This is a genomic window from Paenibacillus sp. NRS-1781, from assembly GCF_050467745.1.
Lineage (GTDB): Bacteria > Bacillota > Bacilli > Paenibacillales > Paenibacillaceae > Paenibacillus > Paenibacillus terrae_A.
The window spans coordinates 1-57,671 of record NZ_JBITPI010000002.1 but is presented as its reverse complement, the minus strand read 5'-3'; the positions used below and the strand labels follow the sequence as shown (position 1 = coordinate 57,671).

General features: G+C 47.6%; 57 protein-coding genes, 1 pseudogene and 1 riboswitch (1 of these 59 running past the window's edge). Of the genes and pseudogenes, 44 read left to right on the top strand and 14 right to left on the bottom strand.

What is annotated here, in order from left to right:
* Positions 1-1,321 carry the 3' portion of an MFS transporter gene (locus tag ACIFO6_RS00475; RefSeq protein ID WP_430036806.1) on the top strand. Its footprint begins 62 nt before the window's first position, so the window shows 1,321 of its 1,383 coding nt (coding positions 63-1,383); its start codon lies beyond the left edge, outside the window; its stop codon occupies positions 1,319-1,321.
* A gap of 122 nt (positions 1,322-1,443) precedes the next feature.
* Here the strand turns inward: ACIFO6_RS00475 and ACIFO6_RS00470 are convergent, their stop codons facing one another.
* Together ACIFO6_RS00470 and ACIFO6_RS00465 are read right to left on the bottom strand one after the other, a co-directional pair.
* A complete protein-coding gene (locus ACIFO6_RS00470; RefSeq protein ID WP_430036803.1) occupies positions 1,444-2,910 on the bottom strand; it encodes an amino acid permease in 1,467 nt (488 codons plus the stop codon).
* A 134-nt stretch (positions 2,911-3,044) separates the two neighbouring features.
* Positions 3,045-3,246, bottom strand: a riboswitch (Lysine riboswitch).
* Between the two features lie 122 nt (positions 3,247-3,368).
* Positions 3,369-4,502 (bottom strand): virulence factor, encoded by a 1,134-nt coding sequence (locus ACIFO6_RS00465; RefSeq protein ID WP_430036800.1) that lies wholly within the window; start codon positions 4,500-4,502, stop codon positions 3,369-3,371.
* A 464-nt stretch (positions 4,503-4,966) separates the two neighbouring features.
* Between ACIFO6_RS00465 and ACIFO6_RS00460 the strand changes: the two genes are divergently transcribed.
* The 4 genes from ACIFO6_RS00460 to ACIFO6_RS00445 all read left to right on the top strand — a co-directional run bounded on the left by ACIFO6_RS00460 (position 4,967) and on the right by ACIFO6_RS00445 (position 8,638).
* On the top strand, positions 4,967-6,313 hold the full coding sequence (locus ACIFO6_RS00460) for a cytochrome ubiquinol oxidase subunit I (RefSeq protein ID WP_430036797.1): 1,347 nt from the start codon (positions 4,967-4,969) through the stop codon (positions 6,311-6,313).
* Positions 6,310-7,341, top strand: coding sequence for a cytochrome d ubiquinol oxidase subunit II (locus ACIFO6_RS00455; RefSeq protein WP_430036794.1), 1,032 nt, complete (start codon positions 6,310-6,312; stop codon positions 7,339-7,341). The genes ACIFO6_RS00460 and ACIFO6_RS00455 overlap by 4 nt, the downstream gene beginning before the upstream one ends.
* Before the next feature lie 6 nt (positions 7,342-7,347).
* A complete protein-coding gene (locus ACIFO6_RS00450; protein WP_430036791.1) occupies positions 7,348-7,458 on the top strand; it encodes a cytochrome bd oxidase small subunit CydS in 111 nt (36 codons plus the stop codon).
* Positions 7,459-7,651: 193 nt separating this feature from the next.
* Entirely contained in the window at positions 7,652-8,638 is a 987-nt protein-coding gene (locus ACIFO6_RS00445) for an MBL fold metallo-hydrolase (protein ID WP_430036788.1), read from the top strand.
* Positions 8,639-8,751: 113 nt separating this feature from the next.
* Here ACIFO6_RS00445 and isdG read toward each other — a convergent pair whose 3' ends face one another.
* From isdG to ACIFO6_RS00425, 4 genes are read right to left on the bottom strand one after another with little or no spacing between them, the layout of a single operon-like run.
* On the bottom strand, positions 8,752-9,108 hold the full coding sequence (gene isdG / locus ACIFO6_RS00440; protein WP_430036785.1) for a heme oxygenase: 357 nt from the start codon (positions 9,106-9,108) through the stop codon (positions 8,752-8,754).
* A 1-nt stretch (position 9,109) separates the two neighbouring features.
* Entirely contained in the window at positions 9,110-9,901 is a 792-nt protein-coding gene (locus ACIFO6_RS00435) for an ABC transporter ATP-binding protein (RefSeq protein ID WP_430036782.1), read from the bottom strand.
* Positions 9,898-10,896 carry a FecCD family ABC transporter permease gene (locus ACIFO6_RS00430; RefSeq protein WP_430036779.1) on the bottom strand — a complete coding sequence of 333 codons (999 nt, stop codon included), beginning with the start codon at positions 10,894-10,896 and terminating at the stop codon, positions 9,898-9,900. Before ACIFO6_RS00430 ends, ACIFO6_RS00435 begins: the two co-directional genes overlap by 4 nt.
* A gap of 3 nt (positions 10,897-10,899) precedes the next feature.
* Positions 10,900-11,880, bottom strand: a complete 981-nt coding sequence (locus tag ACIFO6_RS00425; RefSeq protein WP_430036776.1) for an ABC transporter substrate-binding protein — start codon at positions 11,878-11,880, stop codon at positions 10,900-10,902.
* 398 nt (positions 11,881-12,278) lie between these two features.
* Between ACIFO6_RS00425 and isdC the strand changes: the two genes are divergently transcribed.
* The 8 genes from isdC (at position 12,279) to ACIFO6_RS00385 (ending at position 22,729) form a co-directional block, all read left to right on the top strand.
* Positions 12,279-12,794 carry a heme uptake protein IsdC gene (gene isdC, locus ACIFO6_RS00420; protein ID WP_283653305.1) on the top strand — a complete coding sequence of 172 codons (516 nt, stop codon included), beginning with the start codon at positions 12,279-12,281 and terminating at the stop codon, positions 12,792-12,794.
* A gap of 71 nt (positions 12,795-12,865) precedes the next feature.
* Positions 12,866-13,333: an NEAT domain-containing protein gene (locus ACIFO6_RS00415; protein ID WP_430036772.1), complete on the top strand. Its 468-nt coding sequence runs from the start codon at positions 12,866-12,868 to the stop codon at positions 13,331-13,333.
* Between the two features lie 32 nt (positions 13,334-13,365).
* Entirely contained in the window at positions 13,366-13,866 is a 501-nt protein-coding gene (locus ACIFO6_RS00410) for an NEAT domain-containing protein (RefSeq protein WP_430036769.1), read from the top strand.
* A 117-nt stretch (positions 13,867-13,983) separates the two neighbouring features.
* The gene (locus tag ACIFO6_RS00405) at positions 13,984-17,946 is read left to right on the top strand and encodes an NEAT domain-containing protein (RefSeq protein ID WP_430036766.1); all 3,963 of its coding nucleotides are present in this window, start codon (positions 13,984-13,986) and stop codon (positions 17,944-17,946) included.
* A 158-nt stretch (positions 17,947-18,104) separates the two neighbouring features.
* Positions 18,105-19,040 carry a heme ABC transporter substrate-binding protein IsdE gene (gene isdE / locus ACIFO6_RS00400; RefSeq protein ID WP_430036764.1) on the top strand — a complete coding sequence of 312 codons (936 nt, stop codon included), beginning with the start codon at positions 18,105-18,107 and terminating at the stop codon, positions 19,038-19,040.
* Positions 19,041-19,054: 14 nt separating this feature from the next.
* A complete protein-coding gene (locus ACIFO6_RS00395; RefSeq protein WP_430036762.1) occupies positions 19,055-20,038 on the top strand; it encodes a FecCD family ABC transporter permease in 984 nt (327 codons plus the stop codon).
* Positions 20,028-20,843, top strand: a complete 816-nt coding sequence (locus ACIFO6_RS00390; protein ID WP_430036759.1) for an ABC transporter ATP-binding protein — start codon at positions 20,028-20,030, stop codon at positions 20,841-20,843. The genes ACIFO6_RS00395 and ACIFO6_RS00390 overlap by 11 nt, the downstream gene beginning before the upstream one ends.
* 257 nt (positions 20,844-21,100) lie before the next feature.
* Positions 21,101-22,729 carry an ABC-F family ATP-binding cassette domain-containing protein gene (locus ACIFO6_RS00385; protein WP_430036757.1) on the top strand — a complete coding sequence of 543 codons (1,629 nt, stop codon included), beginning with the start codon at positions 21,101-21,103 and terminating at the stop codon, positions 22,727-22,729.
* Between the two features lie 179 nt (positions 22,730-22,908).
* Here the strand turns inward: ACIFO6_RS00385 and ACIFO6_RS00380 are convergent, their stop codons facing one another.
* The gene (locus ACIFO6_RS00380; RefSeq protein ID WP_013311941.1) at positions 22,909-23,094 is read right to left on the bottom strand and encodes a hypothetical protein; all 186 of its coding nucleotides are present in this window, start codon (positions 23,092-23,094) and stop codon (positions 22,909-22,911) included.
* Positions 23,095-23,565: 471 nt separating this feature from the next.
* On the opposite strand from ACIFO6_RS00380, the gene ACIFO6_RS00375 reads away from it, so the two are divergent.
* A complete protein-coding gene (locus ACIFO6_RS00375; RefSeq protein ID WP_430036755.1) occupies positions 23,566-24,435 on the top strand; it encodes a cation diffusion facilitator family transporter in 870 nt (289 codons plus the stop codon).
* 191 nt (positions 24,436-24,626) lie between these two features.
* Positions 24,627-25,796 (top strand): SH3 domain-containing protein, encoded by a 1,170-nt coding sequence (locus tag ACIFO6_RS00370; RefSeq protein WP_430036753.1) that lies wholly within the window; start codon positions 24,627-24,629, stop codon positions 25,794-25,796.
* 141 nt (positions 25,797-25,937) lie between these two features.
* Here ACIFO6_RS00370 and ACIFO6_RS00365 read toward each other — a convergent pair whose 3' ends face one another.
* On the bottom strand, positions 25,938-26,105 hold the full coding sequence (locus ACIFO6_RS00365; protein ID WP_430036751.1) for a DUF1328 domain-containing protein: 168 nt from the start codon (positions 26,103-26,105) through the stop codon (positions 25,938-25,940).
* A gap of 259 nt (positions 26,106-26,364) precedes the next feature.
* On the opposite strand from ACIFO6_RS00365, the gene ACIFO6_RS00360 reads away from it, so the two are divergent.
* The 10 genes and pseudogenes from ACIFO6_RS00360 to ACIFO6_RS00315 all read left to right on the top strand — a co-directional run bounded on the left by ACIFO6_RS00360 (position 26,365) and on the right by ACIFO6_RS00315 (position 37,239).
* The gene (locus ACIFO6_RS00360) at positions 26,365-26,886 is read left to right on the top strand and encodes a DUF948 domain-containing protein (protein ID WP_430036748.1); all 522 of its coding nucleotides are present in this window, start codon (positions 26,365-26,367) and stop codon (positions 26,884-26,886) included.
* Positions 26,887-26,937: 51 nt separating this feature from the next.
* Positions 26,938-27,456: a hypothetical protein gene (locus ACIFO6_RS00355; protein ID WP_430036746.1), complete on the top strand. Its 519-nt coding sequence runs from the start codon at positions 26,938-26,940 to the stop codon at positions 27,454-27,456.
* 100 nt (positions 27,457-27,556) lie between these two features.
* Positions 27,557-27,898: a general stress protein gene (locus ACIFO6_RS00350; protein ID WP_430036744.1), complete on the top strand. Its 342-nt coding sequence runs from the start codon at positions 27,557-27,559 to the stop codon at positions 27,896-27,898.
* Positions 27,899-28,132: 234 nt separating this feature from the next.
* Positions 28,133-29,314, top strand: coding sequence for a PP2C family protein-serine/threonine phosphatase (locus tag ACIFO6_RS00345; RefSeq protein ID WP_430036742.1), 1,182 nt, complete (start codon positions 28,133-28,135; stop codon positions 29,312-29,314).
* A complete protein-coding gene (locus tag ACIFO6_RS00340) occupies positions 29,298-32,996 on the top strand; it encodes a response regulator (RefSeq protein WP_430036739.1) in 3,699 nt (1,232 codons plus the stop codon). Before ACIFO6_RS00345 ends, ACIFO6_RS00340 begins: the two co-directional genes overlap by 17 nt.
* A 79-nt stretch (positions 32,997-33,075) precedes the next feature.
* Positions 33,076-33,945 (top strand): CheR family methyltransferase, encoded by an 870-nt coding sequence (locus ACIFO6_RS00335; RefSeq protein ID WP_430036737.1) that lies wholly within the window; start codon positions 33,076-33,078, stop codon positions 33,943-33,945.
* 19 nt (positions 33,946-33,964) lie between these two features.
* Positions 33,965-35,547 (top strand): annotated as a pseudogene (locus ACIFO6_RS00330) (response regulator).
* A 112-nt stretch (positions 35,548-35,659) separates the two neighbouring features.
* Complete coding sequence (locus tag ACIFO6_RS00325) at positions 35,660-35,998, top strand: STAS domain-containing protein (RefSeq protein WP_430036735.1); 339 nt, start codon at positions 35,660-35,662, stop codon at positions 35,996-35,998.
* Positions 35,999-36,016: 18 nt separating this feature from the next.
* On the top strand, positions 36,017-36,469 hold the full coding sequence (gene rsbW / locus ACIFO6_RS00320; RefSeq protein WP_430036732.1) for an anti-sigma B factor RsbW: 453 nt from the start codon (positions 36,017-36,019) through the stop codon (positions 36,467-36,469).
* Positions 36,466-37,239, top strand: a complete 774-nt coding sequence (locus tag ACIFO6_RS00315) for a sigma-70 family RNA polymerase sigma factor (protein WP_430036729.1) — start codon at positions 36,466-36,468, stop codon at positions 37,237-37,239. Before rsbW ends, ACIFO6_RS00315 begins: the two co-directional genes overlap by 4 nt.
* 244 nt (positions 37,240-37,483) lie before the next feature.
* Here ACIFO6_RS00315 and ACIFO6_RS00310 read toward each other — a convergent pair whose 3' ends face one another.
* From ACIFO6_RS00310 to ACIFO6_RS00290, 5 genes are all read right to left on the bottom strand, one after another.
* Complete coding sequence (locus ACIFO6_RS00310) at positions 37,484-37,897, bottom strand: DUF5665 domain-containing protein (protein ID WP_430036727.1); 414 nt, start codon at positions 37,895-37,897, stop codon at positions 37,484-37,486.
* 97 nt (positions 37,898-37,994) lie between these two features.
* A complete protein-coding gene (locus tag ACIFO6_RS00305; RefSeq protein WP_430036725.1) occupies positions 37,995-38,399 on the bottom strand; it encodes a YtxH domain-containing protein in 405 nt (134 codons plus the stop codon).
* A gap of 41 nt (positions 38,400-38,440) precedes the next feature.
* Positions 38,441-38,698 carry a GlsB/YeaQ/YmgE family stress response membrane protein gene (locus ACIFO6_RS00300; RefSeq protein WP_430036723.1) on the bottom strand — a complete coding sequence of 86 codons (258 nt, stop codon included), beginning with the start codon at positions 38,696-38,698 and terminating at the stop codon, positions 38,441-38,443.
* Between the two features lie 158 nt (positions 38,699-38,856).
* Complete coding sequence (locus ACIFO6_RS00295) at positions 38,857-39,570, bottom strand: phosphatase PAP2 family protein (protein ID WP_430036721.1); 714 nt, start codon at positions 39,568-39,570, stop codon at positions 38,857-38,859.
* A 221-nt stretch (positions 39,571-39,791) separates the two neighbouring features.
* The gene (locus ACIFO6_RS00290) at positions 39,792-40,019 is read right to left on the bottom strand and encodes a DUF1128 domain-containing protein (RefSeq protein ID WP_430036719.1); all 228 of its coding nucleotides are present in this window, start codon (positions 40,017-40,019) and stop codon (positions 39,792-39,794) included.
* A gap of 120 nt (positions 40,020-40,139) precedes the next feature.
* Between ACIFO6_RS00290 and yyaC the strand changes: the two genes are divergently transcribed.
* The 4 genes from yyaC (at position 40,140) to ACIFO6_RS00270 (ending at position 43,673) form a co-directional block, all read left to right on the top strand.
* Positions 40,140-40,730 carry a spore protease YyaC gene (yyaC, locus tag ACIFO6_RS00285; protein ID WP_430036716.1) on the top strand — a complete coding sequence of 197 codons (591 nt, stop codon included), beginning with the start codon at positions 40,140-40,142 and terminating at the stop codon, positions 40,728-40,730.
* 86 nt (positions 40,731-40,816) lie between these two features.
* A complete protein-coding gene (locus tag ACIFO6_RS00280) occupies positions 40,817-41,611 on the top strand; it encodes an alpha/beta fold hydrolase (RefSeq protein WP_430036713.1) in 795 nt (264 codons plus the stop codon).
* Positions 41,612-41,815: 204 nt separating this feature from the next.
* Positions 41,816-42,472, top strand: coding sequence for a DUF6483 family protein (locus tag ACIFO6_RS00275; RefSeq protein WP_430036711.1), 657 nt, complete (start codon positions 41,816-41,818; stop codon positions 42,470-42,472).
* Entirely contained in the window at positions 42,459-43,673 is a 1,215-nt protein-coding gene (locus ACIFO6_RS00270; protein ID WP_430036709.1) for a class I SAM-dependent methyltransferase, read from the top strand. The genes ACIFO6_RS00275 and ACIFO6_RS00270 overlap by 14 nt, the downstream gene beginning before the upstream one ends.
* 116 nt (positions 43,674-43,789) lie before the next feature.
* Here the strand turns inward: ACIFO6_RS00270 and ACIFO6_RS00265 are convergent, their stop codons facing one another.
* Positions 43,790-44,113, bottom strand: coding sequence for a dehydrogenase (locus tag ACIFO6_RS00265; RefSeq protein WP_430036968.1), 324 nt, complete (start codon positions 44,111-44,113; stop codon positions 43,790-43,792).
* 144 nt (positions 44,114-44,257) lie between these two features.
* On the opposite strand from ACIFO6_RS00265, the gene ACIFO6_RS00260 reads away from it, so the two are divergent.
* The 15 genes from ACIFO6_RS00260 (at position 44,258) to ACIFO6_RS00190 (ending at position 57,320) form a co-directional block, all read left to right on the top strand.
* Positions 44,258-44,872, top strand: a complete 615-nt coding sequence (locus ACIFO6_RS00260) for a DedA family protein (RefSeq protein ID WP_430036707.1) — start codon at positions 44,258-44,260, stop codon at positions 44,870-44,872.
* A gap of 1 nt (position 44,873) precedes the next feature.
* A complete protein-coding gene (locus ACIFO6_RS00255; RefSeq protein WP_430036704.1) occupies positions 44,874-45,443 on the top strand; it encodes a thioredoxin family protein in 570 nt (189 codons plus the stop codon).
* A 4-nt stretch (positions 45,444-45,447) separates the two neighbouring features.
* Positions 45,448-46,077 carry an MBL fold metallo-hydrolase gene (locus ACIFO6_RS00250; protein WP_430036702.1) on the top strand — a complete coding sequence of 210 codons (630 nt, stop codon included), beginning with the start codon at positions 45,448-45,450 and terminating at the stop codon, positions 46,075-46,077.
* A 244-nt stretch (positions 46,078-46,321) separates the two neighbouring features.
* A complete protein-coding gene (locus ACIFO6_RS00245; RefSeq protein WP_430036699.1) occupies positions 46,322-46,531 on the top strand; it encodes a hypothetical protein in 210 nt (69 codons plus the stop codon).
* An 80-nt stretch (positions 46,532-46,611) separates the two neighbouring features.
* Positions 46,612-46,998 (top strand): ATPase, encoded by a 387-nt coding sequence (locus ACIFO6_RS00240; protein WP_430036697.1) that lies wholly within the window; start codon positions 46,612-46,614, stop codon positions 46,996-46,998.
* Between the two features lie 240 nt (positions 46,999-47,238).
* Positions 47,239-47,526, top strand: a complete 288-nt coding sequence (gatC, locus tag ACIFO6_RS00235) for an Asp-tRNA(Asn)/Glu-tRNA(Gln) amidotransferase subunit GatC (RefSeq protein WP_430036695.1) — start codon at positions 47,239-47,241, stop codon at positions 47,524-47,526.
* A 27-nt stretch (positions 47,527-47,553) separates the two neighbouring features.
* A complete protein-coding gene (gene gatA / locus ACIFO6_RS00230) occupies positions 47,554-49,011 on the top strand; it encodes an Asp-tRNA(Asn)/Glu-tRNA(Gln) amidotransferase subunit GatA (RefSeq protein ID WP_430036694.1) in 1,458 nt (485 codons plus the stop codon).
* Positions 49,012-49,037: 26 nt separating this feature from the next.
* Positions 49,038-50,483, top strand: a complete 1,446-nt coding sequence (gatB, locus tag ACIFO6_RS00225; protein ID WP_430036693.1) for an Asp-tRNA(Asn)/Glu-tRNA(Gln) amidotransferase subunit GatB — start codon at positions 49,038-49,040, stop codon at positions 50,481-50,483.
* Between the two features lie 98 nt (positions 50,484-50,581).
* Positions 50,582-51,043 carry a GNAT family N-acetyltransferase gene (locus ACIFO6_RS00220; protein WP_430036690.1) on the top strand — a complete coding sequence of 154 codons (462 nt, stop codon included), beginning with the start codon at positions 50,582-50,584 and terminating at the stop codon, positions 51,041-51,043.
* A 76-nt stretch (positions 51,044-51,119) separates the two neighbouring features.
* Positions 51,120-51,833, top strand: a complete 714-nt coding sequence (locus ACIFO6_RS00215; protein WP_430036688.1) for an MgtC/SapB family protein — start codon at positions 51,120-51,122, stop codon at positions 51,831-51,833.
* Positions 51,834-51,941: 108 nt separating this feature from the next.
* Complete coding sequence (locus ACIFO6_RS00210; RefSeq protein WP_430036686.1) at positions 51,942-52,517, top strand: hypothetical protein; 576 nt, start codon at positions 51,942-51,944, stop codon at positions 52,515-52,517.
* A 7-nt stretch (positions 52,518-52,524) separates the two neighbouring features.
* A complete protein-coding gene (locus tag ACIFO6_RS00205) occupies positions 52,525-53,928 on the top strand; it encodes a DUF4097 family beta strand repeat-containing protein (protein ID WP_430036684.1) in 1,404 nt (467 codons plus the stop codon).
* A gap of 109 nt (positions 53,929-54,037) precedes the next feature.
* Positions 54,038-54,484 carry a peroxide-responsive transcriptional repressor PerR gene (gene perR / locus ACIFO6_RS00200; RefSeq protein WP_430036682.1) on the top strand — a complete coding sequence of 149 codons (447 nt, stop codon included), beginning with the start codon at positions 54,038-54,040 and terminating at the stop codon, positions 54,482-54,484.
* A gap of 124 nt (positions 54,485-54,608) precedes the next feature.
* A complete protein-coding gene (locus ACIFO6_RS00195; protein WP_430036680.1) occupies positions 54,609-56,327 on the top strand; it encodes a glycosyl hydrolase family 18 protein in 1,719 nt (572 codons plus the stop codon).
* A 132-nt stretch (positions 56,328-56,459) separates the two neighbouring features.
* Positions 56,460-57,320, top strand: coding sequence for a nucleotidyltransferase-like protein (locus ACIFO6_RS00190; protein ID WP_430036678.1), 861 nt, complete (start codon positions 56,460-56,462; stop codon positions 57,318-57,320).
* Positions 57,321-57,671 lie beyond the last annotated feature (351 nt).

Here is a 57,671-nt window from a genome sequence, read left to right as displayed (position 1 = left end):
CCTTTATATCATGGCGCTGGTTTCTCTGGTGTTTCATGAAACGGATTCAATCTTTTCCTCGGTTCTCGTTCCGTTGTTGCGAATGGGCGCACAGATGATTAGCGGCTTTTTAGCACCGCTGATATTGGCTCGGTTCCAGCTTCCATTTATTCTGTTCGTTTCTCAATTTGGCCAACTGGCTTTCTTCGCTCTTCTGTTGGGGCATTTGTGGTCAGCGGGAACAAACCCAGTATGGGTGCTTGTGTTTACACTGGTAGCAGCCATGTCCTTTCTGGACGGTTGGACCACACCTGCACGTAATGCGCTGATTCCGCGCCTTGCGTCTGGGGAAGGGCTGATGCGGGCGAACAGTCTCGTATCGGTCAGCGATCAGACCGTACAATTGGCCGGATGGGGGCTGAGCGGTGTGCTCGTAGCCGTAATGGGCTCGGAAAAAACACTGCTGGTCGCTTGCGGGCTGTATACGGTGGCCCTGATCTTTACCAGCTTGATCCGTGATCCGCTAGAGGGCAAAGCCCATTATTTACTGCAACCCGGAACTCGGGTGCGAAGCGGAGACACCTTAGCGTCCGGAGCTGTGGCTGAACAGGGGCAAGAGCATCATGATATGCCTCTCGTACAGCTGGAAGACACGCTGTACGGCCCGGAGTCGGAAAGCCCGGCGTTACCTCCCAAACGCAAAAAGGAAATATTGCGCGAAGGGTGGAGTCTTATCGGAGCCAGCCGAAGGCTCAAGGCTCTTATTTTTATGGATATGATCGACCTGCTGGGTGGTTCGGTTTGGGTAGGAGCATTCACGCTTGCCTTCGCTCAGCAGGTGTTGCACAAAAGTGAGGCATGGTGGGGGTACATTAATGCGGCGTATTTTGCAGGAGCGATAGGCGGTGGGATCATTGTTCTCGCTTGTGTCAAGTATTTGCAGCGCAGACTGCTGCCCGCGATGCTGGTGGGGATGGCTTGCTATGGACTGTTAACGGCTTGGTATGCGCTTAACACATTACCGCCGCTGACGCTGCTGATCGTACTGTTAATGGGATTGCCTGCGGAAATGTCCGTCGTATCCCGCCGCACGATGATGCAAATGAGCGTATCTGTGCACGATTTACCCAAGGTGCTATCCGCACAGGCTACGCTGACGAGCATGACGTTTTGCATCTCGCTATTGCTGATGGGCTGGATTGCAGATCATCTGGGCATCGTTAATTTGTATTTGTTTTCTGCACTGCTGACGCTGATTGCTGTGATTTATGGCATGTTTAGCCGCCGTGCCTTGTCTATGTCTTTGTCTTTGACAGCCCCGGTAGCTTCTTCTTCCGAATAACAGAAAAAGCCCGTCTCTCCACATATCAGGGAGAAGATGCGGATGAACCTGATCCGATCCATAGGATCGTTCATTCGCATTTTCACCTGTATATGCCCGGAGACGGGCTTTTTTACTATTGTTTATTTACCGGAGGACGCATCCGGGTCCAAATCACACTCATGGAGTGGAACGATTTTGGTACGCTTGATCCATTTGTAGCCGAGCCACAGAAGAAGGAACAGCGGCACACTCATGTACGTAGCGATCATCGTTTTCCAATCAATGGCTTGCCCGGTAAAGGCATCGGCACCTTGCCCGATAATCACGATGATACACAGTGCGAAGGCAAACAAGGGACCAAACGGGAACCAGCGGGCTTTGTACGGAAGCTCACTCAGACTGCGACCCTGTGCAGTAAAGGCACGGCGGAAACGATAATGGCTGACCGCAATACCGACCCATGTGATAAACCCGCACATCCCGGAAGCATTTAGCAGCCAGTTGTACACCACACCGTCCCCATACAGGGAGGCGAGGAAGGCCAGCATACCGACAGCGGTCGTGATCAGCAGTGCATTCATGGGAATGCCGCGCCGATTGATATGTCCGAGGAAACGGGGGGCTTTGCCTTCCCGTGCCAAAGCGTACAGTACACGTGTTGCCGCGTACATCCCGGAATTACCTGCCGACAATACGGAAGTTAAAATAACGGCATTCATGACGGAGGCGGCAATGGCAAGCCCCGCTTTTTCAAATACCAGTGTGAACGGGCTGACCCCGATGTCACTGATATCTCCCCGCAGCAAATTCGGATTGGTGTACGGAATAATCAATCCAATGACGAGAATCGCCAGAATATAAAAGAACAGGATGCGCCAAAAGATTTGACGGATGGCACGCGGCACATTTTCACGCGGATTTTCACTCTCTCCGGCGGCTACCCCGATCAGCTCCGTTCCCTGAAAGGAAAAGCCTGCGGCCATGAACACGCCCAATACGGCGAAAAATCCGCCATGGAACGGGGCATCGCCCACAGTGAAGTTAGCGAAGCCAATCGCTGGACCCCCCATAATGCCGAAGATCATCAGCACACCCACAGTCAAAAAGATAACCACGGTTACAATTTTAATCATGGCGAACCAGTATTCGGATTCACCGTAGCCCTTGACTGTCAGCGCGTTCAACGCGAAGATCACGGCCAGAAATAGTAAACTCCACCAGGCGGAGTGACTTTCGGGAAACCAGTATTTGATCAGCACGGTCGCCGCTGCCAACTCGGCGGCAATTGTCACGGCCCAGTTGTACCAGAAGTTCCAGCCCATGGCGAAGCCAAAAGCCGGATCGACGAAACGGCCTGCATAGGTATTAAAAGAGCCGGATTCAGGCATAAACGTAGCCAGCTCACCGAGGCTGGTCATCAGGAAGTAAACCATGAGGCCGACTGCTGCATACGCCAGCAGGGCACCTCCGGGTCCGGCTTCTGCAACCGCGCCTCCACTGGCGAGGAACAGGCCTGTTCCGATGGAGCCCCCGAGGGCGATCATCGTCATATGTCGGGCTTTGAGACTTTTCCGCAAGGTTGCGGCAGGTGTCGCTTTGTGTTGCACGTTCAAACACTCCTTCATGAAATGGTATTTCATGTCAGGGCAAGAGCCTGAAGGAGGGGGATTACAAACGTCAAAAGACCGCAGGGAATACGCCTGCGGCCTTGTCTATGCATTCCGCACCATACCTTCTTCTATAACAAGATAGCTCAACACACGTGTCTGTGTTAGGACATCGCGTGACAGTTCTGCTCCTTTCGGTTAGCAGCCCCAGCATTCGGAGGTTTACAAAGAGTCGACTCCGCATACTTCGGCGGATGCACCTTTCCACAGGAATCACAGACGGCTCTTGGCGTCTCCTCCGGTGTACTGATTACATCCGCGACCTCTACCTCATCATAAAACAGGGTTGATGAGGTGTATGACATGATATGTTATTGTATAGCAAACTAAAGTATAGCGTACCTGTACATCTTCTGACAATCGACAATTTTTTGAAGGTCCAGTCGTAAAATCATAAATTAAGAGTTGCGTTTAGCCATCTGCTGCCAAACCGTACCTGCGGCTTGCTCGCCTGACTCAATGCGCTCCAGCGCCATTTTGGCCTGTAGACTGACCTCGAATTCGGGGTCATCAACAGCCTTCTCCAGCGCGTCACGCGCGTCCTCGGTGCCGACCTCGTACAAAAAGCGGGCAGCCCGCCAGCGAACCAGCTTGCTGCTATCTGACAAGGCTCCGATCATAGCTCCGGTAGCCGCCGGGTCGCCGATATCCGACAGCGTATCGCCCGCCGTACGGCGTACGGCCGCTGAAGGATCACGCAGCGCCTCGAATAGCAGCTCCATCGCCTCCGGTGTGCGCAGATCGCCCAGATAGACGACCCCCAGCCGCCGTAGCTGCATTTTGTCGTCATGCAGCGCTTGCCGGATGAGCGGCAAATGCTCGGGCGTCGGCTCCAACCGATCCAGCGCGGCGTAGCGGGTACGCCAATCCTCGTGCTGTAGGGCCTGCTCCAGCTCAGCATCGCTCCATTCGCGGCGTTCCTCCACGAATTCGCTGTTGTCCGCGCCGTGGGCAATCGCCTGCTGGATAATCTGCTCCAGCCGCTCCTGCGGGAAGGCCGCCTCCAACTCCTGCTCCACCTCGCGTGCGATATCCGGCAGCTCTCCGTAGCGGACGCCGTAATCGCTCAGCTTGCGCTCCTTGATCAGTGTCGCGCTGGCTACCCGGGTTACGGCCTGCACGAAACGGTCGGACAAGGAAATCCGTTCCTCCTGCTGGCCCGCTTTGACCCGGATTTGCATCGGAATGCCCCGGAAAAATTGCACAAATACCTGTGCCTCACCAAACGCTTCCCCTGAGGTTTCCTCCGGCAAGTCCCAATTGGCGTCTGCGCCTTCCTCGCCTAGCCGGTCCCGAACCTGACCCAGAATGGTAGACCAATCTGCGTTCCCTTTGCGGTCGAGGGCTACAAAATCCGTCGTATGAAACACGCTTTTGACTCCTTCAATGCCCAGCATACGCCGGATAAACGGGGGAGCGGAGCGTTCATTATCCCGTGTATATGTTCTGCGAATGCCCGCTTCCAGCCGTTCATCCAGATGCAGCATCATGGTGTTCGGACTGGGAGTTGGCTCGATAGATGTTATTTTCATAGCTCGGTACAGCCTCCTATTCAAAAGTTCTCCATATATAGCTTATCTGTATTGTACCTCATTCTACGAATGTCTCCAAAGAGAGATTTCGTCATTTTGAGAAAAATACAATGATAAATCTCACACTAATGAGGCTAAAAAGTAGCTGCCCAGAACGATTCGAATGCACATAGCAATATCCAAAATGGAATCCTGCTAAATTTATAACGGCAGCATGGTTAAAAATAACAAATTTTAGCTAGACTAAGATGTGTTCTCCCCATGCTCCAAACGACGAGTAAAGGAGGCGTTCCCATGTTCCGCAAGCAGGAAAGGACGCTCATTATTGTGTGTATTGTGATAGCGGCTATTATGCTGTATGCAGTCATTAAAAGCATAGCCCGCCTGACTCCCTAGATCGTAATCCAAAGGAATATATGCAGGTGCTTTCTATTTAGAATGTGAAATGAAGGAGTGAGTACCATTTGTCTTCACTGGACCCCGTATTGCTAAGCCGGATGTTGACTGGAATTACCCTGTTTGTTCATATTGTATTTGCATCCATTGGCGTTGGCGTACCTTTGATGATTGCGCTCGCCGAATGGCGCGGGCTGCGAACTGGTGATCCGCACTATACGCTGCTGGCCCGACGGTGGGCGCGAGGGTTTGTCATCACCGTTGCCGTAGGTGTCGTCACAGGTACTTCCATTGGACTGCAACTCAGCTTGCTTTGGCCTACCTTTATGCGGGTGGCTGGACAAGCGATTGCGCTGCCCCTGTTTTTGGAGACGTTTGCTTTTTTCATTGAAGCCATTTTTCTGGGTATCTACTTGTACACCTGGGATCGGTTTAAAAGCAAATATTTTCACCTGATGCTGCTCATTCCGGTAGCGATTGCCTCATCTGCATCAGCGGTTTTTATTACAACTGTGAACTCGTTCATGAACCAGCCTCAAGGCTTTACACTTAAAAATGGAGTCATGACAGATATTCATCCCATCCAGGCCATGCTGAATCCGGCCACGCCGACCAAAGTTTCTCATGTGCTGGCTTCCTCGTATACGTTGAGCGCCGGGCTGCTGATGGGACTGGCTGCCTATAGTTTGCTGCGGGGGCGTAACCACCCGTATTTCAAAAAAGCGCTGAAGCTGACCGCCACCTGCACCATTGTATTTGCTATCAGCACCGTGATGATCGGAGATGCCTCCGGTAAATTTCTGGCCAAATATCAACCGGAAAAGCTGGCTGCTGCCGAATGGCATTTTGATACCATGACGCACGCTCCTTTCGTATATGGCGGTTATATGGACAAGAACGGAGATATCAAGTATGCCCTGAAAGTGCCTTATGCGCTTAGTATTTTAGCCGGTAACCTGCCCAGTACGGAGGTCAAGGGACTGAATGATTATCCCGTGGATCAGCGTCCACCGTTGTCTATCCACTATATGTTCGATCTCAAAATCACCACCGGGGTGCTGATTCTGGTCATTCCGCTGTTGTATCTGATTCGCAAACGTTTGCCGGGACGCAAACCATACCCCAAATGGCTGCTGCTGGCACTTATTCTGGTGGGGCCGATGGCTATGGTAGCCATTGAGCTGGGCTGGATGTTTGCGGAGGTGGGCAGGCAGCCGTGGATTTTGCGCGGCTACATGAAGGTGTCCGAGGCGGCAACCACCTCCACGAGTGTCGGATGGATGCTGATATTGTTTATCATTTTGTATCTCGTGCTGTGTTTCTCGGCCATTAAGGTCCTCAGCAAGCTGTTCCGTAATAAAGATGCAGTGGAGGAGCTGAGGCAGCTGGGGCTGGAGGGGGCTGAAGGGAAGTGAGCTATGAAATTGTCGGTATCGCCATTTTGTGGACCTTCCTGTTCGGTTATTTGATTGTGGCATCTATTGATTTTGGCGCAGGCTTTTTCAGCTTTTACAGTGTGCTGACAGGTCACCAGAATAAAATCCACAACATTATTCAACGGTATTTATCACCGGTGTGGGAGGTAACGAACGTATTTCTCATTTTTTTCGTGGTGGGACTGAACGGTTTCTTCCCGGATGCGGCTTATTACTATGGCACCGCGCTGCTCGTTCCCGGCAGTATTGCCATTGTGCTTCTCGCGATTCGCGGGGTGTATTATGCGTACAATACGTATGGACATTCCGGTACAAATAATATCGTCTACATGGCATTGTACGGTGCGACGGGGCTGCTGATTCCGGCGGCGCTGTCGACGGTTCTCGCCATTTCGGAAGGCGGCATTATTGTGGAGAACAGCACAGGTGTTCATCTGCGCTGGGGTGAGTTATTAAGCAACTCCTATACGTGGGCGGTTATTTTCCTGGCGCTGGTGAGTGTGCTGTATATCTCGGCGATGTTTCTGTCCTATTATGCCAAAAGGGCAGGAGACAAGGTTGCTTTTGAAATCGTGCGTGGATATGCGCTGCTCTGGAGCGGCCCAACGATTGTGGCGAGTCTGCTCGCATTTTTTCAGATTAACAAACAAAATCCGGACCACTTTGCCAATATGCTGAACATGGCATGGATGTTTGTCGCCTCCTTCATCTGCTTTGTCGGAGCTGTCTATCTGGTATGGCGGCGGCGTCATCTCGGAACCACCTTTATTCTGGTCATGCTGCAATTTGCATTTGCCTGGTATGGCTATGGACGCTCGCATTTGCCGTATGTTTTGTATCCCTACATTAATGTGCATCACAGCTTTACGAACTCCGCCATGGCGTATGCATTGATTGCGGCGTTTAGTGCGGGGCTGCTGGTGCTGATTCCGTCACTGATCCTGATCTTGAGACTGTTCCTGTTCGATGCGGATTATGTGCGAGGACAAGCGGGGAAGAAAGGGTGAGTACAAATGGCTGCTTTCGAGCATTTTACGATCATGTATGAGTCGCCTATTATTATTGTGGTGGCGATTGGATTTCTGTTTATGTACTCGGCACGCTTTAAAAATCCACAGGACTGACAGCAGCATCTGAGATGGCCCTTCCTGATTGATGGGGAGGGTCCATTTTTGCATGTAAAAGGCGGATTGAATTATACTTTACATACACCAGCATGTTGCATCATTGGATGTTCACACTTGCGTGTAATATATAAATGAATTGAGCCGCTTCGGTTTCTTTGGAGAACGGGTCCATCAGGGGAGGAGTTACATCATGCCCAAAGTTCGTTTTAACAACATGGATCATGTCAACACGGATAAAACACTCAAGCAATTCAGACAATGGCGGCAGGAGCGCCGCAGCAAAACGAAGGATTATACGTTCGTTGTTCCGAACCATCCGCCGGAGCTGGAGTTTTTGCACAGTAACCGGGAAACGACGACGGCGACCTGGGTAGGGCATTCTACCTTTTTCATCCAATACCTCGGACTGAATATTGTTACGGATCCGGTGTGGGCTGAGCGTATGGCTTTCGACAAAAGACTGGCTCCGCCCGGCATCCGCATTCAGGATGTACCGCCGTTGGACATCATTCTGCTGTCTCATTCGCATTATGATCATTTGCATATGGAATCGTTGCGCAAATTGTATCGTGCAGATACGCTGATGCTTGTACCTTCGGGGTTAAAGTCGAAAATGGTCCGCAAAGGCTTCCGTAACTGCCATGAGCTGAAATGGTGGGATCATTTTACGATAGGCGGGGTGTGCTTCACATTTGTTCCGGCCCAGCATTGGACGCGGCGTACGCCGTTTGATACGAATACTTCGCATTGGGGTGGATATGTGCTGCAAAGTGAGCAGCAGGTGATTGGCTCTGCCACGTCCGTCACAGAAACGGCAGCTGCACCGACGTTGTACTTTGTGGGAGATACCGGATATTTTCGTGGCTTTAAGGAGGTTGGCGAGCGCTTTGACATTGACCTGACCTTTATGCCGATTGGTGCGTATGAGCCGGAATGGTTCATGACTTCGCAGCATGTGACACCGGAGGAGGCGTTGCAGGGGTTCGTGGATTGCGGTGCGGATCAGATGATCCCGATGCATTACGGAGCCTTTAAGCTGGCGGATGATACGCCGAGAGAGGCGCTGGATCGTCTCGAAGCGGAGCGTGAACGCTTGGGCATCGCCAAGGAGCGCATTCATATACTGGGACACGGTGAGACGCTGAAAATTCAAAGCCGCTGTTCAACTACAATCTGAGGATTCCACATAAAAAGCGACTCTGCGGACAATGGTCTGCGGAGTCGCTTTTTATGGTTGGCTTGAATATGTGAAAAGGTGCGGGCAGACAAGTCTGTCGCTGTGTTACAGGATTAGACCGCTTCGGTATCGTTCACCAGAGAGGAATCGGAGTCGGCGATGCTAATGGGATGACGCACGATTTTGACTTCATAAAACGTAATTTTATTTTCTAATATATAGTCCGGAATTTGGCGGTGGCTGTGTGATTCACGGAAGGCCTCGCTTTTGGTCCAGCCTTGGAAGTTCTCTTTTTCCTTCCAGCGTGTGCTAATCGTTACTTCCTCATAATCTTTTGTGTTTTCAGTGAGCAGTACCTCCAGACCGAGGAAGCCTTCCATTTTTTCCACTTTACCTTCTTTGTTAAAGCGTTCGATGAGCAGGTGGGCATTGCCCGGGGTGATTTTAGATGTGTTGGTAATAATAATCATATTAAATTCCTCCTGAATGATGTGGTATGGTCGGTATAATGACCGGATAGCCATCCTCAAATTTGATAGTAGCGTTCATTTCATAAATGTCGCGAAGAAAAGCAGACGTCAAAATCTGACGGGGTTCGCCAGCCATGGCGATTCGTCCCCTTTTAAGCGCAATCATATGATGACAATAGGCCGCAGCTTGCTGCAAATCATGCAGTACCATAACAATCGTTAAGCCAGACTCGTGATTAATACGCCTCAGCATATCCATAACCTCAAATTGATGGGCGATATCCAGAAAAGTGGTAGGTTCATCGAGCAAAAGAATGCCCGTTTGTTGGGCCAAAGCCATTGCAATTCGCGCTTTTTGTTGTTCACCTCCCGATAGAGTATGGAACATCCGATCCGCATAGGGCTTCATGCCTGTGATTTCCATGACATGGTCTACAATATGCTGATCCTGTCCGGTATGCCGTGTCCTCAAGCCTTTGGCATGAGGGGATCTTCCGTAAGCAATCAGCTCACGAACCGTTAATAACGGCAGCATATCCTTCATTTGCGGCAGCATGGTAATCGTCTGGGCAAAATCACGCCGCTTGTACTCCTGCACGGGCTTGCCCAGTACGGAAACCAGCCCCTGATCCTGCTTGAGCAGCCGAGTAATGATCCGTAGAAGCGTGGATTTGCCCGAACCGTTGGGCCCGACAATTGCAGTGAGCTGTCCGGCGGGCAAGGTGATGTTTACATCGTCCAGCCTGAAATACCCGCGCTGCAAGGAGATATGCTCACCCTGAATGGCTGTCATCCGAAATTCCCCCGTTTCTTGAGCAGGATTAAGAAGAACGGCGCTCCGATGACGGCCAGCAAAATACCTACAGGCAGTTCAATCGGGTCAAACCAGGACCGTGCCACTGTATCCGCCAGTACGACCAGTGTCCCGCCGCCCAGAATGGAAAGGGGAAGGAGGAAACGGTAATCCTCCCCGATCAGCAATCGGATGACATGAGGGACAACCAGTCCTACAAAACCGATCAGCCCCGCTACACTGACTGCCGTACCGGCGAGCAGGGCAGAGAGCAAAATAATGAGCAGCCGCTGAAGCTCTACACGCTGTCCGAGCAGTTGCGCTGAATCGTCGCCCAGTAGCAGCAAATTGGCAGGCTTGATCGCAAACAGGGAGGCGATTAAGCTAATGATGGCGTAAGGTGCCATGAACTCCAGATGATGCCAGCTTCGTCCGTTCAATCCACCGGATAGCCAAGGGAGAACCGCTTGCACGCGGTCGCTGTACATGACCATCACGCCGTTCATGATCGCGCCCAGCAGTGCGTTGATCGCAACACCCGCTAATACGATTTTGACGGGAGAAGCGCCCCGATCCCAAGCCAGCAGGTAAATTGCAACGGCAGTCAGGAAGGCTCCCAAAAAGGCAGTTACCGGAAGAAGGTAGCTAAGCTGTGGAAGCATGACCATCGTGATGACCGCAGCGAGTCCGCCACCAGCCGATACACCAATAATGCCGGGATCAGCCAGTGGATTTTTCATGACTCCCTGAAGAAGTGCTCCCGCAGCTGCCAGACAGGCTCCTACGAGCAGACCCACTAATACTCTGGGCAGCCGGAGATCCATGAGGATCGTGCGATAGGTGGAGTCATCATGATGTAGCAAAACCTGATTGATTTCTCGTAGTGGAATCGACACCGATCCGTAAGCCAGGCCGTACACGGATACAGCTAACAGCAAGATCGGAAGCGTAATCCAGGCGATGGTGCGTCTTCTGGCGCGTTGTAGTTTGTTCATCGCTTATTTCGCCGGATACAGCTTCTGGTGCATCAAATCCAGTGCCTCAGTAACCCGTGTGCCCGGATTGGTTCCGAACAGATCAGAGGGTAATACCTCGACCTGATTGTTTTTGACCGCCTTGATTCCGCTCCAGGCTGCATTTTCCTGCATTTCCTTGATAAATGCAGCTTTGACCTCCTCCGTATTGCCGTGGGTCATAATCAGGATGTAGTCAGGGTCGGCCTGTACGATGCGTTCCGTGTTTAGCTGCGCGTATTGCGGGAAATTTTGCAGGCCCGGAAAATCAGCGGCAATATTGGCACCGCCAGCTAGTTCCAGAATATTTCCACCTAATGAATTCGGCAATGCCGCCATATATGTGGCCGGGGCTCCGTAAACAAGTAGCGCTTTAGGTTTGTAGGTAGAGGCTGTTTCCTTTTGTAAGGTGGCTATCTGCTGGTCAATTTGCTGATTCAGCTTCACAGCCTGAGCCTGCTTTTGCAATAATTGCCCGAAGAGTGTAATTTGCGACTGAATATCCCGGACTGAATTGGCGCCTGTCAGCAGCAGCTGTGAACCGACACCTTCAATAGCTGGAATGTCCTTCTCATTCATAGGGTAATTGCCCAATACAACATCTGGTTTGAGCATCGTAATTTTCTCCAGATCGACCTCATGAGTAGAACCTACTTGTTGAACGTTTTCAGCAGCAGGCACGACGGAAGGTCCATTCGAGTTGGGTCTGCCGACGGCTGTTCCGCCCAAAGCATATATGATATCCAGATCGCCATTGCTGAGAGCAATGATATGTTGAGGGATACCTTGGAACGCCAACGTTCGCTTGGAAAAATCAGTAACCTGTATTGCCGCATCGCTTGTTGTGCCGGAAGTGGCAGATACAGATGCAGTGGTTGGTTTGTGATCTGCGGCCGGAGTATCGTTACTGCATCCGGTAACTGCCAATAAAAGCGCTGCGGATGACCACAACACATAAGATTTCATGTCATTCCTCCTGCAATTTTAAGTTAAACAATAATGATAATCATTTTCATTTATGTATAAGAGAATGATAATGAATATCAACGGGGATTGTCAATTGAAAAAACCAAAATTTTAAATAATTTATTTACTGAAATGGAGAGGAGGGGATTCATGGTATAGAGGAAGGTATCCTAAATTTTTCTTAAAAAATAGCATATATCAAGGGGTTATATACACGCAAATACATATTGACATATTCGAAAAGTGTAAGATATATTGGTGATGGGTTCACTTGGTTTTGCGAATTTCTGGATGGAAAGGTGGGAGGAAAAGCTCAAGAAGAGCTATTTTTTTTTAAAATTCAATTGAGAATGATAATCAATTAACTTATATTCTCGTGGGGAGGGACTGCTGTCAAAATGAGGAAGGGTTATTCTGCAATGATTGCTGTGTTTCTGCTGGTCAGTGTGCTTAGCTTTTGGCCAACTTCATCATCTGTGGTAGCCGCTACGGCTTCTACAAAATTGGCGGATGGTACATACACGCTTAAATACGATATTCTCAAGGCCGAAAATGATTCTGTATCCATGGCTAATGATTATTTTGAGAAGCCAGCCAAGCTGTATGTGAAAAAAGGCCAAATGACCATGCAAATCAAGCTGAATCACAGCGAATGGACAACCGGGTTTAAAGTGGATTACAAAGGAAAAATCATCGACACAAAGGTCATTCATAAGGATGCCAAAACCGATACCCGCACTGTACAATTTCCAATAACAACTGTGAACAGTCCGTTAATTTCAAAAATTCATGTTACCGTCCCTGCGTATAACTACGATCATGACTATACCATTCGCTTCGCTTTTGATTCCAAAAGTGTCAAAAAAGTAGCAGCAGTCCAGTCAACGAAATCAACCAAATCTTCTAAGAAGTAAATTCAAGCAATCTTATCGTTCATGAAATCAACATAAATTCAAGCATAAAAAATAGAGGAGTGTATGTAGATATGAATATGGTAATGAATCGCTTTGAATCGTTTTCTTTCAAAAAGGTACTCGTAGCCTTGATCATGACAGCGTTTGTTTTTGCAGTTTTCACTCCATTCTCAGCTAAAGCGGCAGCAGCGGACGGCACGTATGCAGTAGACTATACTGTTCTGAAAGACCAAACGAATGAAACCTCGCGTCTGGATAGCTATTTGACGAAACCAGCTCAGGTAACTGTGGCTAATGGTAAAACTATTGTTCATTTGACTGTGAAAAGCAGCAATCTGATCACAACGTTCAAAGTGGAACAAAATGGCGTACTGCAAGACGCGACTGTGGTAAGTACAGATACTGCCAGCAACACTCGTGTAGTAGAATTCGAAGTTGCTGACCCGAATGCTAAAGTCAACGCTTATGCCGAAATCACTATTCCAGTTATTGGTTACACAGGCCAGTATGATGTACAACTGCAATTCGACGAAATCTAATCCAAAATAAAACGTAAAAGGAGACTGAGAACATGAACATGATCATGAACCGTATGGAAAAATTGTCTTTAAAAAAAGTGATGCTTACTGTATTGATGGCTGCGCTTGTTTTTGTGGTACTAGCTCCGTTTTCTGCAAATAAAGCGAATGCGGCTTTGCCTAATGGTACGTACACCATTGATTACACAGTGTACAAAGATGGTACAACTTCACCTTCCTACATGGATACAGGCGGTTATGTGGCGAAGCCAGCTACCTTGATTGCTGCTAATGGTCAGTACAAGGTTAGAGTGATGATTACCAAAAGCGCTTGGGTCACTGAATTCAAAACACAACAAAATGGTCAATATGTGAATGCAGCTGTAGTCAGCACATCCGGTGATACTAGAGTGGTTGAGTTTCCGGTGAGCGATGTGTCCGCGCTATTGAACGCTAAACTTCACGTAAGCGTGCCGAAAGAATATACTGGCGGTGTGCCATACGATCACGATTACATCGTTCAATTTGGTTTTGATGAAGATACGATGAATTAGTACAGAGACATTGTATTGATTTGAATACTCATTTGAAGCCCGGGAGAGCTTCAAATGAGTATATTTTAAGTAGGGGGATTAATACACTTGAAGAGGCAATTTAGAAAATACTTAATAATGTTAGCGACCTTTGCCATGCTGCTTTCGGTTGTTTTCCCGTCTGCACCAGTTGTATCTGCCGAAGATACTGTCACATCAACTGAATCTGGTGCGTCTGCTACTTCTGTGAGTGAGGATGTATATTCGACAGAACCAAGTATGGCGGAAACAACCCTGACAGAGAACGAAACGGCACCATCGGTAGGTGTGGTTTCAGTTGCAGAGGTACAGAGCCCCAGCGTCGTTCAGGACTCCAATAAATATTCGATTGAATATGCAGTGAAGAACAGAAAAACAGGCAACAATTCACCACAAGCTCTCTATTTTGTGAAACCAGCTACTTTTAAAGTAGAGTATAATGCGTCAGTCGGACAAGCTACGTATCATGTTTCTTTGAATATTGATAATCCAACAGAACCATTATTAACAGATTTTGAATTGAAACAAAATGGAGAAGGTATCTCTGCTCATGTTTCAGATTTGATCCAAACAGGAGATAAGTATAATCAAAGATCTGTAACATTTGACGTGTATGATTTAACTCAGAAAATTGATGTGGATTTTAATTTCAAAAATATAAAAAGAGAAAACTCGATTGAATTTGATCCATCTACAATAAAGGTTGCAGAGGAGACGACTCCGCCTGTAACATCGCCAGAACCCGAAGTTCCTTTACAACCAGGAAGCCTCGACTTCACGATTTTGACAGATAAATCGCAAGATGTTTCCGTTATGGACGGCTATGCTGTAAAACCAGCTAAACTGGTTCAAAAAGCGAACAAATGGTATGTTCAACTGACGATTAAAAACAGCAGTTGGATACCATCCTTCCAAACAGAACAGAATGGAAAATATGAAGAAACGACTACGGTATCCACTGAGGGTGACCAACGTACAATCGAGTTTGAAGTAGGCAATCTGTCTAACAAAGTAAATGCTTATGCTCACATTATTGTGCCTGGGCTGGAATTGGGCGGAGTACCATACGATCATTGGTACAATGTTCAAATTCAGTTTAACGGCAGTGTTACCCCTGATCCGGGTTCTTCTCTGCAATCGGGAAGTATTGACTTCTCTGTTTTAAAGGATAAGTCGCAAGATATGTCTGTTATGGACGGCTATACTCTAAAGCCAGCTAAAGTAGTCCAAAAAGGAAACAAATGGTACGTTCAACTGACGATTAAAAACAGCAGTTGGATACCATCCTTCCAAACAGAGCAGAATGGAAAATATGAAGAAGCGGCTACGGTATCCACTGAGGGTGACCAACGCATAGTAGAGTTTGAAATAAGAAGTCTGTCTAACAAAGTAAATGCTTACACTCACGTTATCGTACCTGGCTTGGAATTGGGCGGAGTACCATACGATCATTGGTACAATGTTCAAATCCAATTTAACGGCAATGTTACACCTGATCCAGGTACACCTTCGACCTTGGTAGATGGTACGTATTCCATTAACTTTGATGCGCTGCACGCAACCAAGGATCAAGCCTCTTCGATGGCACGGTACTTGGTGTCGCCAGCAACACTGACAGTGACGAAAGGCAAGTATGAGGTGTCCATCCAGATCAAGGATAGCGCAACGATTACGAAGTTCAAAACCGAACAAAACGGAACATTAACGGACGTGGACATTGTGAGTGAGGATAAAGCATCCGATACTCGCATGGTGAGGTTCCCATTGGCTGATGTGGATGCCATTTTAAATGCACAGGTTCATGTTAGTACCAGCTACAACGGAACCTCTTATGAAATGGACCATACGATCCGTCTAAAATTTGATAGAAATAGTATAACGCTTAAAGATTCGACACCAACAAATCCAGGCACACCATCGACTTTGGCGGACGGCACATACTCCATCAGCTTTGATGCCCTGCATGCTACCAAGGATCAAGCATCCGCGATGGCACGATACTTGGTGTCTCCAGCAACGTTGACGGTATCGAAGGGTAAGTATGAAGCTTCCTTTACGATCAAAGACAGTGCCACAGTGACCGAGTTTAAAACGGAACAAAATGGAACGTTAACGGATGCAGATGTCGTAAGTGTGGACAAGAAAGCAGACACTCGTGTTGTAAAGTTCAAAGTGGCGGATTTGGACGCCATTCTGAATGCACAGGTCCACGTAAATACGAGCTATAACGGAACGGTTTATGAGATGGACCATAAGATTCGTCTTCAATTCGACCGTAGCAGCCTTGCGGTTAAAGGAACGGATGGGGGTACAACTCCTGGGACTGAGAACGGCAAATATAGCATTGATTTCTCCGTACTCAAAAATGGAAGCAATGAAATATCTGTGATGGATGGCTATATGCAAAAACCAGCCACTCTGTTGAAGGAATCCGGCAAAAATTTGATCCAGATCAAAATGGACAAGAGCAGCTGGATTAAAACGTTCAAGGTAAACGGTGCAGAGGCTCAGGTTATTGATCAATCGACCTCCGCAGATACAAGAACCGTCCAATTTGAAGTCGCAGATCTATCGGATAAAGTTTCAGTGAATACACATGTCATTGTACCGGGTCTGGATTTGGGTGGCATCCCTTATGACCACGTATACGATGTGCAGTATCAATTCGAGCCTGCTACCATTCGCAGCTTTGTCGAACCGTCCTCTACAGGAGCGGCAGATCCAATCGTTAAATTGGATTTTGACAAGCTCGCCAATGGTAAATATGTTTTGAAATTCAGTATTGTATTAGCGGATGGAACAACAGGAGAGAATTCTCCGGCTCAACGCTTTATTGCCAATGAACCAGCGCAATTGGTCGTGGAAGGCGACAAACGTTTTGTAGATCTGAAGCTGCAAAACAGTAATGAAGTGAAGGCATTGCGTATTTGGGATAACGCAAGCGGAGGCTACAAAGACGCAGAAGTGACCCAGGAGGATGCAGCAAGTAATACAAAGAACGTTCGTTTTAGCGTGAGCGACTTTAAGAACAACGTAAAAGGCCAACTGGTTGTTTACGAAGCTCCCAAGGTAGCGAGTGCTGCTCCGATGGTCTTCAAGGCTGAGGATCGTGTGGAGAAGGTATATGATTTTGAATTCAAATTCAATACTAGCGATGTAACGTATTACAACGATAAAAAGACAGGCGAAGTTGAAAAAGGGAAGAGCAATTTAGCCGATGGAGAGTACACAGCGAGCTTCCGTGTGCTGGCGAATGGAACAGACAAGGATTCTCTTGTGGCGCCTTTTGTACAGAGTCTCGCAAAGCTGGTTGTGAAGAATGGCAAAGTGCAAGCACATCTCACCGTTACGGACAATCAGGCTTTGAAGTTGTTCCAAACGGACTTTGAAGGCCGCTATGCCAATCCAACCGTTGTTGGTTCCAACACGAAAGGTGACACGCATACCATCGCTTTTGAAGTGCCTGATCTGGACCAAAAGCTGAGCGTGTACACACAGGTATACTTGCCTGAGAAATTTATTGTGAACGAGAAGTTCGGCGGACAAATTCAATTTGACCGTGCATCGCTTAAAGGTGAGGGAGTCAATGCAGCTACAACCGCACCAGCTACTGAGCAGACAGCAGAAACGCCAACACCTGTGGCTGAAACGAAACCTGTAGTGGAGCAACCAGCTCAAACAGTCACTTCCGAGAAGCAATACTCGATCAATTACAACGTATTTAAAGATAAAACGAGCGAAGCTTCCGTCATGGATGGATACCTCGACAAGCCTGCTACATTGATTGAAAAGGGAGACAAGCGTTATATTCAAGTCACTTTGAAAAATAGCTCTTGGATGCCTATTCTACAAGTAGAGCAGAATGGTAGCCTGAAAGATGTAGAGGTCATCTCGACATCTGGCGATACGCGTGTCATTCAATTTGAAGCAGGGGACTTGTCTCGGAAAATCAGTGCCTACACACACGTCATTGTGCCCGGTTTAGTTCTTGGTGGCGTGCCATATGATCACTGGTATACCGTTCAATTCCAGTTTGATGAAGCGGGTCTGAAAGCAAAGTAGCATCAGGTCGCAGTAGCATCAAGCCTGCTCCAATAACAGAATAGCTTGTATGCAAGCAAGTCTTGGTGCCCTGGCATCAAGACTTGTCAGCATTTCATTACCCGAAAAGTTGAGGCTCAGGCTGCTTCTATATTTTGAATTGAGGTGATTTGGCTTTCATGAAACGATATGCAGCTGTGGTAAAAAGGAAAACGTTCTGCTTTTATATGTTGATCGGTCTGGTGCTTTTGTTGCTCGCTGGATGCTCGGGAGGGGCGGCGGCCGGACAGAACGATAATGAAGGTGCAAAATCGGTGGCAACGTCTGGCGATAAAGCACAATCACGTATTGTCGCTACAACGGTAGCCATTACGGAAATTACGGATGCGCTGGGCCTGGATTTGGCAGGCAAGCCGACAAGCACGAAAGTACTGCCTGACCGTTACAAGGATGTCCCTGATGTGGGCAATCCGATGAGTCCTGATATGGAAAAGGTGATGTCGTTGAAGCCGACAGACGTACTGTCGGTTACGACACTAAAATATGATCTGGAGCCTAAATTTAAGGACATGAAGATCAATGCCGAATTTTTGAATTTTGAAAGTCTAGCGAATATGCAAAAAGAAATTCAAAAGCTGGGAGATTCGTTCGGCAAAGCCGAAAGGGCCAGGGAGATTAATGGAGCTTTGGACGCCAAGGTAACCGAGATTCAACAAAAGATCAAAGAGAGGAAATCCCCTAAAGTCTTGATCTTGCTGGGGGTGCCGGGAAGCTATCTGGTGGCTACCGAGCATTCCTATATAGGGGATCTGGTTAAAATCGCAGGCGGGACGAATGTAGTCCAAGGTGAGAAGGTTGAATTTATTGCCCACAATACAGAAGCCTTGCAACAGTCCAATCCGGATATTATTTTGCGTGCTGCACACGGGATGCCGGATGAAGTGGTCAAAATGTTCGACGAAGAGTTCAAAACTAACGATATTTGGAAACATTTTAACGCTGTGAAAAACGGACACGTCTATGATCTGCCAGAGCCGCTGTTTGGAACAACAGGAAATTTGGCGGTAAACTCGGCACTGGATGAGCTGGTGAAAATGTTGTATCCTTCGAATTAAAGGAAGTTGATGACATGTCGAAAAAAGGTTGGAGCTTTATCGTTGTAATCGCCTTGCTCATCGGCGTCATTCTCTATTCAGCGATGACAGGCAGTCTCAAGGTGAATTTGAGTCAATTGGTGACCGGATTGTGGACAGGGACGGATGATCAGGTGAATGTGGTCAAGGATTTGAGACTACCGAGAATTATCGTAGCCGTGATGGCGGGAGCCACGCTTGCGGTGGCGGGTGTTTTACTGCAAGCCGTGATGAAAAACCCGCTGGCTGATGCCGGGGTTATCGGTATTTCCTCGGGGGCGGCTTTGGTTTCGCTGATTGCGGTTACGATCTTTCCGGCACTCTATTTCTGGATGCCCTTCTTTTCTTTTATCGGTGGTGCGCTGGCCTGTCTCATGGTTTACGGATTTTCATGGAAATCCGGCTTGCATCCGATTCGTCTGATCTTGATCGGGGTCGCTGTGAATGCGATTTTTTCGGGTCTCGGGCAGTCGTTTAACTATCGGGGCAGTTACGCGGTCACCAGCATTAATCAGGTTACGACCTCAACCTTGTCCATGAAAAAATGGGTCGATGTCGAGGTTATTGTGACCTATGGCGGGATGGGGCTGATTTTAGCCATGCTCGTGTTTTCATGGTGCAATTTTTTGTCTCTGCAAGATAAAACAGCTAAAAACCTCGGATTCAATGTGACGCGTGCGCGTCTTTTGATTTCTGTCATTGCTGTGCTGCTTGCGGCAACGGCTACAGCCATTGCTGGAGTTATTGCCTTTATCGGCCTGCTCGTTCCGCATTGTGCCCGCTACTTGGTGGGTTCGGATCACAAATGGCTGATTCCGTTCTCTGCCTTATGCGGGGGATTGCTGCTGCTGCTCGCGGATACACTAGGCCGGACGGTACTTGCTCCCAATGAAATTCCGGCTTCCATTATTATGGCCGTCATTGGCGGGCCGTTCCTGATATTCCTGATCAGAAAGGCGGATCGCACTTATGGACATTAAGGATATTACCTTTTCATATGACCGGAAAACGGATCGTCTTCACGCCATCAATGCTGTCATTGAGCCGGGACGGATTACAACCATCATTGGTCCCAACGGCTGTGGCAAATCGACGTTGCTTAGCGTCATGTCGAACAATGCGACTCCCCGCTTGGGTCAGGTGATTCTGGACGGTAAAGAGATTGCCCGATACAAGCCCAAGGAACTGGCCCGTCAACTGGCGGTGGTTCATCAGCAGAATGAGGCACCCTCTGACTTGACCGTAGAAAAGCTGGTCAGCTTCGGAAGACTTCCGCATAAGAACATGTTCACAGCAAGACGTGACGAGGACGAGCAGGCGGTCGAATGGGCGCTAGCCTGTACGAATCTGGAGGAACGCAGAACACGCACGCTAGATCAGCTATCCGGGGGAGAAAGGCAGCGTGTATGGATTGCAATGGCCTTGGCACAACGGACACCGATTTTATTTTTGGATGAGCCGACCACCTATCTGGATATGTACTACCAGCTTGAAATTTTGGAACTCATCCGGCAGTTAAATCAGGAACACGGCCTGACGATCGTAATGGTGCTGCATGATATCAATCAGGCTATTCGTTATAGCGACGTTATGATTGCCATGAAGGAAGGACGCATTATAACGAACGGTCCGCCCGCTAAGGTCGTCACATCCGATATGATTCAGGCAGTCTACGGCGTGGAAGTAGTCGTAAGACATGACGCTGAGGCGGGAATGTATCTGATTCCGATAGGGGTTGGGGCTTCCGCAGATTCTTCCATACATTTACAAGCACAGGGAGTGTAGATATTGTCTGCTGAATAGCTCGTCTGTCTCCAGCGGCATCGAAATTGCAAACAAGAAAAAATGGTTCTGGCCCGCGTTTTTGTCAGGAGACAATCGTAGGAATGGAAGCATTTTTTATTTTATTTTTAGAATATCGACGGAGGTTTCAGGGTTGTTCGGTTGACACACGGTTCGAATCCGATCCGTTGTGTGTTATACTATTGCCGTCGGTAATTTTGTGATTAGCACTTTACTAATGATAAGGATGGTATGCTCATATGATCAGTACAAGCGGCGTAACGCTTCGTTATGGTAAACGCCCACTTTTTGAAGACGTAAACATCAAATTTACTCCTGGGAACTGCTACGGCCTGATTGGGGCAAATGGCGCGGGCAAATCTACCTTTTTGAAAATTCTTTCTGGTGAAATCGAAGCCAATTCAGGCGAGGTTCACATGACACCGGGCGAACGGATGGCAGTGCTCAAGCAGAACCATTACGAATACGATGAATTTCCGGTTCTGGAAACCGTTATTATGGGCCATACGCGTCTGTATGAAATCATGAAGGAAAAAGATACACTGTACGCTAAATCTGAATTCACAGAGGCAGACGGCCTGCGTGCCGGCGAGCTTGAAGGTGAATTTGCGGAGCTGAACGGATGGGATGCCGAGCCGGATGCGGCTTCCTTGCTGATCGGTCTTGGGATTACGCGTGATCTGCATGACAAGAACATGTCTGAGCTGAGCGGTAATGACAAGGTACGTGTTCTCCTGGCTCAAGCGTTGTTTGGTCGTCCAAACAACTTGCTGCTCGATGAGCCTACCAACCATTTGGACCTCGAATCCATTCAATGGCTGGAAAATTTCTTGATGGACTATGAAGGCACCGTCATCGTCGTATCCCATGATCGTCACTTCCTGAACAAGGTATGTACGCATATTGCGGATATTGATTTTGGCAAAATCCAGATGTACGTCGGCAACTACGACTTCTGGTATGAGTCCAGTCAGCTTGCGCTTGCCTTATCTCGTGATGCCAACAAGAAAAAGGAAGAGAAAATCAAGGAACTGCAAGCCTTTATTCAACGCTTTTCCGCGAATGCTTCCAAGTCCAAACAGGCTACTTCACGTAAAAAACAACTGGATAAAATTACGCTGGACGATATTCGTCCGTCGAACCGTAAATATCCGTTCCTGAACTTCAAGCCTGAACGCGAAGCGGGCAAACAGCTGTTGACGGTAGACCGTCTCAGCAAATCCATGGAAGGCGAGCAAGTGCTGAATGAGTTCAGTCTGGTTGTGAACAAAGGTGATAAAATCGCGTTTGTCGGCCCGAACAGCTTGCCTAAATCAACGCTCTTCCAGGTATTGATGCACGAAAATGAAGCGGACAGCGGTGAATTCTCTTGGGGGATTACCACTACTCAGGCTTATTTCCCGAAAGACAATTCCACCTATTTTGAAGGTGTGGATATGAATCTCGTGGAATGGCTGCGCCAATATTCCAAGGATCAGGACGAAACGTTCCTGCGTGGGTTCCTGGGACGTATGCTCTTCTCAGGTGAAGAAGCGCTCAAGAAAGCAAGCGTGCTGTCCGGGGGCGAGAAGGTTCGCTGTATGCTGGCCAAGATGATGCTGAATGGTGCCAATGTGCTGCTGCTGGATGAACCGACCAATCACTTGGATCTGGAATCCATTACAGCGCTGAACAATGGTCTGATCGACTTTGACGGTACAATATTATTCACATCGCATGACCATCAGTTCATTCAAACCATTGCGAACCGTATCGTGGAAATTACGCCGAACGGTGTAATCGACCGTACGATGAGCTATGATGAATACTTGGAAAACGATGAAATCACGAAATTGCGTGAAAGTATGTATCCGGTAGAAATCGTCTAAAACCAGCCAACCTTCAGTAAATCGATAAATAAAAAAGAGGAGCTCCTTCAGGCCATTTATGATGGCGGGGGGAGACTCCTCTTTTTCATTTGCGCCATTACCAATGGCTCACACCGTCAGGGCTACAGGGCGAAGATAATTTTGCCTGAGTCCGGTACGGTATAGCCTAATGAGTTGGCTTATGATCCGCCTGTACGACGGCGTTGGTTGTTCGGCTTCTTCGTATTTTGGCTTTTCAGTGTTTTGGCGGAACCGCCTTGAAAGCCGCCCTGCTGTGAAGCGCCGGACTGCTGTTTTTTTTGTGCCAGCTTTTCCCGAATGGCATCTGCGAGATTAACTTTACGTGGTTCATTAGCATCGCTCATGAATAAATTCCTCCTGTTGCCGCCAAATTCATGTCAATCATGCTGGATTGAAGGAAAACGCGGCTGTGTCCCCATTTTATACGTTTTTAAAAGATGGGACAAGGGCAACAATGATAACAAGACGATGGGGCGGACCGGAAGAGGGGATGTCTATTTTTTGTATAAAGGAAAAAAAGTTTCATATACCCCACAGGAATGGGGCTTGGCAATATTTTTTCATGGTTCCTACAGCGATGCGGAGCGGAAAGACTGTTTCTCTAGACCCACACAAACATGGTCTGTTATCCTGAAAATAACCGTTACTCAACGGCAAATGGTTATTTTCAGGGCAGCTACGCTGCTATTTTTATTTTTGGGTTGGACGCAGCAAGGAATGGTATAAAAGCTTATCCTGACTTTATGGCTTTCCCGTGATTATTAGGGTGAGAACGTTCTGTCGGGAACTCTATTTTTGAAGGAGTGTCCCCCGTTGTGGTGAATGTGTATGATGAAATACGAAAAGGTGAACGTGGGGCATGGGTGAGCATTATCGCCTACCTTTTTCTATCCGCCTTTAAGCTGATTAGTGGATATATATTTGCTTCCAGTGCGTTGCTGGCCGATGGATTTAACAATGTCACGGATATTGTGGTGTCCGTTGCCGTACTGATCGGTCTGCGAATATCTCAAAAACCGCCGGACTCCGACCACGCCTATGGACATTTTCGGGCAGAAACAATAGCGGCATTGCTGGCATCCTTTATTATGGCTGTTGTCGGTCTTCAGGTGCTTATTGACGGGATCGGAAGTATTTTCAGAGGCGGCAAGCAGACGCCTGATGTTACTTCCGCAGGAGTAGCGGTAATATGTGCGGTCATTATGCTGGGAGTATATATGTACAACAACAGACTGGCGCGGAAAATTAACAACAAGGCGTTACTGGCGGCTGCCAAGGATAACCTATCAGATGCGCTCGTCAGTATCGGTGCAGCGGTTGGTATTATCGGGGCACAGTTTGGATTGCCATGGCTGGATACGGTTGCGGCGATAGCAGTAGGATTTATGATCTGTAAAACGGCGTGGGATATTTTCAAGGACTCTACACACAGCCTGACGGATGGTTTTGATGAGCAGGAGCTGTCAGAGTTACGCAGTACGATTGCTCATATACCCGGTGTGGAGGGGATTCGTGATGTCAAGGCGCGGATACACGGCAATCATGCTTTGGTGGATGTCGTCATAGAGGTGAACCCGCAACTCAGCCTGATTGAAGGACATCGGATCAGCGACCGGATTGAGGAACGGCTGCAAGAGGTTCATAATACGATGCATGTTCATGTCCATGTGGAACCCAAATTATAGATTATTTATTTAATAATTAGTGTTGAAAATGACTTTAGACCTATATGTAAAAGGTGTATGCGCTACCTTTTGTGACGTTTGGATTATATCTCTCTTCCTGTTGCTTTTACTATAATGAAAGCATGTCCGGCTATATTCGTCGGAATTGGACTTGCTCTTCAAATTCGTAAAAACAGCCAGGAGGTGCAACATTGAGAAGACGCGTGATGGGAATGCTCATGACGTCAGCCGCGCTGTTGGCAGCCATTCATGTGGCGCCGAGTCAGGTTGGTGCAGCGGCATCGCCAGCATCTACGGGACAGAAGGCGGTTATTCAGACGGCTGTAAAGCTTAGATCCGGGCCTTCGACTACGGGGGATGTAGTCAGCTTTATGAAGCAGGGAGAGGCCGTAACGGTATTGGAGAAAACAAACAGCTATTGGTATAAGATCAAGACGTCTGATGGGGTAACTGGGTACACAAGCAGCTCCGACAAGTACATAAAAGTAGGCGCTACCAGCGTCGCTGCTGCTGTCACCGAGCCTGCCGTCCGTAAACCGGAAGCCAAAGAAGTGCTTAAAACTAACAGTTCAGCCAAAGAGGCTCCAGCCTCAGTGAATAGTTCTGCCGGTCAAACGAAAGCTACGATTCAAACGTCCGTTCGTTTGCGGGCGGAGGCATCCACTTCATCCGAGATTTTGGGCTATTTGAATGCAGGAGATATCGTGACGATTACCGATCCAAGCAACGCCTATTGGTTCAAGATTACCAATGCTGATGGCACGGTGGGTTATGTCAGCTCGTCCCCACAGTATATTCGTATTGGTGAGGGCGTTGTTGTACAGCAGCCAGTGGCTGCTCCGGTGACGTCTGCTCCTGACACCACCGTGATTCCTGCTGTAGCAACACCTGCGGAAGCCATAAACTTGTCTTCTGGTGACGCAGTGGCTGCCATTGAACAGGTTATTAACACAGGGATGACTTATCTTGGTACTCCGTATGAATATGGTTCCGATCGTAGCAGTACGGCTACTTTTGATTGCTCGGCATTTACCCGTCAAATTTTCCGTCAGGCTGCAGGTATTCAGCTTCCGGCGGATTCTCGTTCACAGGGCGAGTGGATCAAGCAAAATAGTCAGCCAAACACAGACATGACCACGCTGAAACGTGGAGATATGCTTTTCTTTACCAATTACAATGCGTCTTCCGGGGCATATACGTCCTTGGACAACTCCTCCCAAACGATTACACACGTAGCTGTATATCTTGGAGACAACAAGCTTCTTCATACGTTTTCTGTAGCGGGTGGCGGTGTGAAGGTTACGGATTTCAGCAAGGCTTGGCAGGATCGTTTCCTGTTCGGGGGAAGCGTAATCCAATAAAAGCATCATTAACCTTAAAAAAATTCCGCATTAAAAATAGGATGTTCCACAACCCTGTGATCGGGGCGGGAACATCCTATTTTTAAAGCTACAAAAATAATATATCTTCACTACACGTATCTCAAACTTCTTCTATTACACCTATGACGCTCGTTTTCTTCCGGTAAATAGTGAAATGACGAACAACACCAGAAATAACACAAATAATATTTTGGCGATTGTAGCAGCTATGGATACAACGATACCAAAAAAACCTAAAATCCCGGCGATCACGGCAAAAACCAAAAATAAAGCGGACCATTTCAGCATGTTCTGCATCCTCCTTGAATTGTATATAATGTGGCATACTCACGCCCGATAGAGCGTGGCTGTGAATGACGGCTGAATCATTTGAATCCTTTGTGGCTCTGCCATCGTTATATGTTGCTTTAAACCGTGTCTGAATCCGTGAAACATAGCGTCAGGAGTGGGGGAAAGCAAGCTGCAACGTTGTTTCGTGTCTGAACGTAAGGGGTAACTATGCTGTAATCATAAACATCATCGTGAAAAATGAAAGAGGGGTTAGGCCATGTTAACACAGGTCAGTATTTTTATTATCGCTATCGCATTTGCAGTTCTCGTTATTTTCCTCATTAGAACACTTAAAGCAGCACAAGGCTCTCTGGAAAAGGTAACTCAGACTCTCCAGGATGTACAAAAAACGGTAGATGAACTGAGCTATGAAGTAAAGCAAACAGTTCGACATGCCAATGATATTACCGCAGATGTTGATCATAAATTGAAGCAGGTGGAGCCTGTGATGGAATCGGTTAAAAACCTGGGCGAGGTGCTTAACGAAGTCACTTTGGCTGCGAAGCAGGCTTCAGCGGCATTAATCACCCGGTTTCAGAAGCCGCATCATACAGTGGATAAAAAGACCGATACGGAAACCGCGATGAAGTCAGCTGCGTCGAACAGGCCGCTAACTTCAACGGAACGGACGGTTCATAGCTACAATGCGACCTACGAGGAGCCAGCAGCAAAGCCGGCCAAAAACTGGTTGGGTTATGTTGATATCGCTGCCGGGGTGTGGCAGAAAATGCGTCAGTAGCATAGTGGCTGAACCGTAAACTATAGGAAATTCATTGAAAGGGTGAGATTTATGATGAAGATATTATGGCTAGCTGCTGGTTTGCTCACTCCCTTTTCCGGACAGGATACGGTTCAGCAAGCCGTTTCCCCGCATACGGCGGGGCATGTAGTAAGGGCTGTGCAGACGATTCCCGCCAAAAATGCTGTACCGGCTGATTTTCATACGTTAAACGGTATATCTTTGGACGATACGCGTGCGGATGTATTGAAAAAAAGGGGCACGCCCCTCCGAGTGAAGGAGGATACGCTGCTGCTTTCTACGGAATATCAATATCCTGATGTCGTGGTAGGTATGCGAGGTGATATGGTTTCTTATGTGCATGTAGATCCCGCTGCTGGACGGATCAAGGTCAATGACCAGTGGCTGCCGTTAAAACCGCAAACGCTGGATAAGGCGCTGGGTGGCTCGCAATTTACGGCAGAGGACGGCGAGGTATACGTTCGTGGACAGCGTGCAATCAAAGTTTTTATGGATGAGGCGTCCGATAAGCCTAAATATGTAGAGTTTTTTGACGAAGCCGAGTGGTAATGTCTCTAATTTTAAGAGCATGACATAACATGGAAGTTTCAAACAAATGTACAGCGTGTAATAGTCAGAGAAGTCAATCCTAATAAGGAGCGTGAGAAACATGAATCAGATCCATCATAAATCTTATGCCAAAGTGGTAGAGAACGGTGTACAAGCCATTGAAGCGGTGAATGAATTGCGCAACACGGGCTATCGTTATGAGGATGTGTTCGTGCTCGCTCATGATCAGGACCGGACGGATCGTATTGCAGATACGGTGGATGCCAAGGAAATCGGAATGAAGGAAGAGGGCGTTTTTGATTCATTAGCCAATCTGTTCCGTTCCCGTGGCGACGAGCTTCGCGCTAAAATTACTTTCTTGGGATTTACAGATACGGAAGCTGATTTTTACGAAAAAGAACTGGATCAGGGCAAAGTTCTGGTCATTGCCAAAAAAGCTTGATAACGCCGGTTGAACAGGAAAATAGACTGGCATTAGAGCTAAAAAATAGGATGCTGACCGCCGCACAAGTGCTTTGCGGTTCCTCCAAAAACATAGATAAGGAATGGGGCGAGGGCCTCATTCCTTATCTATGTTTTTGGAATGCCTTCTTATGGAAAGCTAATTCATGTCCATAAGGCGTTGCCGCTTAAACAGGTATAGTATAATACATGGGTTACAGATAAGGAGAGAGAAATGAGAATCTTAATTGTTGACGATAATCCGACCAATGTCATTATTATTCGTGAAATATTAAAGAAAGAAAATTATAGGGACGTCATCTCTGCCAGCTCAGCCGCAGAAATGTTGGAGCATCTGGGGATTGGCGACCGTTCCATCAGTCTGCGACCTCAACCTTCCGATATTGATTTGGTTCTGCTGGATATGATGATGCCTGAAATGGATGGTATCGAAGCATGCAGCATCGTGCAGGAATACGAGCATCTGAAAGATATACCTATCATCATGGTAACTGCTGTAGGCGATTCCAAGAAACTGGCAGAGGCACTGGATGTAGGGGCCGTCGATTACGTCACCAAGCCTATTAATAAGGTAGAGTTAATGGCCAGAATACGGCTTGCCTTGCGTCTCAAACAGGAAAAGGACTGGCATAAAGACCGGGACCAGAGGATTCAGGACGAGCTGAAGCTGGCCGCGATGGTACAGCAGGCTGTGCTTAGTCCTGCCATTCAAGATCCGGTGCTGCAAGTCAATGCACTGTATCAGCCTTCCTTTGAACTGGCGGGAGACTTGTATTCCTGGTATCCGCTCGGGGAAGGTAGATATGCGATCATTTTGCTGGATATGATGGGTCATGGCATCTCTTCTTCACTGTTCTGCATGTTCATTGCATCTGTACTCAAGGATACCGTGACCACCTACGTAGAGCCGGAAAAGGTGATTCAGGAGCTGAATCGTCGCTTTAATCAACTGGATTTGGGCAAGCAGCTCGTGCAGTATTATTTTACGGCGATTTATATGGTCATTGATACCCGTTCTCGGCGGATTGATTATGTGAATGCGGGGCATCCGCCTGGGCTGCTGTTTAGTCAGGACGGGAGCATCACCAAATTTGACCGTGCGTGCAGTCCGGTAGGCTTGTTTAATAAAATTGATGCGGAAATGCACACGGTCCATTATGAAGGAACGGGGCATATCGCTTTGTATACCGATGGCTTGCTGGAGGCTGTAGAGGGCGAATATGAGGAACAATTGGAGTATTTGACTGCGTGTCTGCGCAAGCATGAGGAATGGAATGAAGAAGCGATGCTGGATGCTTTTTTTCGTAAAGAAGCACCGCAGGATCGCGATGATGATAAGTGCCTGATCTGGATTTCATTGAAAGAGGGAGAGAGCTTGCATGAAAATCAGAAATAAACTGCTGATCGGCTTCGGGTCGCTTATGACGATCCTCCTTGTGCTGACACTAATCAGCTATGATCGAATGGGGAGTCTGAATGAGCAGCTGAATCAGGTTTACCAGGAACGCTATATGAAGGTCCGAAAAACAACGGCCATTCGCGGACAGGTGAACGATATGGCGAAGGTTATGGCTAATCTGATCCTGAATCCGGGGTCCTCTGTCAGTGAGGCCAAGCGAGAGCTTGATGGTACTACTGCTTCAGGAACTAAGGTGCTGGAGGAATTGGAAGCTGGTTCCAATACCAGTGAGGAGCAGCAGCAAGTGGATCGGGTAGCGGCTGCCTGGAAAGACTTTTTGAGCTATGAACAAAGACTGATTTCCTTGTTGGAGCAAGACCGTATTGAGGAAGCGAACGCTTTCCGTAATAGTACGGGGTTACCTGCTCAACAGGAGGCGCTGGACAGTGTTTCAACACTTTCTGTTTTTCAGGATCGGGAAATAGATCATGATATGGAGCAAGCCAATCAGGCTTATCAGGAATCCGTACAGATTACTACAATTCTGATGGTCGCCGGGCTGCTTATGGGGTTATTGGTTATCTTGTGGGTGCTTCCAAGTATTGCGAAAGGTCTAAACATCGTTAACCTCATGATCAATGGCTTTGGCAAAGGAAAATACAGGGCGATCAGCCGAATGAACGTAGCTTCCAAGGACGAGATTGGGGAGGTTGCCCGTGTATTTCAGCAAATGGCTGGAGACCTGGAGGAAAAGCGTAAGTTCGAGCACTCCGTCCTTCAGACGCAGAAGGATCAAGCCTGGCTCAATGCCAACACGGCACGGGTGACAGAACTGTTCCGAGGCGTGAATTCACTGGAGCAGGTCGCACAGATGTTTATCAGTGAGTTTACGCCTATTTTGGGAGGCAGCTACGGAGCGATTTATTTGCAAGGCAAGCAAGTGGAAGATGATCAATTTAAGCTGTACGGCTCCTACGCGAAGGAGGCTACTGAAGATTCGATCAAGGACGTTATCCATGTTGGCGAAGGCTTGCTTGGACAAAGTGTTCTGGATCGCAAACCGATCCTGATTACGGAGACTCCTGACGGATATTTGTCCATCGGCTCCGCATTAGGGGCAAGTAAGCCGGTGGGGATTATGATTTTCCCTGTATTATTCGAGGATGAATGCATCGGTGCTGTGGAAATAGCGTCGCTGGATCGCTTTAGTGATCTGGAAACGAAGCTGCTTGCTCAATTAGTCGAGAGCTTGGGGATTATTTTGAACAACATCAAGGGACGGATGCGGGTAGAGCAGCTGCTGCGCGAATCGCAGGCGTTGACTGAGGAATTGCAGTGCCAGTCCGAAGAGCTTCAAACCCAGCAAGAGGAGCTCAAGCGTTCCAACGAAAATTTGGAGGAGCAGACGGAGGAGCTTAAACATTCGGAAGAGCTGCTACAGCGTCAGCAGGAGGAACTGGAGCATTTTAACACCGAGCTGATTGCCAAAACGAGAGCGCTGGAAGAGCAGGTTCGGGAAGTGGAGGAAAAGAACGACGAGATCGAACGTGCGCGTGCCCAGTTGGAGCAGCAGGCAATGCAGTTGGGCATCACGAGCAAATACAAATCCGAGTTTTTGGCGAACATGTCGCATGAACTGCGTACTCCGCTGAATAGCTTGCTCATTCTTTCTCAGCTCCTGTCCGAGAACAAGGACGGCAATCTCAAGCCCAAGCAGGTAGAATATGCACAGACCATTTATAGGTCAGGCGCAGATTTGCTGAAAATGATTGATGAAATTCTGGATCTATCCAAAGTGGACGCCGGGAAAATGGATATTAACCATGAGGCCGTCAACCTGAAAGAGCTGGAGATGTTTGTGGAACAAAATTTTGCTCCGGTCGCAGCCAAGCGTGAGCTTCAGCTCCATACCGAGATAGAAGAAAACTTGCCGGAAGCCATAATAAGTGACGGGTATCGTCTCAAACAAATTTTACGGAATTTATTGTCCAACGCATTCAAGTTTACGACAGAGGGATCTGTTCGTTTTAGTGTATCAAGGGCAACCGGTGACCAGCTTCCCGGTTTTCCAAATCCGCATAAATCCTATCTGGCCTTGTCTGTACGTGATACGGGCATCGGCATTGCTTCGGATAAAACGGATCTGATTTTCGAGGCATTCCAACAGGTAGATGGAACAACCAGCCGTAAATACGGCGGAACTGGACTTGGCTTGTCAATCAGCCGCGAGCTTTCTAGATTGCTGGGCGGTGTTATTACAGTAGAATCTGAGCAGGGGCAGGGCAGTTGCTTCACGCTGTATCTGCCAGAACAAACGCAAACAGCAGAGGGAGCAGAGATGCAATCGGGCACGGCACTGGATATGGGTGGCGTCGCAGCATCCGCAGAATCGGATTCTCCTATGCTTGTTCCCGCTGAGCAGTTGCCTATGTATCAGATGCCTTCGAAGGAAAAATCGGAGGACATCGTGCACCCGGGCGACGACCGGAACGATATTGCCTCAATGGATAAGGTCTTACTGATCATAGAGGATGACGTTAAATTCGCTAAAATCCTGTACGATATGGCTCGTAGCCGTGACTTTAAGGCACTTATTGCTCTCCAGGGAGACGAGGGGCTGGACATGGCCAGATCCTATTTGCCCGAAGCCATTATTCTGGATATTCAATTGCCTGTTATGGATGGTTGGTCCATTTTGGGTGAGCTGAAAGGAAATGCATCTACGCGGCATATTCCGGTACATGTTATTTCGGTTATCGACGATGTGAAGCAAGGCTTGATGATGGGCGCAATTGCCTATCTCAAAAAGCCATCTTCAAAGGAAAGTTTGGATAAGGCATTTTCACATATTAAATCATATACAGATAAAATGGTGAAACGTCTTCTCGTGGTTGAGGACGATGATAATCAGCGTAAATCCATTATTGAACTGATTGACCATGACGATGTTGCCATTACGGCGGTTTCGACCGGGCAGGAAGCGCTGAACGAGCTGGGAATGCAGCGGTATGACTGTATGGTGCTGGACCTCATGCTGAACGATATGACAGGCTTTGAACTGCTGGGCCGCATTCGGGACAATGAGCAGCTGGCCGATCTGCCGATTATTATTTATACGGGTAAAGATCTGGACAGCAAAGAAGAAACGCAACTGCGTAAATTTGCGGAGTCCATTATTATTAAGGATGTCAAATCGCCGGAACGGCTTTTGGATGAAACGACCCTGTTCCTGCATCGTGTCGAGGCGAATCTCCCTGAGGACAAACGTAAAATTTTGCAGAAGCTATATAACAAAGAAGAATTGTTTGAGGGTAAAAAGATATTGTTGGTGGATGATGATATCCGGAACGTATTCGCCCTGTCCAGCGTGCTGGAAAGCTACCGCATGGAGGTTACCTTTGCGGAAAATGGTAGAGAAGCGCTGGAAATGCTGGAACAGACACCTGATTTTGATCTGGTGCTGATGGATATGATGATGCCTGAAATGGACGGATATGAAGCCATGCGGCGAATCCGGCTGATGCCGCAATTCGAGAAGCTGCCTATTATTGCCCTCACAGCCAAGGCTATGAAGGATGATCGTTCCAAGTGTATTGAGGCAGGCGCTTCCGATTATGTGAAGAAGCCGATTCAAACCGAACAGCTTTTGTCATTAATGCGGGTATGGCTGTATTCGTAGCCCGAAAAAATGGGTAATATAAATCAACACATGATTGGAGCGGTACTGGCAAAACCTATTCAGGAATTGGAGAGAGACTATGACATCAAAGGATACGGCGGATAATGCTGCTATTGAACTGAAATCGAATGAAGCTGAGCGGGAAATGATTGAAATTGAGCTGTTGTTGGAAGGCATTCATCGGCTATACGGCTACGATTTTCGTAATTATGCTCTGCCTTCGATCAAGCGGCGTATTTATTATCATGCACAGTCCGAGAATGTTAGCACGATATCAGGGCTTCAGGAGAAGGTGCTGCATGATCGCAGTGCCTTCGATAGACTGGTACAGAGTCTTTCGATTCCAGTAACCGAGATGTTCCGCGATCCAGAGCTGTTTTTGAATTTCAGGCAGAAAATAATACCGATTTTACGGACATATCCGTACATTCGAATATGGCATGCAGGTTGCTCGACAGGTGAGGAAGTATACTCGATGGCGATCATGCTGCATGAGGAAGGCTTATATGATAAAGCCCGTATTTATGCGACGGATATGAATAACCTGTCTTTACAGCAGGCGAAGGAAGGCGTATACGGAATTGATCGAATGAAGCTGTATACCAAAAATTATTTGGATTCAGGAGGCACACAATCGTTCTCCGAATACTATACAGCCAAGTATGATTCAGTCATGTTTCAGCCTTTTTTACGTAAAAACATTATTTTTGCGGAGCACAACTTGGCGACAGACCGGTCCTTTAACGAGTTCAACGTTATTTTTTGCCGGAATGTCATGATTTATTTTAACGATGAACTTCGCAACCATGTACACGGGTTGTTTTATGATAGCTTGAGCCATTTTGGCGTGTTGGTGCTGGGGGCCAAGGAATCCATTCATTTTACCGATTATAGTGATTCCTACGAGCCGCTGGACCGGATAGAAAAAATATATCGGAAGATTAAATAGAGATGCTTAGGAGGATCCCATGGGGCTTCATGAACCGATTCATATACTGCTGGTAGATGACAGACCTGAGAACCTGCTCGCTCTTGAAGCGGTGCTGGAGAGTGAACAATATAATTTGGTAAAGGCTACATCCGGGGAAGAAGCGCTGCGATGTCTGTTAAAAGATGAATTCGCACTGGTAGTCCTTGATGTACAAATGCCGGGTATGGATGGAATTGAGACTGCAAAGCTGATTAAGGCCAGAGAGAAAACGAAAGATATTCCGATTATCTTCATTTCCGCTAACAGTAAGGAAGCGGAGCATTTGTTTGCCGGTTATTCAGCGGGGGGGATTGATTACATGGTGAAGCCATTCATCCCTCAAATTCTCAAGTCCAAAATTGAAGGCTTTGTGCAAATGTATCTGACCAACAAACGCCTGAAAACACAGTCCATGCTGCTTCATCAGAAGACGCAAGAACTGGAGAAGATGAATAGCGAACTGATTGCCGCTAAGGAGGCAGCCGAAATCGCGGCTAATGCCAAAACGGAGTTCCTGGCAATGATGAGCCATGAAATTCGGACACCTATGAACGGCGTGATTGGCATGATTGACCTGTTAATGGAAACGGAGCTGCAAAGCGATCAGCAGGAATATGCCGATATCATTCGCCGCAGTGCAGATGCGCTTGTAGCGGTCATTAACGATATTTTGGACTTTACCAAGCTGGAGTCAGGCAAAATGGAGGTAGAGGAATATCCGTTCGATCTGGTTTCCTGTATCAAGGAAGTTTTCAGCCTGTTTACGGTGGAAGTCAATCGAAAGAATCTGGAGATGGATTATTTTCTGGATGAGCAGCTACCGCCAGTGTTATACGGTGATATGGGAAGACTGCGTCAGGTTCTCATTAATCTGGTATCCAATGCCGTCAAATTTACAGATCGTGGTGGTGTATATGTCTTTGCATCGGTCAAAGAGTGTAGCGACGAAGCACTTACCATTGAATTTTCCGTGAAGGATACAGGCATTGGTATTGAGCCCGCCAAGGTTGGAAGGCTGTTTCAGCCCTTTTCCCAGCTTGATTCTTCGATGACGCGCAAATATGGTGGAACTGGTTTAGGGCTCGCTATTTGCAAAACATTGGTGAACATGATGGGCGGCGATATCCGTGTGGATCCAAGTGGAGAGCAGGGGGTAACATTCCATTTTACAACGAAGCTTGGCTTTGCTCAGGAAAATGAACTGGAGGGAGAGTCCAGTCACGAATGGGAAATTCCCCATCAGAACTCCTCAAGCCGTAAACCTGTACTGGTCGTGGATGACCATCCGATCAACCAGAAGCTGATGGTCAATATACTGGATAAGCTCGGTTTGGCTTCGGATGTGGCAGCAGACGGGCAACAGGCGCTTGATATGGCATGGCTAACCAGGATTATGACTATATCTTCATGGACCTGCAAATGCCTGTGATGGAAGGTATTCAGCCCCGATGTATTGAGGCTGGAATGAACGATTATATTAGCAAACCCGTGAAAATCAGCAGTGTAAAACAGGCTCTACTGCGGCATTCTCCGAATCATTTTCCAATGCAATCAGGCAAAGACCAAATTCACGAGGCGTAGCCTGATGCGTAGATGATGACCTTTGGAAGGTGCAGAAAGCATCATACGGTGATTCAAGCGATCGTATAATGGGTTAGTATGTAAGGAAATCTTTTTTCGGGAGAGTAGGCCTATGAATACTAATAAAAATGAGAAGTTTAATGCGATTACAGAAACAAGTGATGGAGTAAATACCGTTTACCTTAACGGAGAGCTGGATCTTTCGGTGGCACCTAATTTTCGTCTGGTGATGGAGCCTTTGGTGGGGGAATCCGGCCAGGACTTGATTATTAATTTAAAAGAACTTAAATACATTGACAGTACAGGTATCGGTATTTTGTTATCTATTTTGAAGGCAAGGCATGGGATGGAGTCCCGGTTTGCCGTTCAAGAGGTACCCCCTCAAATTCAAAAACTGTTCGATATGACCGGTATTGCCAAATTCTTTGTCCCCCAGGAGAATTCCCAATAGGAAAGGAAAGAAAAAGAAATGAATGCTCAAATTCAAAAAGTAGTTCTTAATTTGCCGGCAACTGCTGACTTTGTCGATATTGTAAGATTAAATTTGTACGGAATTGCCGCGAAAATGGGATTCTCTTACGAGGATATAGAAGACATGAAAGTGGCTGTATCTGAAGCCTGTAATAACTCTGTCCTTTATGCTTACGGTCATGAAGGCGGAGTGGTGGAAGTAACATTCGAATTTGACGAAGCTTCGTTGTCCATCCGTGTCAAAGATGAAGGGGAGAGCTTTGAACGAATGGAGAACCCGTCCCGACTTGCATCCTTGCATGACAAGGAGCTGAATGATGCGCAGGTAGGCGGACTGGGCTTCTATCTCATGCAGGCACTTATGGACGATGTCCAAATCTTGAATGAGACTGGAAAAGGCACGGAAGTCGTGCTTGTAAAGCGTCTGGTCAGAAGCGAGGAAAAAGTATGAATGAAAAGGTAACTCCCCCGGAGTCGATGGATGAAGCCGTTGGTCTAATCTGGGAGTACCAGCAAACCAAAGATAACGAGATTGCTACCGTACTGATCCGCAAGTATGAGCCGATGGTCAAGATGGCTGCCGGGAAAATCTCCCGTAACCGTCCGGACTTATACGAGGATTTATATCAAACCGGTCAGATGGCATTGATACGTCTGCTTCAGCAATACGATATCAGCTTGGGTATCCCCTTTGAACCGTATGCTATGAAAAGTATGCTGGGACATATGAAAAATTATTTACGCGACAAATCCTGGTACATTCAGGTTCCCCGCCGCATCAAGGAAAAGGGTGCGCTCGTTCAGCATGCCATCGACGAACTGACCGTTAAACTGGAACGTTCGCCGAATGTGAACGAGATCGCGGAGTATTTGGAACTTACCGTGGAGGAAACGATCGAAGTGCTCGCAGGCCGTGAGTGCTACCATTATGTGTCACTGGACTCACCTTTATCCCAGGAGGAGAGTGCGGCTACGTTAGGCGAGCTTATTAGCTCGGATGCCAATGACTACGACACCGTGGAAAAACGAATGGATTTACAGCAAGCCTTAAGCCAGCTTAAAGAACAGGAACAGAAGGTGCTCCTTCTGGCATTTCAGGATGGTCAATCTCAACGTGCGATTGCGCAGACCTTGGGCGTATCGCAGATGAGCGTATCCCGCATCCAGAAGCGGGCGACCGAGAAGCTGAAACAGATCATGTCTAATTCTTCTATCTCATGAGTGAAAGACGACCTTCATGGTTTCGATTACTGGACGTCACATCGTAAGGACACGCCATTCCATAAGGGAAGCGTGTCCTTTTTTAAAACGGAAAAGGAGGGGGAGGGGTGGACAGGAGATTTGCTGAAAACGAACAAGCGCAACAAACTTTAGCTGAGTCATCCCAAATGTACAGATAAAAACGATCCATGGTAATGGGCTACGTGTACGCACGAACCTCTGGTTACTATGGATCGTTTGCCGTCTAATTTCCACCTTGGCTCATTTTAATATAGCCCAGCAGCTCGGCCATAAAATCTCCGATGATCGGAAGATTCAGTTGTACAAGGAAGCTGAGCAGCCAAGCGAGCAGAGCGAGTATGACGACCGTACCCAGTGTAAGGCCAAGCCCCCTTGCGATGCCTGCGGTCAGGTTGCTGATGATCCTTTTTTTTGGATTGGAATAGGTTTCCAATACATCGCGAAATTCTACTCTTTCCAGCATGTCGGCTATTTGATCTAAGCGCTTATTAAGTCGCTTCACCTCATGACGCAGTTCAAAGGGGTGCTCATTCACATCAAAATCCCTTGTTTGATCCTGACCCTGTCGGGTATGAAAGGTCCGATTGTTGTTTACGCTTAGGTCATCTCCATACGAGTTTGGTTTGCTCATCGTCATCCCTGCCTTTCTGTCATCTAAAAAACAGCCAGCTTCGTGCATGCTGGCTGTTCAGTGTTTTAAGGTCTATTCTTGTTGTACACAGAATTCCCTGTCATTAGGAAGTGGTGTTTAATTGTTTTTGCGTTTCCTTGGCAGCTTGGGCCGCTGCATTCATAATTTCTTGATCAGCCTTGACTGCTTCATCAGCAACATCGGCAGAGGCTCTGGCTACGCTGGATAAAATGATGTCTTTGCTACCGGATACGGTTTTAGCTACATCTTCTGTTTTAGTGGAAACCGTTTTAGCCAAATCTGTTGCTTTGTTGCTGACTACAGATGCAACGTCTTTTGTTTTATCGGCAACCACTGTAATTTTATCAGACAAATCGCTACGCAAATCGCGACCCGGCTTCGGTGCGAACAGCAGGGCTGCCGCAGCACCAATCAAACCTCCGATCAATAAACCCTTTGCAAAGCTTGAGCTATTACCTACCGTATTTTGATTATCAATGTTACTCATGTCATATCACTCCTCTTATAGAATAAAAAAATATATAAATGTTAGGCAGCCCTTCTTAAAAGCCTGGACACAAGTCCGAGCAGGAACACAAATAATGCGGTTCCGAGTATGGCGGGAATGACTGCAAAATCACTGATGACCGGACCCCAGTTTCCCAGCAGCGTGACACCGAGCCAAGCTCCTACAAATCCGGCGATCATAGAGCCTGCAATGCCACCGGGCATTTCATGACCAGCGAGCGCGTCGCCAATCAATCCGATAATAATAGCCATTACAATACTTAATACTATTCCCCACACAAGGATCGCCTCCTTTATCCTTCAGTTTAGCAGAAACATCTGTTTAACAGAATCATAATGCTTTTTGTGAGCGCTTAGTTTAGAGTGCGGCGTTGTCATGCTTACTTCGTATATAAACGCCGTGACTCCGTGTGAAACAGGAAACCGTCCCGAACCGCTTACGGGCGCGGAGCAGTAGGAGGCAGAGAACCCTGCAGCCGCGCTCGCCAATAGATAACAGGAACGGTAAACACGAGCCAAATGATTCCGGCGATATAACCACCCGCGATGTCGGTTGGAAAGTGAACCCCCAGATAGACACGGCTTAGCCCGATCAGGAGAATCAAAAGGGTGCCAAGAACGCAGGGAAGGAAGATCAAGCGCCCATGAATTTTTCGTTCTGTCGCCCAGATGGCAAAAATCATACCGTAAAATCCCATGGAAATCATGGCGTGCCCGCTGGGAAAACTATAGCCTCCGACTTCTACCAAATGCTGAAGGGATGGGCGCTCCCGTTGCAAAACTTCTTTAATGAGCGTGTTTAACGCCCACATGGCCGTAAAGCTGCTTATTACTGCAAAGGCATAAGCTCTCGAACGGAGATATACCCGGCACAAGGCGGCAATACCCAGGGCAATGAGTAAAGAGACACGGAAGGAACCGAAAGACGTAATGAATACAGCGACAGGCAGGAGCTTGTGATGAGCCGCCGTTGTGTCCGGAAAGATTGCAGCCTGAATGCGTTCATCCCAATATAGAAAAGGAGCTGTACCGATCCATCGAACAGTGTAGGCAATAAGAAGCAAAACGGCAATCATGACGATAGACGCGTACAGACTGTGACGTAAATAGTATGGCAAAAAACGGGATGGTTGAGGTTTTTGGGACAGCATATGTAGGGAATCTCCTCCTTATGGCTTCGTGCATCAATTTATTTTTTCGTACTATTAATCCATCAGAGAATGATAAAAAAATAAAACTCGTATCCCGTTGCGCGTGTGTTGATGCGAACGGAGATACGAGCTTTATTTATGGGCACAGGCCGCTACCATGAACAGTGTCACCCAAGATGATAGGCTGTAAGTTAGCTAAACGGCGTGCATCTGTCTTCTGATCAGGAGGGATTACGTAATCTGCCCAGCTCGGAGACGATGGCCTCGACTTCTGAAATACTCAGATTAGGCTTGCTTATCACCATATCATAGACATCACGGAGATCCTCGTATTGCTCCAGAGAGAAAGCGGAGGACTGCATTGCAGCGCCACTCGCCATACGAAGCTTGGTTTTGATGCCTTCAATCATATGTTCAATGTTGGCATGAGACGGTACAGACAAATCCATCGTTAATGTTCCATCCTTTCATATCAGGGGAAGTTGCCTGTATTGTATCATGTTTTTATTGTAGAATGTACTGAAAGTCAGATTATCGGTCAACGGCCGGATCAAGGAGGATGGACGAAGGTGTCTTTGTATAATCGGGCTTCTGTATCCAGGCGCTCTCCTATAGACAGTAATGCGGAAAAAACAGATCGCCAAGGGCTCGTACCGTTTTTTCGGGAAATTCATTCTCAGCATGAGATGAATAAGCTGACCTTTGTTTGTATCGGCACAGATCGCTCGTCAGGCGATTCACTGGGACCGCTGGTCGGCACCATGCTTATGGAACAGGGCTTTCCACACGTGATCGGCTCCATGACTGAGCCGTGCGACGCGGAGCATCTGGTTTCGTATCTGGAGCGTATTCCCCAAGACCACCATATAATTGCTATCGACGCTTGTCTGGGACAGCAAGGCTCGGCGGGAATGTTTCTGGTTGCCCGTGAGCCGCTGACTCCGGCACGTTCGGTCGGACTGGCGCTGCCGTCTGTCGGAGATTACAGCGTCGCGGCTATTGTAAACGAGCGCAGTCCCAAACCCTACTGGACATTGCAGATGACATCACTGCATCTCGTCATGACGATGGCTGCACACATAGCCCATGCTGCGGCTTGCGGGTTTGGTTTAAGAGCAGATTCGAGAGAATTACCAGAGGGCTACCGTTTCAGATATTGACGGTCTGCTTAATAATATACATCAGCATGTTCTGATCATCATATATTCGCTCCAATAGATTATATACAGAGAAAGAAGGGTTCCGCATGGAAAAGGTACTATGTGAAGGAACGACGATCTGCTATGCCGAACAGGGAAAAGGAGAGCCCATCATCCTGCTGCACGGATTTTGTGGAAGCTCTTCCTATTGGGCTGAGGTTGTTCCATTGCTGTCTCAAAGCTATCGCTGCATTGTTCCAGACTTGCGTGGTCATGGACGTAGCGATGCTCCGCTTGGGGCCTACACAATTGATCAAATGGCCAACGATGTGCTTAAGCTTCAAGAGCAACTGGACATCCCACAGGCTGCCTGGTTCGGTCATTCCCTCGGTGGCTATCTGACGCTTTCTGCGGTACAGCGCCATTCCGACCGGCTTACAGCCTTCGGGCTGATTCACTCCACCGCCTATGCGGATACGGAGGAAGGAAAGGAAAAACGGAACAAGGCCGTAGCCACTATTCAAACCGAAGGGATTACAACATTTGTAGATGGACTCGTCCCCGGACTGTTTGCTCCAGAGCGTGTAGAGTCCTTATCGGATCAGGTACTCAAGGTCAAAGAAATCGGTTATAAAACGCCGCCGCAAGGAGCCGTGGGCACATCTTTGGCCATGCGTGAGCGTGCTGACCGCCGCGACGTGCTGTCGGCCTCCACCTTGCCAGCTCTGTTAGTGGCGGGTGAGCAGGATCAGGCGGTTCCGCCCGCCCGGACGTTTACGACAGATCGGGCCGGGGTCACTCAGGTCACCATATCTGAAGCTGGCCATATGAGCCTGTTCGAAGCGCCGGAACAACTGGCACATGCCATTTTGGCATTTTCACAACAAAACATCCAGCAGTAAGCCCGAGCAGCGAAGCCAAAAACCGGAACCATCTGGTGCAAATACAGAGGGTCTCCGGCTTTTTTTGCATTTTAAATTGATTTTGGTTATACAAACTGTTTTTTGTCTTGACTGAGTCATTTGGCTTTTGCACAAGGATGACTTACAATCAGAATGTAAGGGTTCCTAGTTGTCGAGGCATCGGGATGAAAGGAAGGGAACGGCTTGCTCAGAAAAGATTATTTGCTCAGTATGATGGAAGAAATGACATCCGCAGTGGCATCGGTGCTCGGTCTAAGGCGTGAAAATAAACACGTCGAAGCGCTGAAACAACTGGATGACCTGCTCAACAAGCAGTTTCGTCTTCGTTCAGATTTGCTCAGACGATTGCCGCCGGAACAAATTATAGAGCTTTTCCGACTGGGTCCCGGTATTGAAGCGGACAAGCTTCAGCAGGTGGCTCGCGTTTTGGAAGAAGAAGCCGCTATTTACCTGGAAACCGACAGAACAGACGAGGGAATACGAATCTTGATTAAATCCCTTCATCTATATTTGTACAGTGATTTGAATGGCGCGACCCGTGACATTCAGGTTCTGCCTGAACGAATTGCGTGTATCGTCAATTTGGTTCGGGAATATGAGCTACCAGCCGATACAAGCAAGCTGCTGGCTGTCCATTACGAGCGAGAGGACAGACTGGATGAGGCCGCTGATGTCTGGTTCGGACTGGCATGGGAGCAGCCGGAGCTGCTGCCAGAAGCAGAGGCATTTTATAATCAATTGCTGGATAAGACTGATGTGGAGCTTCAACGGGGTGGACTTTCACGCCGGGAAGTAACCGAGGGTTTGGTCGAGATTACCCAACTACATGAAAGAAAGTGAGATGTACCTTTTGGATTCACTGCGTGAACTTATATACCAACTAACTACAGGAGGAACCCTCATAACCGCGACGCTGAGTCAGCTTCGTAAACGAGAGGATGCTTCCTTTACCAAAGTGCAAATCAAGCCTGTGGAATTGAAGAACAAGCTGCATTACCAGTTTGCTTTTCATTATAGCAACAAAGTCATTCATGAAAACCTGCCTCCTGACGAAGCTAACGAGCGCATGACCGCCTTGTTTGAGGACACGTTCCGTCAAGGACTCTTGTGTGCGAAGGATGCGGACTATCAGGTGCTGATCAGTAAAAAATATAAAGTGTCTATTTTGACAAAATCACCGAGTAAAAGTACAGCCGACCTGTCTCATAACCGCAAAAAGCAATATGTGCTGGAGGAAGGGGAACGGATTCCTTTCCTGATTGAGCTTGGGATCATGAATGAGGACGGCAAGGTACTGGCCCGCAAGTATGATAAGTTCCGCCAAATCAATCGTTTTCTCGAAATGGTGCAGGATGTACTGCCTAACCTTCCCGTAGGTCGTCCTTTAACCATTGTGGATTTTGGCTGCGGCAAATCATATTTGACCTTTGCGCTGTATCATTATTTGGCAGTACAGCAAAAACGGCCTTTGCAGATCGTGGGTTTGGATTTGAAGGCAGACGTTATTGAAACCTGTAATCTTCTGGCTCAAAAGCTGCAATACCGCCAATTGGAGTTTTTGGTCGGTGACATCGCGGACTATAACGAGCTGGAGCAGGTGGATATGGTTGTGACCTTGCATGCCTGTGATACCGCAACGGATGCCGCGCTGGAGAAGGCAGTTCGTTGGGATGCATCTGTCATTTTGTCGGTTCCGTGCTGTCAGCATGAGCTGTTCAGCCAGCTGGAAAATCCGGTGCTGGAGCCGTTGCTTTCCCACGGTATTTTGAAGGAGCGCTTTTCAGCGCTGGCGACAGACGGTATCCGGGCCAAGCTGCTGGACATGATGGGATATCGGACACAGCTGCTGGAATTTATCGACATGGAGCATACGCCAAAAAATATTTTGATCCGTGCCGTCAAAGGGCAAGCCGGGGAACGCTCTGTTTTATGGCGTGAATACACGGCATTTCGTGATTTTATTCATGCTGATCCTTATTTGGAGCGTGCTTGTGCGGATTTGCTTCCCGAGGGAGCAGGGCAGACGAAGAAGCAGGGCTAGAAATATAGCAAAGTGGGGCCACTGCGGGGTGGCTCCACTTTTTTGTAAATCACAGTTTACAGTTGCCGTTACAGGTTGCTCACCTTGCGTAGTAGCCTATTCCTGGGTACGCAGAATTATCCGCCATAGGCACTTCTAAAGGCAGTGCACAAAACGGTGCGATCTACCTGCCACAATGCCGCGAGCTCCTCGCTGACATCCTCATCCCACCAGTCGCACAGTAGTCTGCGGTTGCTGTGGTTTTCGGCGATCCAGATGAGGTGTCCGACGACCTTGTGACAGTACAGTTCCTCGCCCTGCTTGACCAGATTGGGGGCGATGTGAACAGGCAGACGCTTGCAGGTTCGGTATAGCTCTTTGCTGCATGCACGCCGGATACCACGAGCCGTGGGTAAACGGGATTGCGGATTGTTATGTTTGGGGATTTTGCCGGGAGGCATATCATATCCCCTCCTCTCTCTCACAACTTATGCGGGCAGAAGAGCGAGGGTCACTGTCCTCCCTGTTTGGGCGAAGTGGCGACTTGTTCTGCCGCTGTGATACACTTATGAAAATAGAGAAACAGGCAGGGAGTGGTAAGAAAAATGGACTATCTATCTAGTATTATTAATTATTTGTTTGAGATCATTCGTAGTCTTGGGTATTTTGGTATTATGCTAGGCCTGATGGTTGAGGTCATTCCAAGTGAAATTGTCCTCGCTTATGGCGGCTTTTTAGTTTCCTCGGGTCACATTAATTTTTTTGGTGCGGTCGTGTTTGGAACCATTGGCGGAGTGCTGGCACAACTGTTTATTTACTGGATTGGACGCTATGGCGGCAGACCGGTGCTGGATAAGTACGGAAAATACATACTCATCAAAAAAAGCCATGTCGACCACGCCGAAGCCTGGTTTAACAAATACGGCACAGGGGTCATTTTCACAGCCCGCTTTATTCCTGTTGTTCGTCACGCGATCTCAATCCCTGCCGGGCTGGCTCGCATGAGTGTATGGCGTTTTATTATTTTGACGACGCTGGCAGTTATACCTTGGTCTGTTCTGTTTATATATTTAGGAATGCTGCTTGGAGACAAGTGGGATGAGATTGACGAAGTGGCAGCACCTTATATCAAACCGATTTTGCTGGTCGCCCTTGCGCTCTTGATCATTTATTTTGTTATCAAATGGATTGTGTCCAAAAACAAGAAAGGAAGTGTGTAACATGAGTCGTACTAACGTGTCGCAATATTTCGGAAAGGGCCTGAGCCCCGAACAGTTTATGGAGGGGATGGAAAAGAACAAGGAAACCTTCTGCTCCGGGTATGATCAGTTTGTGTGGAACCGTGAAGAGGACCGCGAGTATTTTGAAAGCCTGAACCATCGGGATGACCTGCGTGTACTCATCTTGGCCGCCGACTGGTGTGGAGATGTAGTTCGCAACGTGCCGGTTGTATTCCGTGCGCTGGAGAATAGCGGGATTCCGGCCGAAGTGTTGATTTTGGAAAATCACCAAGCGCTGATGGATGACTTCCTGACGATGGGCGGGCGTGCCGTGCCGATTGTGATTTTTGCCGATACAGGGGGTCATGTACTGGGTCACTGGGGACCGCGTCCTGCACATGTCCAACAAATTATGATCAGGTTCAAACGTGAAAATCCGGATAGGGAAGCCGATGATTATCAAGAAAAAATTGCGGTCGCTCGCAAAGAGATGGCTGAGAAATATGGGGAGGGAACCGAGAGTCATCCTGTAATTGTTCAGGAATTGCGCGAGCTAATCTCGGGATTTTAAAAAAATGACGTTGTCTATTCGCAGCTTTAATCTGGGCCCGCTCCAAACGAATGCCTATCTGCTTCAGGGGGATGACCCGCAGCGTGCCGTTATCATTGATCCGGGCATGAATCCGGGCCCTTTGCTGAGAGCCATTGAGTCACTGAAGATTGAAGCCATATTGCTGACCCATGCTCATTTTGATCATATCGGAGGAGTGGATGAGATTCGCAAAGCGAAGGGCTGTCCGGTTTATCTGCACCCTTTGGAGCAGGACTGGCTTACATCCCCTAAATTAAATGGCTCTTTGATGTGGCCGGAGGCATCCCCGCCGATCTCGACGGAGCCTGCCGAATATGATTTGGCGGAAGGTCAGCAATTGAACCTGATCGGGCATACATTCAAGGTGTTCTCTACACCTGGGCACTCACCCGGAAGCGTCAGCTTTTTGTGTGGTAAGGACTTGTTCTCCGGCGATGTATTATTCCGTCAGGGTGTCGGCCGCACAGACTTGACAGGTGGGCGGGAACGGGACTTGTACGATTCCATTCAGAACAAACTGTTCCCGCTTGGAGATGACATTACGGTGTATTCTGGTCACGGTCCCAAAACGTCCATCGGGTATGAGAAAGCCAACAATCCGTATATACGATAAAAAGTGATGAATGTTTTCAACTGGGGCATTATCAATGTTGTGACAGGTTTTGCCCCATTTCGACAATAAATTATAAATTGTGTATAGACAAAGGTTTTTATTTTTGTTAACATACACATATTGAAGTTACATACTAAACTCGCGAAGCACGCAAGCTGTGGATGAATCCCGGTTTGCGTTCTTTTTTTTGCCCATTAAGAGGATAAAGAGGCATTTGGCCGTCAGATCACAAGGGGGAGCATCAATGAAAAGGAAGTATATATCTGGGTTACATCGTGAGAATGGAGATAGCCGCCATTTTTCCATAAAGACAGAAGACGGAGCTTCTGTGCAAGGTTCTAAACCGAAGGTAATAACTTGGAAAAAGGTAACAAAACAGGACGGAGTCATTGCACAGAATTGGCATGCAAGGCTGAATGAGTACAGGCTGGGACGTGGAGACGGAGAGTTTTGAAGATACATAGATGATATAGACAAGCTACTTTTTTTTTAGTAGACTTAGCAGATAAGTTCAGACAAACGGGGGGGCTAACGATGCATCATTTAGGAACTAGAATTATGATCGTCGCGGATGCTTTTGAGCAGAATCTTCCTGTGGGCGAACATGGTTATATCATTGCTTACGACCGTAATGCGGACAATGCTTTTGACTATGTCATTCGCGTCCCGAAGGTGAATCGCAACTTTTTTGTACCATCCGGGGACATTGAGCTGGAAGAAAGCATTTTGAAGCTGGAAGCCGAACGGATTGAGCGTGAAGCGCTGATAGATTACGCCCTTGCTACGCATAATGAGAAGCTGTTCAGACATGTGATGAACGGTGGTCTTGATTTGGTAGAGGTTGAGGAAGAAGAGACCGCGACAGAATTGTTGTCACAGGCTGATTTTATTAGACAAGTCAATTTACGTGCTTGGATATAGGGGGCGGCTCATGCCGACTCTTTTGAAGAATATATAATTAGCACATTCTTAGCTCCTATCGCTTTTCGAAAGAGCACCGAGAGGTGCTTTTTTTATATACATTTAGTAACATTTTACCGCTAGGTAACACAGTTTGCTTCTGTACCGCGTCAAAGATTGAATTGTAAAGGGTTCTATCCTATAATTAAAAACGTTATTTCAAAGTTCGGTGTAGCATTTTTGATAAGAGGAGGTTTTTGTATGAACATTTCCACGGAAGATGTCCGTCACGTAGCCAAGCTGTCACGGTTGAATCTGACCGCAGCTGAGGAAGACACGATGACAGGGCAATTGAACGCTATTCTTCATTATGCGGAGAAGCTGAATGAGTTGGATACGGAAGAGGTAAAACCGACCACTCATGTGCTGCACGTCAGCAATGTCATGCGGGACGACGAAGTTCACGAAAGTTTGACACACGAGCAAGTGATGCGCAATGCACCTGAAGAAGACGACGGACAGTTTAAAGTTCCTGCTGTTCTGGAATAGATTCCACATTTGAAAGGAGGATGCAAATTGAGCTTGTTTGATAATACATTGCCGGAAATACATAACAAGCTGCATCAAAAGGAAATTTCCGTGAGTGACCTGGTGGGTCACGCTCTGGAGACGATTGGTGCGCGGGAAGACAAGATCAAGGCCTATATTACGGTTGACGAGGAGCAGGCACGTGCATCCGCACGTCAGTTGGACGATCATCTGATCTCAGGAGAGGAACGGGGTTTGCTGTTTGGCCTGCCAGTCGGTATTAAGGATAACATCGTGACAGAAGGGCTGCGTACAACATGCGGCAGTCAGTTTTTGAAGAATTTTGATCCCGTGTACGATGCAACGGTTGTCGACAAATTGCGTACGGCGCAAGCCGTGACACTGGGCAAAATGAACATGGACGAATTCGCCATGGGCGGCTCTAACGAGAACTCCAGCTTCTTCCCGGCACGAAATCCTTGGGATCTGGAACGCGTTCCCGGCGGCTCCAGTGGTGGCTCGGCTGCGGCTGTAGCAGCAGGCGAGGCTTATTTCACCCTCGGCTCCGATACAGGCGGGTCCATTCGCCAGCCTGCGTCCTATTGTGGCGTAGTGGGCTTGAAGCCAACCTATGGTCTGGTATCACGTTTTGGCCTGGTGGCCTTTGCTTCCTCTTTAGACCAAATTGGACCGATTACGAAAAATGTTCAGGATTCCGCGTACGTACTGCAAGCCATTGCAGGCTATGATCACAAGGACTCCACTTCTGCCAAGGTAGACGTTCCTGATTACTTGAACGCTTTGACCGGAGATGTAAAAGGGCTTCGTATTGCTGTACCTAAGGAGTATCTGGGTGAGGGTGTCGATCCACAGGTCAAGGAAAAGGTACTGGACGCGCTGAAAACGCTGGAAGGACTGGGAGCGGTATGGGAAGAGGTTTCTCTTCCGCACACCGAATATGCGGTAGCCACATACTATCTGCTGGCTTCATCCGAAGCATCGTCCAATCTGGCCCGTTTTGACGGTGTACGCTATGGCGTGCGTGCAGACAATCCGGACAACCTGCTGGATCTGTACCATCAGTCCCGCACGCAGGGCTTTGGCCCCGAGGTGAAGCGCCGGATTATGCTGGGCACCTATGCGCTGAGTTCCGGGTACTATGATGCTTACTACTTGAAAGCTCAAAAAGTGCGTACACTGATCAAACAGGATTTTGATCGTGTGTTTGAACAATATGATGTCATTATCGGACCTACTGCGCCGACCACAGCTTTTAAAATCGGTTCGCAAGTGGATGATCCATTAACGATGTATTTGAACGATATCTTGACGGTTCCGGTGAGCTTGGCTGGAGTGCCAGCCATCAGTATCCCTTGTGGTCTTGCAGGTGGATTGCCGGTGGGACTGCAAATTATTGGAAAAGCCTTTGACGAGTCTTCCGTGCTGCGTGTAGCGCATGCCTTTGAACAAAATACCGAATTTCACAAGCAGCGTCCGCAGCTGTAATTTGCCGAAAAGGAGGTAACCCATTCATGACTACTACTACATCCAAATATGAGACGGTCATCGGACTGGAAGTCCATGTGGAACTGCATACGAAGTCTAAAATATTTTGCGGATGCTCGACATCCTTCGGAGCGCCGCCAAACTCACACACATGTCCTATTTGTCTTGGACATCCGGGGGTACTGCCGGTATTAAACCGTCAGGCCGTTGATTATGCGATGAAAGCGGCGATGGCGCTTAATTGCACGATTGCTGACGTGAGCAAGTTTGATCGTAAAAACTATTTTTACCCCGATTCACCCAAGGCCTACCAAATCTCGCAATACGATCAGCCGATCGGCGAGCATGGCTGGATTGATATTGAAGTGAACGGTGAGACAAAGCGTATCGGCATTACCCGACTGCATCTGGAAGAGGACGCAGGTAAATTAACACATGTCGATGGCGGCTATGCGTCTTTGGTTGATTTTAACCGGGTCGGTACACCGTTGGTCGAGATCGTTTCGGAACCGGAAATATCTTCACCGGAGGAAGCCAAGGCTTACCTGGAAAAGATACGTGCAATTATGCAGTATTGTGACGTATCCGATGTGAAGATGGAGGAAGGTTCGCTTCGCTGCGACGCGAACATCAGCCTTCGTCCGCATGGACAGCAAGAGCTGGGTACTAAAGCAGAGCTAAAAAACATGAACTCCTTCCGTGGTGTACAGCGCGGCTTGGAATATGAGCAGTTCCGCCAGGAGCAGACGCTGGAGGAAGGCGGGACGATTGTACAGGAGACACGCCGTTGGGATGAGGCTCAAGGTAAAACCCTGTCCATGCGCGGTAAGGAACAGGCGCATGACTATCGTTATTTCCCGGACCCGGATCTTGTTACGCTGCATATTGATGCAGAATGGAAAGAACGTATCCGTGCCTCGATTCCTGAACTGCCTGACCAGCGTAAAGCACGCTATACCTCGGAATATGGATTGCCTGAGTATGACGCACAGGTCATTACGTCTTCCAAGCCACTGGCCGATTTGTTCGAGGATAGTCTTCAATACACGAAGGATGCCAAAGCAGTATCCAACTGGATTATGGGGGATTTGCTCGGGTATTTGAACAGTGCAGGTGTGGAGCTGTCGCAGGTTAAACTGACAGGTCGGGGCTTGGGTGAAATGATCGGACTGCTGGAGAAGGGGACGATTAATAGTAAAATCGCTAAAACGGTCTTCAAGGAAATGCTGGAGAGCGATAAACTGCCGCAGCAAATTGTTGAAGAAAAAGGGCTTGTGCAAATCAGCGACGAGGGTGCGATCATGACGATCGTCGAGCAGGTTGTAGCGGCTAACCCGCAATCGGTTGAGGATTACAAGGCTGGCAAGCAGAAGGCCATTGGCTTCCTGGTTGGTCAAGTGATGAAGGAGAGCAAGGGCAAAGCAAATCCTGGCCTCGCCAACAAGCTGCTGACGGAAGTGTTAAACCGCTAATGGCATAGATTTGAAAGGGGTTTGTCTTATAGGGACAGGCCCCTTTTTCTATAGAAAGCAGTAGCGCAGCCTGCCCTGAATAAAAGGAGGGATACAGCATGATTAATATATGTTCATTGGAAGATGATGAAATAGTCAGTCAGATATGGCATCTTCAGCACATCGCCTACAGACTGGAGGCTGAGCTGATCGGTTTTGATGAAATACCACCCCTTATGGATACGTTTGATACGCTGCGAAGCTGCGGAGATACATTTTATGGCTGGATTGAGGACGGCGACCTGTTAGGGGCGCTAGCGGTGCAGTCTGAGTCACCCGATTCGCTCACTCTTACACGTATGATGGTTCATCCGGATCATTTTCGCAAAGGGATTGCCGGTTCCTTAATTAAGCATGTTTTGAATAAATATCATCATATACCGCTGTTTATCGTATCTACAGGAACTTTAAATGCTCCTGCGGTGGCCCTTTATCGAAAACATGGCTTTCGCCCTGTATCGGCGGTGGAGGTGGCTCCGGGTGTGGAATTAACCACATACCACCTGCATAACGTGAAATAGCACTCAAATAGCCTTACTAGCACAGAAACCACGAACCCGGCGAGGGAATCACAACATAACTGGAGAAGGGAGTTTTATGGATAATCCTTGGGTTATAGACAATTCGCATATCATTTTACGACTTTTGCTGTCCATGCTCCTCGGTGGATGCATCGGCTTTGAGCGTGAGCGTTCAAAGCATGCGGCTGGTTTGAGGACTCATATTATGGTCAGTCTCGGCTCGACGCTTATTATGCTGCTCTCCATTTACGGCTTTGCCGATTTTATCAAGGAAGCCAATGTGCGTATTGATCCGGCTCGTTTGGCTACGGCGGTGATTACGGGAGTGGGTTTTTTAGGCGCTGGAACTATTATATTTACAGGCAAGTCCATCACTGGTTTAACGACAGCCGCCTCCATCTGGGTCGTAGCAGCCATTGGCCTTGGAGTCGGAGCAGGGTTTTATTTTCCATCTATTGTGGCGACTGTACTTGTATTTCTAAACTTATGGGTGTTTAACAAAGTTGAATTGCGGTATATGCGTGGACGACAACTTCATCTTATAACACTGTACGGACTGTCATCCCATCAATTGCTGGAGCAAATTTCGGCTTATTTAGAGCAAGAAAAAGTGGAAATACGTAAAATAGTGATTAAAGAGCATGAGAATGTCCCTTTTCACGAACTGCATCCAAATCGGCAGAGCATGGAGGTTTCCTTGGAAGTGCTGGCTCGCCGGGATTTTAATCCGGTGCGTATTGCAGCCGATCTTAGGCAGTGGGAGGATGTAGCGGCAGTTTCCGTGGAATAAGGGTTCAACATATTTTTTCCAGTTACTCTTGAATCCGATTGGGGTACTATCTAACCATTGGAGCCTTTGCTGCGGATCACGCATGGAATTCAAGGGGGGGAGGATGGCATGGACTCGGAACAACCTAAACAGGGTAAACGTTTTAAATACGCTAAATTTCGCAAAGGTATTTCCATTATAATGGCAGCCTTGTTACCTGGCCTGGGGCATCTTTTTTTAGGACTGTTCATTAGAGGACTTACATTTATCGTATTGCTTCTGTTAGATATTTTTGCGATGCTGTATGTTGCTTCTGACGGCTTAAGGATTAACATTCCGTTGCTTATTTTGCTCGGCTTGTTCATTCCTGTTTTATATTTTTATAATGTATATGACGTGTTACAATCAGCGGATTATATGGTTCGCTATCGCCGTAAGCCGGATCGTAATGCACAGATGGATGCACGAGGACAGCATAGCAGTCCATTTTATGCTTGGGAGAGAGGCTTGTCTTTTGCCGTGCTGCTCGTGGCGGGTGGCGGACTTATGATTCTGTTTCGTATGAAACCACGCTGGCTGGGCAACTTTTTCGAGGATTATGGCTTTTTGTCGTTAGCTATTTTATTAATGCTGATCGGACTATTAGTCTTTTTGCGAGAAGTGGGCTTGTCGGTCAAGCGTAAAAAGGTTAAGGAAAGAGGGTGAAGCTGGCGTGCACCGCAAAATAAGAGTCGGGCGCTACACCTCTTCGCTTCTGTTGATGGCTGTAGGCGTTCTGCTTATCCTGGATGTTGTTCAGCATACCGAATATATGCTTTTGCTGCTCGTATGGTGGCCCATTATTTTTGTGCTGTGGGGAATGGAGTATCTGATTTTTTTTGGGGTGTACTACCGCAAGGAGGGCAAGCCCGACAACGGACGGCGTTTTAGACCTGATCTGAAGGGAATTGTCTCCGCATTGGTCGTGGCCGCTGCTGTTTTTACCATGACCCAACAAAATCATTATATGTACCTGTGGAACAAGGTTAGTTTGAATCTGACCGCGGCGTCCATGGATTTTAGTCAGGCGGAAGGGAACCGATATGATATGGGCGGCGTCCTGGTGCCTGTAATGATGCAAACGTCCGATTTGATAGTTGATTCCGTCAATGGCGATGTAACGCTGATCAGACGACCTATATCCAATGTAGAGGTACGCGCGACCCTGTGGGTGGATCAAGCGCCTGCTGCTGAAGCGGACAAGATTGCTCAAGCTTCCTCGCTGACTTCTACCGACGGCAAGACCATTCAGATTCGTCCTGAGGTCCAATCATACGGAGCATCGAGCAGACGTCAGCCCCGTACGAATATGCTAATTACAGTGCCGGAGGATCGGCGATTTAATATGCAGATCAGAACCTCCAACGGTGATATTACTCTGAACGGAGTAGATGCTATCGACAGCATCCGGCTTGAGAGCGGAAATGGGAATCTGACAGTTAATGATGCTATCGGCAATGTCAAAGGAGTCACCTTGAACGGGCAGATCAAATTGCATCGTATCACTGGAGATGTAGATGTTCAAACCAATCGCGGCGATATGCAGGCAGGGGATATTGAGGGAACAGTTGCGCTGCGTACGAAGGTAGGCGACATTCAGCTTGCCCGCTCGGAGGGTGATATTACGGTTGATACCCAAAATGGTGACATGAACGTTCTGAATCCCACAGCCAAGCTGAATGCAAATTCGCTCAATGGTGGGATCAAAGTGCATAGCGAGCAGGTAGGCGGAGATTGGAAAATATACAGTGCCGTCGGTGATATTGCATTGGACCTTCCTTCGAATGGTGACTTTCAGTTGGAGGGGTCCAGCAGTTACGGTAACCTTCGATCAGACTTCCCTTTTAGAATAGACAGTAAAAGTATCTCAGGCCAAAATGGGACAGGTAAGTATATGGTCAACGTGGAAGGCAACAGTAATTTAACGATCAAAAGGCTACTGATGCCATCGCTACCTGGCTTGGACGAGTCGGCAGGATCAAGTGTGCTTGATGCATCAGAAACGCCTTCGGCTGAATCTGAATCTCCCGCTACCGGAGCCTCCAACGGGACATCCATCGATAATGCGGCGCGTTGACAAAAAACTTGAATTGACCGTACAATGTGGATAGACCTTACAACGTGAATAGAATGTAAATGTTTGTAATAAAGCGAATAGTAAGTAAGGGATAAGGCGGTGGACATATATGGTAGCTCGCGTCCAGCATGCTTTGGAACTTCTAAAGAAGACAGGTGTACGCATAACACCCCAGCGCCATGCCATATTAAACTATTTGATGGAATCTATGGGACATCCGACCGCAGATGAAATATATCGTGCGCTCGAATCCAAGTTTCCAAGCATGAGTGTGGCTACGGTTTATAATAACTTAAAGATGTTTATAGAAGCGGGTATGGTACATGAGTTGACCTATGGAGATAACGCCAGTCGTTATGATGCCAATGTTTCGGAGCACTATCATATCATTTGCGAAAAATGCGGAAAGATTGAAGATTTCAGTTATCCGTACTTGGCTGAAGTGGAACACCATGCCTCGCTGGAGACTGGTTTCGAAGTGCATGGACATCGTATGGAGTTATACGGAGTGTGCAAAGCTTGTATGAACAAGGAAATTCAGCAAAACAAGGAATAAAAGTTTTTTGGTGTGGTATGTATATATTCTAATGGGTTGGAAACGTGAGAAATTCCCCACAAGCGGGGATTTACCGCGTTTTTTTGTTTAAATAACTTTTGTTTTCGACAATGGAGGTTGAATATTGGCCAGAAATCATTCCAAAAGCCGCCGTAAACGTTCACGTTTCAAAGGGGCAGCAAGCTTGCTATTGTTCGCAGCGATCATCTGCGCAATTACTGTCGTATGGTTCGGTAATCCACTGCATGAAAAACCCAATTGGAAAGGCAGCGTTCGTCCGATTTTTATCCAGGGAAAGTTGACCGGATATGAAGCCCAAAACTCTGGCAAGAACATGCTGGTACCGCTCAAATTTGTGCAAAGTAAAATTGATCCGGCGATTCGATATGAGGGCGACAGCCAAACTATTATTTTGGCTACGAGGCAAAATTTGTTGCATATGACCGTTTCGAAGCCCCAAGGGGAATTGAATGGAACATCATATATGCTTAGCGCAGCTCCCCAGATTATTAGTGGATTAGTTTATATACCTATGCAAGCTGTTCGTGAAGTATATGGTGTATCTGTTCATGAAGACACAGTGACCGGTGCAGTTATCCTGATGAAAGCCGGAGAGAAAGTCAAATTGGGGAACGTGGAGAGGAAGGATGGGCGACAGGATGCCAAAATTGCTTTGCGTAAAGAAGCCTCCAGTCTGTCTTTTATTTTGACGGATATACCTCAACAAACGGAGGTGCGTATTTGGTCCAAGCAGGCTGATTGGTATTTTGTTCAACTGGATAATGGCTACGCTGGATATGTGCAGGCGGCCAATGTCTCTGAAGGAGAAGAGCTTGCGGTCGCCCCGGCTAAAGATATTCCATCTATCTCCGAGAATCACTGGGAGGGGAGACCTGTGAACCTCGCCTGGGAGGCTGTTTACAACCGTAAACCCGATCCTTCCAAATTTGACCCTATGCCTGGAGTAAATGTGGTGAGTCCCACCTGGTTCAGTGTCATAAATAATGAAGGCACCGTACAAAGCAAAGCGGACCCTGCCTATGTCAGTTGGGCGCATCGCAAGGGGATGGAGGTATGGGGCTTGCTGAGCAACAGCTTTAATCCTGAATTAACGACAGAGGTCTTGTCCACCTTTGAACGGCGAAAGTCGATTATAGATCAGATGATTACACTTGCCGGGGAAAATGGTCTGGACGGTATCAATATTGACTTTGAAAATGTTCATACGAAGGATGGACCCAATGTCACCCAATTTTTGCGAGAGCTTAAGCCGATGGCACGTGAACATGATTTGATATTGTCTATCGACGTAACACCTAAATCTCAAAGTGAGATGTGGTCTGCTTTTCTGGATCGAAAATCATTGGGTTCCATTACGGATTATCTCATGGTTATGGCCTATGATGAGCATTGGGCAGCCAGCCCGAAGGCTGGTTCAGTCGCCTCCCTGCCGTGGGTGGAAACGTCGATCAAGCGAATCATTCAGGAGGATGAAGTACCATCTCAAAAAGTTGTCTTGGGCATTCCGCTATACACTCGTGTATGGTCTGAAACACCTAAAGGGGATACCATCAAGGTTAGCTCCAAATCACTTGGTATGGAGTCAGCGGCAGCGATTATCGAGAAATTTAAGCTGAAGCCTAAATTTAGAGCGTCGGAAGGCCAGAATTATGTCGAGTATAATGAAGACGGCATTGTTAAAAAGATTTGGCTGGAGGATCGTGTATCGCTGGAAGCAAGGGTACAACTTGCCAAGTCATTGAAACTTGGGGGAATCGGTGTTTGGAACCGGACCTTTGCGGATGAAGCCGCTTGGGATACATTAAAAGAAATAAATAAATGAGGAATTTGCAAAAATCCTGAAATAAAATATAAAATGATAGAATTGAAGAAGGAAGTTTCTTTTTTTATGTAGAAATGTTCACATATATCCAAATTTAGCGGTAATGGCCGCCTTACAGGTATGGAGGTAGAAGTGCAGCTAACCAAATTAAGCTTGATATATGATGAATTGTTGCAGGAAGATTCGATCGGTATTATTTTGTATAGAAAGCCGAGCGAATATTTTCATGGAGCCATGCTGTACGATTTTGATGAACTCATTCTAATTATTGGAGAAAGTCGAATGCCAGCCCGTTCCATTCAGCATTTACTGATTAATGGCTTAAGGTGTCAGGTGTTGTACGTAACACTGGATTGTCTGAAAGGGTGGATTATCGCCGGTGAACATGCCAACATAATAGATTATTTATTGGAAGGCCGCATCCTGTGGGAGCGGGATGAAAGGGTTAGTTTTTTGAGGCGGGAAATTATCGAATTCAACGGCCCGTTACGGGAGCAAAAGCAATTTCATGAGTTCGCCCGTTTTCTGGCTAATTACGTTCATGGTAAAAGAGCGATGCGAGAAGGTCGGATTATTGACGCTCATCAGAGTATTCTGAAGGCGTTGGATCATTGGGCATCCATTGAGCTTATTGATCGGGGAATTTATCCGACGGTTCACTTGTGGGTTCAGATACAGCCGTTGGATCGTACGATCTACAAGCTGTACAACGAACTCACGTTAAGTACGGAAACCCTTGAGCAGCGAGTTGAGCTTGTGATGCTTGCTTGCGAATTTTCAGTGATGTCTAAAATGGAGGGGTGCTCAGCACCGCTATTCCGCATTTTAGGCAGCAGATGGGAGCCTTGGTCCATAGATGAGCTTATCAATCATTCTGAGCTAAAAAATCTCCAACTGGATCTTACCGTAGTGCTGCGTAAGCTTGTATACCGCTCATTAATCAGGGAAACGACTCGCGGACACCATAGTGAATTACGTTATTCCCTTATTTAATGGATACATCGAATCAGCGGGAGGAAGGTCCGTTAAAACGGGTTTTTCTTCCTTTTTTTATGCTTAATAGAGTCACATTGACGCTTAAAACATAAAAATTGTCGTTACAGGTTGACGAGCTTATAAAAGATATGCTAAGTTATAACTCGCCCCATTAAGCAGCATGAATAATTTAGATCTGTTTACAGCAGGATAAATATGTTGCAAACAAGCATGAAAATAATTTTTTTTAAAAAAGCTTGACGTAAAATGAAGTTATGTGTTACATTATTTAAGTCGCCGCTGAGACGCGGTGGTGAAACGAAGCAAGACAAAAGCAAGACACACTGTAGGTTTGATCTTTGAAAACTG

Coding starts and splice junctions, on each gene's coding strand:
- ACIFO6_RS00240 (WP_430036697.1), top strand. CDS start 46,612: ATGCATCATTTAGGAACTAGAATTATGATCGTCGCGGATGCTTTTGAG.
- isdC (WP_283653305.1), top strand. CDS start 12,279: ATGAGGAAGGGTTATTCTGCAATGATTGCTGTGTTTCTGCTGGTCAGT.
- ACIFO6_RS00355 (WP_430036746.1), top strand. CDS start 26,938: ATGATGAAGATATTATGGCTAGCTGCTGGTTTGCTCACTCCCTTTTCC.
- ACIFO6_RS00270 (WP_430036709.1), top strand. CDS start 42,459: ATGAAAGAAAGTGAGATGTACCTTTTGGATTCACTGCGTGAACTTATA.
- ACIFO6_RS00265 (WP_430036968.1), bottom strand. CDS start 44,113: ATGCCTCCCGGCAAAATCCCCAAACATAACAATCCGCAATCCCGTTTA.
- ACIFO6_RS00345 (WP_430036742.1), top strand. CDS start 28,133: ATGAGAATCTTAATTGTTGACGATAATCCGACCAATGTCATTATTATT.
- isdE (WP_430036764.1), top strand. CDS start 18,105: ATGAAACGATATGCAGCTGTGGTAAAAAGGAAAACGTTCTGCTTTTAT.
- ACIFO6_RS00390 (WP_430036759.1), top strand. CDS start 20,028: ATGGACATTAAGGATATTACCTTTTCATATGACCGGAAAACGGATCGT.
- ACIFO6_RS00245 (WP_430036699.1), top strand. CDS start 46,322: ATGAAAAGGAAGTATATATCTGGGTTACATCGTGAGAATGGAGATAGC.
- ACIFO6_RS00380 (WP_013311941.1), bottom strand. CDS start 23,094: ATGAGCGATGCTAATGAACCACGTAAAGTTAATCTCGCAGATGCCATT.
- ACIFO6_RS00290 (WP_430036719.1), bottom strand. CDS start 40,019: ATGGATTTGTCTGTACCGTCTCATGCCAACATTGAACATATGATTGAA.
- ACIFO6_RS00210 (WP_430036686.1), top strand. CDS start 51,942: ATGGACTCGGAACAACCTAAACAGGGTAAACGTTTTAAATACGCTAAA.
- ACIFO6_RS00450 (WP_430036791.1), top strand. CDS start 7,348: ATGGCTGCTTTCGAGCATTTTACGATCATGTATGAGTCGCCTATTATT.
- ACIFO6_RS00365 (WP_430036751.1), bottom strand. CDS start 26,105: ATGCTGAAATGGTCCGCTTTATTTTTGGTTTTTGCCGTGATCGCCGGG.
- ACIFO6_RS00295 (WP_430036721.1), bottom strand. CDS start 39,570: ATGCTGTCCCAAAAACCTCAACCATCCCGTTTTTTGCCATACTATTTA.
- ACIFO6_RS00305 (WP_430036725.1), bottom strand. CDS start 38,399: ATGAGTAACATTGATAATCAAAATACGGTAGGTAATAGCTCAAGCTTT.
- perR (WP_430036682.1), top strand. CDS start 54,038: ATGGTAGCTCGCGTCCAGCATGCTTTGGAACTTCTAAAGAAGACAGGT.
- ACIFO6_RS00445 (WP_430036788.1), top strand. CDS start 7,652: ATGCCCAAAGTTCGTTTTAACAACATGGATCATGTCAACACGGATAAA.
- ACIFO6_RS00250 (WP_430036702.1), top strand. CDS start 45,448: ATGACGTTGTCTATTCGCAGCTTTAATCTGGGCCCGCTCCAAACGAAT.
- ACIFO6_RS00220 (WP_430036690.1), top strand. CDS start 50,582: ATGATTAATATATGTTCATTGGAAGATGATGAAATAGTCAGTCAGATA.
- ACIFO6_RS00360 (WP_430036748.1), top strand. CDS start 26,365: ATGTTAACACAGGTCAGTATTTTTATTATCGCTATCGCATTTGCAGTT.
- ACIFO6_RS00385 (WP_430036757.1), top strand. CDS start 21,101: ATGATCAGTACAAGCGGCGTAACGCTTCGTTATGGTAAACGCCCACTT.
- ACIFO6_RS00215 (WP_430036688.1), top strand. CDS start 51,120: ATGGATAATCCTTGGGTTATAGACAATTCGCATATCATTTTACGACTT.
- isdG (WP_430036785.1), bottom strand. CDS start 9,108: ATGATTATTATTACCAACACATCTAAAATCACCCCGGGCAATGCCCAC.
- ACIFO6_RS00325 (WP_430036735.1), top strand. CDS start 35,660: ATGAATACTAATAAAAATGAGAAGTTTAATGCGATTACAGAAACAAGT.
- ACIFO6_RS00410 (WP_430036769.1), top strand. CDS start 13,366: ATGAACATGATCATGAACCGTATGGAAAAATTGTCTTTAAAAAAAGTG.
- ACIFO6_RS00260 (WP_430036707.1), top strand. CDS start 44,258: ATGGACTATCTATCTAGTATTATTAATTATTTGTTTGAGATCATTCGT.
- ACIFO6_RS00395 (WP_430036762.1), top strand. CDS start 19,055: ATGTCGAAAAAAGGTTGGAGCTTTATCGTTGTAATCGCCTTGCTCATC.
- ACIFO6_RS00280 (WP_430036713.1), top strand. CDS start 40,817: ATGGAAAAGGTACTATGTGAAGGAACGACGATCTGCTATGCCGAACAG.
- ACIFO6_RS00415 (WP_430036772.1), top strand. CDS start 12,866: ATGAATATGGTAATGAATCGCTTTGAATCGTTTTCTTTCAAAAAGGTA.
- ACIFO6_RS00335 (WP_430036737.1), top strand. CDS start 33,076: ATGACATCAAAGGATACGGCGGATAATGCTGCTATTGAACTGAAATCG.
- rsbW (WP_430036732.1), top strand. CDS start 36,017: ATGAATGCTCAAATTCAAAAAGTAGTTCTTAATTTGCCGGCAACTGCT.
- ACIFO6_RS00425 (WP_430036776.1), bottom strand. CDS start 11,880: ATGAAATCTTATGTGTTGTGGTCATCCGCAGCGCTTTTATTGGCAGTT.
- gatC (WP_430036695.1), top strand. CDS start 47,239: ATGAACATTTCCACGGAAGATGTCCGTCACGTAGCCAAGCTGTCACGG.
- ACIFO6_RS00465 (WP_430036800.1), bottom strand. CDS start 4,502: ATGAAAATAACATCTATCGAGCCAACTCCCAGTCCGAACACCATGATG.
- ACIFO6_RS00430 (WP_430036779.1), bottom strand. CDS start 10,896: ATGAACAAACTACAACGCGCCAGAAGACGCACCATCGCCTGGATTACG.
- ACIFO6_RS00350 (WP_430036744.1), top strand. CDS start 27,557: ATGAATCAGATCCATCATAAATCTTATGCCAAAGTGGTAGAGAACGGT.
- ACIFO6_RS00310 (WP_430036727.1), bottom strand. CDS start 37,897: ATGACGATGAGCAAACCAAACTCGTATGGAGATGACCTAAGCGTAAAC.
- gatB (WP_430036693.1), top strand. CDS start 49,038: ATGACTACTACTACATCCAAATATGAGACGGTCATCGGACTGGAAGTC.
- ACIFO6_RS00405 (WP_430036766.1), top strand. CDS start 13,984: ATGTTAGCGACCTTTGCCATGCTGCTTTCGGTTGTTTTCCCGTCTGCA.
- ACIFO6_RS00255 (WP_430036704.1), top strand. CDS start 44,874: ATGAGTCGTACTAACGTGTCGCAATATTTCGGAAAGGGCCTGAGCCCC.
- ACIFO6_RS00340 (WP_430036739.1), top strand. CDS start 29,298: ATGAAAATCAGAAATAAACTGCTGATCGGCTTCGGGTCGCTTATGACG.
- ACIFO6_RS00435 (WP_430036782.1), bottom strand. CDS start 9,901: ATGACAGCCATTCAGGGTGAGCATATCTCCTTGCAGCGCGGGTATTTC.
- ACIFO6_RS00315 (WP_430036729.1), top strand. CDS start 36,466: ATGAATGAAAAGGTAACTCCCCCGGAGTCGATGGATGAAGCCGTTGGT.